General features: G+C 73.2%; 49 protein-coding genes and 3 pseudogenes (1 of these 52 only partly in view). 28 read left to right on the top strand and 24 right to left on the bottom strand.

Annotation, left to right across the window (positions count from 1 at the left end):
• Positions 1–44, bottom strand: the 5' portion of a protein-coding gene (locus ACGFS9_RS19630; RefSeq protein WP_393254751.1) for an alkane 1-monooxygenase. It extends 1,120 nt beyond the left edge of the window; only the first 44 of its 1,164 coding nucleotides appear in the window; it begins with the start codon at positions 42–44; the stop codon falls past the left edge of the window.
• Between the two features lie 311 nt (positions 45–355).
• Between ACGFS9_RS19630 and ACGFS9_RS19625 the strand changes: the two genes are divergently transcribed.
• Positions 356–1,183: an SAM-dependent methyltransferase gene (locus ACGFS9_RS19625; RefSeq protein ID WP_393254749.1), complete on the top strand. Its 828-nt coding sequence runs from the start codon at positions 356–358 to the stop codon at positions 1,181–1,183.
• A 249-nt stretch (positions 1,184–1,432) separates the two neighbouring features.
• On the opposite strand, the gene ACGFS9_RS19620 is transcribed toward ACGFS9_RS19625, so the two are convergent.
• From ACGFS9_RS19620 to ACGFS9_RS19605, 4 genes are all read right to left on the bottom strand, one after another.
• Entirely contained in the window at positions 1,433–2,557 is a 1,125-nt protein-coding gene (locus tag ACGFS9_RS19620; RefSeq protein WP_393254747.1) for a DUF6183 family protein, read from the bottom strand.
• Between the two features lie 55 nt (positions 2,558–2,612).
• The gene (locus tag ACGFS9_RS19615; RefSeq protein WP_393254745.1) at positions 2,613–3,170 is read right to left on the bottom strand and encodes a hypothetical protein; all 558 of its coding nucleotides are present in this window, start codon (positions 3,168–3,170) and stop codon (positions 2,613–2,615) included.
• A gap of 216 nt (positions 3,171–3,386) precedes the next feature.
• On the bottom strand, positions 3,387–4,469 hold the full coding sequence (locus ACGFS9_RS19610) for a protein kinase family protein (RefSeq protein ID WP_393254937.1): 1,083 nt from the start codon (positions 4,467–4,469) through the stop codon (positions 3,387–3,389).
• A gap of 331 nt (positions 4,470–4,800) precedes the next feature.
• Entirely contained in the window at positions 4,801–5,406 is a 606-nt protein-coding gene (locus tag ACGFS9_RS19605; protein ID WP_393254743.1) for a TetR/AcrR family transcriptional regulator, read from the bottom strand.
• A 161-nt stretch (positions 5,407–5,567) separates the two neighbouring features.
• Here ACGFS9_RS19605 and ACGFS9_RS19600 point away from each other — a divergent pair, with 161 nt between their 5' ends.
• Genes ACGFS9_RS19600 through ACGFS9_RS19585 form a run of 4 tightly spaced genes read left to right on the top strand, consistent with a single transcriptional unit; the run spans position 5,568 to position 10,423 of the window.
• The gene (locus tag ACGFS9_RS19600) at positions 5,568–6,170 is read left to right on the top strand and encodes a (2Fe-2S)-binding protein (RefSeq protein ID WP_393254741.1); all 603 of its coding nucleotides are present in this window, start codon (positions 5,568–5,570) and stop codon (positions 6,168–6,170) included.
• Positions 6,167–7,159, top strand: a complete 993-nt coding sequence (locus ACGFS9_RS19595) for an FAD binding domain-containing protein (protein ID WP_393254739.1) — start codon at positions 6,167–6,169, stop codon at positions 7,157–7,159. Before ACGFS9_RS19600 ends, ACGFS9_RS19595 begins: the two co-directional genes overlap by 4 nt.
• Entirely contained in the window at positions 7,156–9,270 is a 2,115-nt protein-coding gene (locus ACGFS9_RS19590) for a xanthine dehydrogenase family protein molybdopterin-binding subunit (protein WP_393254737.1), read from the top strand. Before ACGFS9_RS19595 ends, ACGFS9_RS19590 begins: the two co-directional genes overlap by 4 nt.
• The gene (locus tag ACGFS9_RS19585) at positions 9,263–10,423 is read left to right on the top strand and encodes an XdhC family protein (RefSeq protein ID WP_393254735.1); all 1,161 of its coding nucleotides are present in this window, start codon (positions 9,263–9,265) and stop codon (positions 10,421–10,423) included. The genes ACGFS9_RS19590 and ACGFS9_RS19585 overlap by 8 nt, the downstream gene beginning before the upstream one ends.
• Positions 10,424–10,740: 317 nt before the next feature.
• Here ACGFS9_RS19585 and ACGFS9_RS19580 read toward each other — a convergent pair whose 3' ends face one another.
• The gene (locus ACGFS9_RS19580) at positions 10,741–12,204 is read right to left on the bottom strand and encodes a PHB depolymerase family esterase (protein ID WP_393254733.1); all 1,464 of its coding nucleotides are present in this window, start codon (positions 12,202–12,204) and stop codon (positions 10,741–10,743) included.
• A 436-nt stretch (positions 12,205–12,640) separates the two neighbouring features.
• Here ACGFS9_RS19580 and ACGFS9_RS19575 point away from each other — a divergent pair, with 436 nt between their 5' ends.
• The 4 genes and pseudogenes from ACGFS9_RS19575 to ACGFS9_RS19560 all read left to right on the top strand — a co-directional run.
• On the top strand, positions 12,641–13,468 hold the full coding sequence (locus tag ACGFS9_RS19575; protein WP_393254731.1) for a 3-hydroxybutyrate dehydrogenase: 828 nt from the start codon (positions 12,641–12,643) through the stop codon (positions 13,466–13,468).
• Between the two features lie 801 nt (positions 13,469–14,269).
• The gene (locus tag ACGFS9_RS19570; RefSeq protein ID WP_393254730.1) at positions 14,270–14,509 is read left to right on the top strand and encodes a hypothetical protein; all 240 of its coding nucleotides are present in this window, start codon (positions 14,270–14,272) and stop codon (positions 14,507–14,509) included.
• A 6-nt stretch (positions 14,510–14,515) separates the two neighbouring features.
• Positions 14,516–15,322 (top strand): annotated as a pseudogene (locus ACGFS9_RS19565) (AMP-binding protein); the annotation flags it as partial.
• A gap of 87 nt (positions 15,323–15,409) precedes the next feature.
• Positions 15,410–15,561 (top strand): annotated as a pseudogene (locus ACGFS9_RS19560) (glycine betaine ABC transporter substrate-binding protein); the annotation flags it as partial.
• Positions 15,562–15,739: 178 nt separating this feature from the next.
• Here the strand turns inward: ACGFS9_RS19560 and ACGFS9_RS19555 are convergent.
• Positions 15,740–16,438, bottom strand: a complete 699-nt coding sequence (locus ACGFS9_RS19555; protein WP_393254728.1) for a hypothetical protein — start codon at positions 16,436–16,438, stop codon at positions 15,740–15,742.
• Between the two features lie 35 nt (positions 16,439–16,473).
• Complete coding sequence (locus tag ACGFS9_RS19550; protein ID WP_393254726.1) at positions 16,474–18,474, bottom strand: pre-toxin TG domain-containing protein; 2,001 nt, start codon at positions 18,472–18,474, stop codon at positions 16,474–16,476.
• 745 nt (positions 18,475–19,219) lie between these two features.
• On the opposite strand from ACGFS9_RS19550, the pseudogene ACGFS9_RS19545 reads away from it, so the two are divergent.
• From ACGFS9_RS19545 to ACGFS9_RS19535, 3 genes and pseudogenes are all read left to right on the top strand, one after another.
• Positions 19,220–19,975: pseudogene (locus tag ACGFS9_RS19545) on the top strand (transposase family protein).
• Between the two features lie 645 nt (positions 19,976–20,620).
• The gene (locus tag ACGFS9_RS19540) at positions 20,621–22,000 is read left to right on the top strand and encodes an MFS transporter (RefSeq protein WP_393254724.1); all 1,380 of its coding nucleotides are present in this window, start codon (positions 20,621–20,623) and stop codon (positions 21,998–22,000) included.
• A 129-nt stretch (positions 22,001–22,129) separates the two neighbouring features.
• Complete coding sequence (locus ACGFS9_RS19535; protein ID WP_393254722.1) at positions 22,130–24,082, top strand: helix-turn-helix domain-containing protein; 1,953 nt, start codon at positions 22,130–22,132, stop codon at positions 24,080–24,082.
• Between the two features lie 144 nt (positions 24,083–24,226).
• Here the strand turns inward: ACGFS9_RS19535 and ACGFS9_RS19530 are convergent, their stop codons facing one another.
• Genes ACGFS9_RS19530 through ACGFS9_RS19505 form a run of 6 tightly spaced genes read right to left on the bottom strand, consistent with a single transcriptional unit; the run spans position 24,227 to position 30,082 of the window.
• Positions 24,227–25,213, bottom strand: a complete 987-nt coding sequence (locus ACGFS9_RS19530) for an alpha/beta hydrolase (RefSeq protein WP_393254720.1) — start codon at positions 25,211–25,213, stop codon at positions 24,227–24,229.
• Complete coding sequence (locus ACGFS9_RS19525) at positions 25,210–26,343, bottom strand: branched-chain amino acid ABC transporter permease (RefSeq protein ID WP_393254719.1); 1,134 nt, start codon at positions 26,341–26,343, stop codon at positions 25,210–25,212. Before ACGFS9_RS19525 ends, ACGFS9_RS19530 begins: the two co-directional genes overlap by 4 nt.
• Entirely contained in the window at positions 26,340–27,227 is an 888-nt protein-coding gene (locus ACGFS9_RS19520; protein ID WP_393254717.1) for a branched-chain amino acid ABC transporter permease, read from the bottom strand. The genes ACGFS9_RS19525 and ACGFS9_RS19520 overlap by 4 nt, the downstream gene beginning before the upstream one ends.
• Positions 27,227–28,033: an ABC transporter ATP-binding protein gene (locus ACGFS9_RS19515; protein ID WP_393254715.1), complete on the bottom strand. Its 807-nt coding sequence runs from the start codon at positions 28,031–28,033 to the stop codon at positions 27,227–27,229. Before ACGFS9_RS19515 ends, ACGFS9_RS19520 begins: the two co-directional genes overlap by 1 nt.
• Positions 28,030–28,842, bottom strand: a complete 813-nt coding sequence (locus ACGFS9_RS19510) for an ABC transporter ATP-binding protein (RefSeq protein ID WP_393254714.1) — start codon at positions 28,840–28,842, stop codon at positions 28,030–28,032. The genes ACGFS9_RS19515 and ACGFS9_RS19510 overlap by 4 nt, the downstream gene beginning before the upstream one ends.
• Before the next feature lie 4 nt (positions 28,843–28,846).
• Positions 28,847–30,082 carry a substrate-binding domain-containing protein gene (locus ACGFS9_RS19505; RefSeq protein WP_393254712.1) on the bottom strand — a complete coding sequence of 412 codons (1,236 nt, stop codon included), beginning with the start codon at positions 30,080–30,082 and terminating at the stop codon, positions 28,847–28,849.
• 289 nt (positions 30,083–30,371) lie between these two features.
• On the opposite strand from ACGFS9_RS19505, the gene ACGFS9_RS19500 reads away from it, so the two are divergent.
• The 4 genes from ACGFS9_RS19500 (at position 30,372) to ACGFS9_RS19485 (ending at position 32,965) form a co-directional block, all read left to right on the top strand.
• Positions 30,372–31,172, top strand: a complete 801-nt coding sequence (locus ACGFS9_RS19500) for a CoA transferase subunit A (RefSeq protein ID WP_393254711.1) — start codon at positions 30,372–30,374, stop codon at positions 31,170–31,172.
• 2 nt (positions 31,173–31,174) lie between these two features.
• Complete coding sequence (locus ACGFS9_RS19495; protein WP_393254709.1) at positions 31,175–31,828, top strand: 3-oxoacid CoA-transferase subunit B; 654 nt, start codon at positions 31,175–31,177, stop codon at positions 31,826–31,828.
• Positions 31,829–32,333: 505 nt separating this feature from the next.
• Positions 32,334–32,549 (top strand): hypothetical protein, encoded by a 216-nt coding sequence (locus ACGFS9_RS19490; protein ID WP_393254708.1) that lies wholly within the window; start codon positions 32,334–32,336, stop codon positions 32,547–32,549.
• 56 nt (positions 32,550–32,605) lie between these two features.
• Complete coding sequence (locus tag ACGFS9_RS19485; protein WP_393254707.1) at positions 32,606–32,965, top strand: hypothetical protein; 360 nt, start codon at positions 32,606–32,608, stop codon at positions 32,963–32,965.
• Between the two features lie 90 nt (positions 32,966–33,055).
• On the opposite strand, the gene ACGFS9_RS19480 is transcribed toward ACGFS9_RS19485, so the two are convergent.
• The gene (locus ACGFS9_RS19480; RefSeq protein WP_393254705.1) at positions 33,056–33,460 is read right to left on the bottom strand and encodes a VOC family protein; all 405 of its coding nucleotides are present in this window, start codon (positions 33,458–33,460) and stop codon (positions 33,056–33,058) included.
• A 245-nt stretch (positions 33,461–33,705) separates the two neighbouring features.
• On the opposite strand from ACGFS9_RS19480, the gene ACGFS9_RS19475 reads away from it, so the two are divergent.
• The gene (locus ACGFS9_RS19475) at positions 33,706–34,314 is read left to right on the top strand and encodes a TIGR03086 family metal-binding protein (RefSeq protein ID WP_393254703.1); all 609 of its coding nucleotides are present in this window, start codon (positions 33,706–33,708) and stop codon (positions 34,312–34,314) included.
• Between the two features lie 445 nt (positions 34,315–34,759).
• Complete coding sequence (locus ACGFS9_RS19470) at positions 34,760–34,978, top strand: hypothetical protein (RefSeq protein WP_393254702.1); 219 nt, start codon at positions 34,760–34,762, stop codon at positions 34,976–34,978.
• Positions 34,979–35,118: 140 nt separating this feature from the next.
• On the opposite strand, the gene ACGFS9_RS19465 is transcribed toward ACGFS9_RS19470, so the two are convergent.
• The 3 genes from ACGFS9_RS19465 to ACGFS9_RS19455 form a co-directional block, all read right to left on the bottom strand.
• The gene (locus ACGFS9_RS19465) at positions 35,119–35,640 is read right to left on the bottom strand and encodes a ricin-type beta-trefoil lectin domain protein (protein ID WP_393254701.1); all 522 of its coding nucleotides are present in this window, start codon (positions 35,638–35,640) and stop codon (positions 35,119–35,121) included.
• Positions 35,641–35,686: 46 nt separating this feature from the next.
• Positions 35,687–36,142: a hypothetical protein gene (locus ACGFS9_RS19460; protein ID WP_393254700.1), complete on the bottom strand. Its 456-nt coding sequence runs from the start codon at positions 36,140–36,142 to the stop codon at positions 35,687–35,689.
• A 102-nt stretch (positions 36,143–36,244) separates the two neighbouring features.
• On the bottom strand, positions 36,245–36,646 hold the full coding sequence (locus ACGFS9_RS19455; protein WP_393254698.1) for a hypothetical protein: 402 nt from the start codon (positions 36,644–36,646) through the stop codon (positions 36,245–36,247).
• A 379-nt stretch (positions 36,647–37,025) separates the two neighbouring features.
• On the opposite strand from ACGFS9_RS19455, the gene ACGFS9_RS19450 reads away from it, so the two are divergent.
• The 3 genes from ACGFS9_RS19450 (at position 37,026) to ACGFS9_RS19440 (ending at position 41,924) form a co-directional block, all read left to right on the top strand.
• Positions 37,026–40,256, top strand: coding sequence for a BTAD domain-containing putative transcriptional regulator (locus ACGFS9_RS19450; protein ID WP_393254696.1), 3,231 nt, complete (start codon positions 37,026–37,028; stop codon positions 40,254–40,256).
• Between the two features lie 148 nt (positions 40,257–40,404).
• Positions 40,405–41,088: a M15 family metallopeptidase gene (locus ACGFS9_RS19445; RefSeq protein WP_393254694.1), complete on the top strand. Its 684-nt coding sequence runs from the start codon at positions 40,405–40,407 to the stop codon at positions 41,086–41,088.
• A gap of 290 nt (positions 41,089–41,378) precedes the next feature.
• On the top strand, positions 41,379–41,924 hold the full coding sequence (locus ACGFS9_RS19440) for an RNA polymerase sigma factor (RefSeq protein WP_393254692.1): 546 nt from the start codon (positions 41,379–41,381) through the stop codon (positions 41,922–41,924).
• Between the two features lie 64 nt (positions 41,925–41,988).
• Here ACGFS9_RS19440 and ACGFS9_RS19435 read toward each other — a convergent pair whose 3' ends face one another.
• Together ACGFS9_RS19435 and ACGFS9_RS19430 are read right to left on the bottom strand one after the other, a co-directional pair.
• Positions 41,989–42,519, bottom strand: a complete 531-nt coding sequence (locus ACGFS9_RS19435; protein WP_393254690.1) for a hypothetical protein — start codon at positions 42,517–42,519, stop codon at positions 41,989–41,991.
• Between the two features lie 37 nt (positions 42,520–42,556).
• Positions 42,557–43,021, bottom strand: a complete 465-nt coding sequence (locus ACGFS9_RS19430) for a hypothetical protein (RefSeq protein WP_393254688.1) — start codon at positions 43,019–43,021, stop codon at positions 42,557–42,559.
• Between the two features lie 189 nt (positions 43,022–43,210).
• On the opposite strand from ACGFS9_RS19430, the gene ACGFS9_RS19425 reads away from it, so the two are divergent.
• The 3 genes from ACGFS9_RS19425 to ACGFS9_RS19415 all read left to right on the top strand — a co-directional run bounded on the left by ACGFS9_RS19425 (position 43,211) and on the right by ACGFS9_RS19415 (position 46,325).
• Complete coding sequence (locus ACGFS9_RS19425; RefSeq protein WP_393254687.1) at positions 43,211–44,401, top strand: NlpC/P60 family protein; 1,191 nt, start codon at positions 43,211–43,213, stop codon at positions 44,399–44,401.
• 255 nt (positions 44,402–44,656) lie between these two features.
• Positions 44,657–45,514, top strand: coding sequence for an NUDIX domain-containing protein (locus ACGFS9_RS19420; protein WP_393254685.1), 858 nt, complete (start codon positions 44,657–44,659; stop codon positions 45,512–45,514).
• A gap of 220 nt (positions 45,515–45,734) precedes the next feature.
• Positions 45,735–46,325 (top strand): hypothetical protein, encoded by a 591-nt coding sequence (locus tag ACGFS9_RS19415; RefSeq protein WP_393254684.1) that lies wholly within the window; start codon positions 45,735–45,737, stop codon positions 46,323–46,325.
• A gap of 277 nt (positions 46,326–46,602) precedes the next feature.
• Here ACGFS9_RS19415 and ACGFS9_RS19410 read toward each other — a convergent pair whose 3' ends face one another.
• The 3 genes from ACGFS9_RS19410 to ACGFS9_RS19400 all read right to left on the bottom strand — a co-directional run bounded on the left by ACGFS9_RS19410 (position 46,603) and on the right by ACGFS9_RS19400 (position 48,791).
• Positions 46,603–47,418 carry a TlpA family protein disulfide reductase gene (locus ACGFS9_RS19410; protein ID WP_393254682.1) on the bottom strand — a complete coding sequence of 272 codons (816 nt, stop codon included), beginning with the start codon at positions 47,416–47,418 and terminating at the stop codon, positions 46,603–46,605.
• A gap of 156 nt (positions 47,419–47,574) precedes the next feature.
• Positions 47,575–48,171: a TetR/AcrR family transcriptional regulator gene (locus ACGFS9_RS19405; protein WP_393254681.1), complete on the bottom strand. Its 597-nt coding sequence runs from the start codon at positions 48,169–48,171 to the stop codon at positions 47,575–47,577.
• 215 nt (positions 48,172–48,386) lie between these two features.
• Positions 48,387–48,791 (bottom strand): hypothetical protein, encoded by a 405-nt coding sequence (locus tag ACGFS9_RS19400; RefSeq protein WP_393254680.1) that lies wholly within the window; start codon positions 48,789–48,791, stop codon positions 48,387–48,389.
• A gap of 396 nt (positions 48,792–49,187) precedes the next feature.
• On the opposite strand from ACGFS9_RS19400, the gene ACGFS9_RS19395 reads away from it, so the two are divergent.
• Both ACGFS9_RS19395 and ACGFS9_RS19390 read left to right on the top strand, forming a co-directional pair.
• A complete protein-coding gene (locus ACGFS9_RS19395; protein WP_393254679.1) occupies positions 49,188–49,619 on the top strand; it encodes an NfeD family protein in 432 nt (143 codons plus the stop codon).
• 3 nt (positions 49,620–49,622) lie between these two features.
• A complete protein-coding gene (locus ACGFS9_RS19390) occupies positions 49,623–50,663 on the top strand; it encodes an SPFH domain-containing protein (protein ID WP_393254677.1) in 1,041 nt (346 codons plus the stop codon).
• Between the two features lie 180 nt (positions 50,664–50,843).
• Here ACGFS9_RS19390 and ACGFS9_RS19385 read toward each other — a convergent pair whose 3' ends face one another.
• The gene (locus ACGFS9_RS19385) at positions 50,844–51,629 is read right to left on the bottom strand and encodes an SAM-dependent methyltransferase (RefSeq protein ID WP_393254676.1); all 786 of its coding nucleotides are present in this window, start codon (positions 51,627–51,629) and stop codon (positions 50,844–50,846) included.
• A gap of 305 nt (positions 51,630–51,934) precedes the next feature.
• Between ACGFS9_RS19385 and ACGFS9_RS19380 the strand changes: the two genes are divergently transcribed.
• Positions 51,935–53,662 (top strand): RecQ family ATP-dependent DNA helicase, encoded by a 1,728-nt coding sequence (locus ACGFS9_RS19380; RefSeq protein ID WP_393254674.1) that lies wholly within the window; start codon positions 51,935–51,937, stop codon positions 53,660–53,662.
• Between the two features lie 581 nt (positions 53,663–54,243).
• A complete protein-coding gene (locus ACGFS9_RS19375; protein ID WP_393254672.1) occupies positions 54,244–55,077 on the top strand; it encodes a PIG-L family deacetylase in 834 nt (277 codons plus the stop codon).
• The last annotated feature ends 150 nt before the right edge of the window (positions 55,078–55,227 follow it).

The following is a 55,227-nucleotide window of genomic DNA, read 5'->3' as shown; positions in this document are numbered from 1 at the left end:
GGGTCGCGCCACCGCGACGGTTCGTCTGCTGTTGCTTCCGGCACGGGACCTCCTGCGGCGAGTGGGCGCGCTGGGGCGTGCGGCGACCCGGCGTACCGGGCCCGCTCGGCGGACCGGTGGGAGCGCGCTGCGGTGTCACCGAGCGTGCCAGCCCGCCGGATCGCTGACAAAGGTGGCGCCGTGTAAACGTTCTGACGATGCGTCAAGGCATTGGCGTTCGCTGCACCGACCGTCGGCGCACGAGCAAAGGGGCGGGCTCCGCGTCGAGAGTGAACGCCGGCGCCCGCCTGCCGGATGCGGTTCCATCGCCGTATGTTGGCGAACCCCTCGCTGCCGGACCGCCTCTCGGGAGAGGATGGGCACCGTGACTAGCGACGGAACCACGATCGACGCCGGCCGGCCCAGCATCGCGCGGGTCTACGACTACCTGCTCGGCGGCAAGGACAACTACGCCGTGGACCGGGAGGTCGGCGACGTCTTCAAGCGGGACCTCCCCGGTTCGGTGGCGATCGCGTTCGCCAACCGCTCGGCCCTGACCCGGGCGATCGCGGAGATAGCGACCACGACGGACGTGACCCAGTTCGTCGACCTGGGCAGCGGGCTGCCGACCGCCGACAACGTCCATCAGGTCGCGCAGCGCCATGTCCCCGAGTCCCGTGTGGTGTACGTCGACATAGACCCGCAAGTCCTGGTCCACGGACGGGCCTTGCTGGAGGAGAACGACCGGACCCGGGTGATCGCCGCGGACGTCCGCGACCCCGACGCCGTCTACCACCACCCCGACACCCGGGCGCTGATCGACTTCGACCGTCCGGTGGCCGTGGTCTTCAGCGCGATCCTCCACCACGTCAACGACGAGGAGGACCCCGGCGGGATCGTCCGATACTGGATCGACCGCGTTCCCTCGGGAAGCTACTTCTTCGTCAGCCACTTCCGGTCGGGCGACAACCCGGAGACGGCGGAGGCGGAAGCCGTCCTCCAGCAGACCTTCGGCCGCGGACGCTGGCGGACCGACGAGGAGATCGCCCGGTTGCTGGACGGCCTGGAGATCCTCGATCCAGGTGTGGTTCCTGCTCCCCTCTGGCGCCCCGCGACGGTCGACACGCCCTGGAGCGACGGAGCGAAGAGGGAACTGACCGTCTGGGAGCACCTCATCGCCGCGGGGCTCGCCCGCAAGAGGTGATCGCCGGGCCCCGGTCGCGCATCCACCGGGGACCCGCCGCCGGGCGTCCCCGGTGGATGGGCACGCCGCAGGCCGGTGGTGCGCGCATCACCCGGGCGGGCGGTCCTGGTTCACGGGGTGTGCATCCGGGTCGAACGGACCACGCGGCGGCTCGCGAACGGCCCCGGCCGCCGGTCCCCCCACACGCCACGGCGCCCGCGGCAGGGCTCGGCGCCACGCGATCACCCTGCTCGTCGCATCACGCCCGCGTCAGTCGGTGTCCGTCGCGGCGAGAACGGCCAGGCGCCGACGGTCCGCAGAGAGTGCGGCGATCCCGATGTCCCAGGCCACCTGCTCGAACCACGTCGTGCCGGCCTCGAAGCCGTACCAGACGCAGCCCCGTGCACGCGCCTCGACATCGGCCGTGGCGGAGCCCTCCGGACTTCCGGCCAGCGCGGCCAGTGACCGCCACGCCGCCAGGCGGCCGTAGGCACCGTGGCAGCCGGAGTTGTACGCGCCTCCCGTCGACGCCGCGGCGAAGAGGACACGCCACGCCCGGTCCGGTGCCTGCGTCGATGCCGACAGCGGAGCCTTCCTCCCCGCACCGCGCAGGCACTCCAGCCCCAGCGTGAGGAGCGCGTCGGGCACCGCCTCGGCGCCCAGGGGCCCGGCAAGGTCGAAGACCCGCGCCTCGACGCGCCCGTTGGACTCCTCCGCCCAGTTCGCCACGGCCGCGCCCATCGCTCTCGCCGAGGCGGGTGTGGTCGACTCCTCGGCCGACGACACGCAGGCGGCGGTGGTCATCGTCCGTTCGCCGTCCTCCGACGGGCCGTACGGCATCGCGTATCCGCCGCCACTGAGGGTGTAGCTCGGGAGGTCGGGAGTTCCTTCCAGGTCGGACAGGGTCAGCGGCAGCCCGCCCAGCGGATGATGCCTCCAGTGCGCCGACGAGGCCCACCGCGCGATCCCCGGTACATCCCCGACGGCCACGCCCCTGAGCACCAACTCATGGACCAGACAGGCCCGAAGCTCTTCTGAGGCCCGGCCGGTGAAGGCCTCGGCCAAGTCGGTTGCCGCGTGTCCGGAAGCCAGCAGCGAGGCGGTGTAGCGGTCGAGCTGCCGGTGGGCGACCGCGTCCGAAGCGACCAGTCGCAGCGCCTGGGTGAGGTTCCCGGTACCGGTCGTGGTCGCCAACAGCCGCAGCAGATGATCGAACACGCTGGAGAACTGCCACATCCGGCCTGCGGTGCCGAAGGCACCGGCGAGAGCCACGCCAAGGTCCCCGGCGAACGCCGCGTCGCCCTTCGCGACCCGCTCGTCGACCATCGCGCATACGCCCGTGACGTCCTCCAGGCCGGGCAAGTCCGTCACGATCTCGTGTATCCGATCCGTCACGACTCCGACCTTATAAGCCGTGCAGGCCGGACCGGTACCCGATATCGGTGCCCTCTCAGCGCAGAACCTCCAGCCCACCGCCGTCGCCCAGGGCCGCGGCGATCCGGTCCAGCCGGGCCGCCGCACGGCGCAGTGACCAGGTGACCAACACGGCGTACAGCACCGCCACGACGAGCGTCAGTGTGCCGAGGACACGGTCGCCGACGACCGTCCACATCCAGTTGGCCACCAGCAGGTAGAGCAGGCACAGCAGGCCGACGGCGCCGCGACGGCGCCGGCGGCGCTCCTGGCGCAGCCGTACCAGCCGCCAGAGGGCGGCCCGTTCGGCGGGGTCCGTGGGGATCTGCGCGCGGACGATCCGGTGGTGGAGCACGAGCAGGTCGCGGGCCGATCCCAATTCCAGCCGCCGGACCAGTCCTCGGCGCCGGGCCGCCACCCACGCGCCGAACAGTACGGACATCCCCAGGTCCAGCGCGAACAGCTCAACGGGCACGGCCGGCCCGAACCACAGGAGGTGCAGGCACGACGAGGCCAGCAGGACCCACAGCATGCACGCCCAGATGCCGTCCCGCCGCCTCGGCCGCACCCCCGCCGTCACCGTCACTCCCGCCACCGGTCCGCCTTCCGCCTCGGCCGACCGGTCCCGGCAGGGCCGTGATCCGGTGTGAGCCGTTCCGCCTCGTTCGTCGCGGCATGCTGGCACGGCGCGACGGGCATGCGGCCCACCGGGGTCCGCCCGGATGCGGATCCGGTTGCGGACGGATGCCCATTCGTGATCTTGACTCGATCTCGGCGGTGAAGCGGTCCGGAAGCCCTCCGGCAATGGGCCTCAGCCCGCGGCAGCGGCCCCGACGCCTGCCTGCCGCTCGATCTCCGCAGCCGGGAACGGCGTCCGCCTGGTCTCGGTGACAAGGCCGCGGATGAAGGAGTTCATGACGACGGTGGGGCGTGCGTGCCGGTCGATGTTGTCGGCGATCTCCGACGGGACGTCACCAGGGCGTTGGCCGGCAATCCAGTCGCGCAGAAAGTCCTCGTGTTCCGTCTCGCCGCGCACCTGGTCGAGCAGGTGGTGGCGGAGCAGGTGGCTCGCGGTGTACCGCCGGTCGTAGGCGAGGTGCTCCGACAGGAAGCGGGACGCGTCCGACGACAGGTCGAAGCGGGAACTCAGGGCGAGGCCGAAGTCGGCGAAGTAGAGCCGGTGGCCGTCCGTCAGGACGTTGGCGAAGTGGGCGTCGAAATGAACCAGTCCGCGGGCGCTCATGAAGGCGGCGCCTTCCATGAGAGCCGCCTCCACCCACCGGAGAGGCAAATCGTCCCCGCTCCCCCGCTGCGGGCTCCTGCGGTGAGCCGCCAGCCAGTCGGCCAGGGTGTGCGGCACGTGCTCCAGAAAGACCACCAGGCTCCACGAGGAGCTGCCGATCGCCTCCAACCGGTCACGGACGGCGGGTGACCCCTCCCAGTGGGCCACCGCGCCGTCCACGCCGCCGAACGCGTCGGTGAACCCTTCGGGCGGGGAGTCCGGCAGAACCCGCCAGTGGTACATCAGCGGAAACCCCGCGTACGCGTCGGCCAGGACCCAGTTCGTGGTCATGGTGTGCACGGCGAGCTCTCTCCAGGCACCGAATCCGGCCGATCCCACGCCGTACTGGTAGAAGAGGGGGAGGTCGAAGATGTTCGCCGTCGACCGCACGTTCTCGGGGCGCAGTTCGGCGTCCGTCAGGGGAATGCGCTTGACGAAGACACGCGTACCGTCCACGTCCAGTTCTCCGCACCTGCCGCCGATTCCCGATCCGAGCGGGACCGCGGCCGCCACGGCCCGGCCGAGCCGCCGGTCGCCGAGCAGCGACAGGCACGTGCTCACGCCCGCGTAGTCGGCCAGGCGCGCGGCGCGCAGCGGTTCACGGTCCGGCATCATCGCCTCCCCCCGCACCCGCACCCGCGCTTCGGCACCTCGTCGGGTATCGATCTTACGGCGCTGTTGCTGCCGCACGCCGCCGATCCCGGTGTCTCCCCCGGCGGCCTTCGGACCCCGGTTGGCAAAACCTTCCCGCGCGACAGCCGGCACGCCGGCGGCGGCCGGCCACGCGCGCGCCCCATGGCGTCGAGGGTCTTCTCCCCCCTCCGACCGGTGACGTCACCGCAGCCTGCGCCGTTCCAGAGTGGCCGCGTGGTGGCACATCCGTGATTCGAGATCGATCACCCCGCCCGCGGGACGGAGTCCGACGAGGCCGAGGCGGCGGCCCTCAACCCGCCCCGGCGTCCGGGCCGGTGCCCCGGCGTGGCGCGCCGGAGCGCAGGCCGGCCATCACCAGGTCCAGGAGCCGGGACGCGCGCGGCTGCCAGTCGGTGTGCGGGTCGATGAGCCACAGGCCGGCGATCGCCAGCATGAAGTCGTCCGCAGTGACACCGGGGCGGATGGCGCCCGCCTCCTCGCAGGCGCCCAGCAGCAGGCCCACGGCCTCGGTGAGCGGGCCGTGGGCCAGGCTTTTGAGCGTGCCGGCGGCCGTCGCCTCCCGCAGGGCTCCGGCGAGCCCCGCCTTCGCCATCGCGTACCGGGCCAGTCGGTCCATCCACTCGCGCAGCGCCACCTCCGGCGGGCCGGCCCGCAGCAGCTGGGCCGCGGCGTCGCACACCTGCTGCACCTCGTACCGGTACACCTCCAGGACGAGTGCCTCGCGGCTGGGGAAGTTGCGGTAGAACGTCGCCTGCCCCACGCCCGCCTTCTTGGCGATGAGGCTGAGCGGGGCCTGTGCCGAACAGGTCAGTTCCACCAGGGCGACCTCGAGGATGCGCTCCCGGTTGCGCTGCGCGTCGGAACGCAGCGGTTCGCGCTTCTGCGGGTGACTCACGCGTCCTCCAACGGCCGTGGCGCGGATACCTCCTTGCTGAACGGACAGTAGTCCACTACGTTCGGGAGACACTGAGCGGACAACTGTCCGCTTATTCGGCCCGCCCTTCCGCGCGGCCGGCGCTTCTCCTCGCACTCCACACACGCGAAAGAAGGCACCACATGTCCCCAACCGGGACGACCCCCCACCGTTCGTCCACGACCAGCACGGTCACGCTGAAGATCAACGGCGAGCGGCACACCCTGCCGGTGGACCACCGCACCACGCTCCTCGACGCACTGCGCGAGCGGCTCGACCTGACCGGCACGAAGAAGGGCTGCGACCAGGGACAGTGCGGTGCCTGCACCGTGCTGGTCGACGGCCGCAGGACCGTCTCCTGCCTGCAGTTCGCGGTGGCCGCGGAAGGCAGCGAGATCACCACCGTCGAGGGCGTCGCCCGCGACGGCCGGCTGCACCCCGTGCAGGAGGCCTTCCTCGAACTCGACGGCTTCCAGTGCGGGTACTGCACCCCGGGCCAGATCTGCTCGGCGCTGGCCGTCCTGGAGGAGCACGCGGCCGGCTGGCCGTCCGCGGTCACCGGCGACGTGCGGCCCGAGGCCGGGCCCGCGCCGCTGACACCGGAGGAGATCCGCGAGCGCATGAGCGGCAACCTGTGCCGGTGCGGCGCGTACACCTCCATCGTGCGCGCCGTCGCGCGGGCGGCCGAGCAGACCGGGACGACGGCCGCCCCGGCCGCGGACACCACCGAGGAGGCCCGGGCATGAGGGAGTTCGGATACGAGCGCGCGCGGGACGTGGCGGGCGCCGTCGCGGTGCTCGGCGCCGATCCCGAAGCGCGCTGCCTCGCCGGCGGCACCAACCTCGTGGATCTGATGAAATCGGGCGTCGAGCGCCCCGGCCATCTGGTCGACCTGCGTGAACTGCCCCTCGATCGGGTCGAGTCCACCCCCGACGGCGGGCTCCGCATCGGCGCCACGGTCAGCAACAGCGACCTCGCGGCCCACCCCGAGGTCCGCCGCCGGTACCCGGCTCTCGCCCAGGCCGTCCTCGCCGGCGCCTCCGGGCAACTGCGCAACATGGCGACCGTCGGCGGCAACCTGCTCCAGCGCACGCGGTGCTCCTACTTCACCGACGTCACCAAGCCGTGCAACAAGCGCGACCCGGGCAGCGGATGCCCCGCTGTCGACGGCGAGCACCGCAACTCCGCCATCCTGGGCGCGGGCGAGACGTGCGTGGCCGTCCACCCGTCCGACCTGGCCGTCGCACTCACCGCCTTCGACGCCGTCGTGCACCACACCACCCTGGACGGCGAGGGGCAGACCCCGTTCGCCGACTTCTACCTGCCGGTGGGCGACACGCCCCACCTGGAGACCGCGCTGCCCGCGGGCGCGCTGATCACGGGCGTCACCCTGCCGCCCGCGCCGGTCGCCGCCCACTCCCGCTACCGCAAGGTCCGCGAACGCGCCTCCTACGCCTTCGCCATCGGGTCGGCCGCCGCCGCGCTCGACGTCGAGGACGGTGTCGTCCGGGACGTCCGGCTCGCCTTCGGCGCCGTCGCCTCCCGACCGTGGCGGGCCCGCGCCGCCGAGGCCGCGCTGATCGGAGGCCCCGCCTCGGGTGCGGCGTTCGCCCGCGCCGCCGACGCGGAACTCGCCGCGGCCAGGCCGCTGCCCCAGGCCGCGTACAAGGTCCCCCTGCTGCGCAACCTCACCGTCGCGCTGCTCACCGAACTCGACGAGGAGGCCGGCCGATGACGACCGTGGCAGGAGCGGACGCCGTCGGCGTCGCCCACACGCGGATCGAGGGCCGCGACAAGGTCACCGGAGCGGCCCGCTACGCGGCGGAGATCCCCTTCGCCGATCTCGCGCACGGCTGGCTGGTGCTGTCGACGGTGACCCGCGGCCGTGTCCGTTCCGTGGACGACGACGCCGTGCTCGGCATGCCGGGCGTGCTCGCCGTGCTGCACCACCGCAACGCGCCCCGGGTGCGGGACGACGTGGTGGGTGTCCTCGGCCGTCCGGACCCCATCATCGAGGTCTTCCAGAACGACCGGGTGCCGCACGCGGGCTGGCCCGTCGCGCTCGTCGTCGCCGAGACCCCGGAGCAGGCCCGCGAGGCCGCCGCCGCCCTCGTGGTCGAGTACGACAGGGAGCCGCACGACGTCGCCTTCCGCGCGGACCACGACGGCGCCTACCGCCTGGAGGACGACGAGGCGGTCAAGGGCGACCTCGCCGAGCAACTCGCCGCCGCCGACACCGTGGTGGACGCCGTCTACACCACTCCCGAGCAGCACCACAGCGCCATGGAGCCGCACGCGGTCACCGTCCACCGGGACGGCGAACGCCTGGAGGTCTTCGACTCCAACCAGGGCGCGAAGTGGATCGCGGACGACCTCGCCCACCTGTTCTCGCTGGATCCGTCCACCGTCCGGGTCCGCTCCGAACACGTCGGCGGTGCCTTCGGTTCCAAGGGGCTGCGGTCGCACCACGTCGCCGCCGTCATGGCCGCGACCCTGCTGGACCGGCCGGTCCGGATCGCCCTGACCAGGCGTCAGGTGTTCGCGATCACCGGATACCGCAGTCCCACCAGGCAGCGCGTGCGGCTGGGCGCCGACGCCGGGGGAAGGCTGCTCGCCTTCGGGCACGACCACCTCAACCTCACCTCCACCCTGCGCGAGTTCGCCGAGGGCGGCGCCGGCTTCGGGCGGACGATGCACGCGAGCGACGCCCACCACAGCGTCAACCGGATACTGCCCCTCGACGTGCCGACACCGACCTGGATGCGCGCGCCGGGCGAGGCGCCCGGTTCCTTCGCGGTGGAGTCGGCACTCGACGAACTCGCCGAACGGCTCGGCATGGACCCCGTCGAGCTGCGGGTGCGCAACGAACCCGCCGTCGGTCCCGTCTCCGGTCTGCCTTTCAGCAGCCGCAACCTCCTCGGCTGCTTCGAGGAGGGGGCCCGCCGGTTCGGCTGGGCGGAGCGCGACCCGCGCCCGCGGACCCGCCGCGACGGCAGGTGGCTGATCGGCACCGGCGTGGCCGCCGCCGCGTTCCAGGCCGGCGCCGCGCCCACGACCGCCTCGGCCACCGCCGAACCCGACGGCACCTTCACCGTCCGGATCACCGCGGCCGACGTGGGCACCGGCGCCCGCACCGCCCTCACCCTCATCGCCGCCGAAGCCCTGGACGTCGCGCCGGAGCGGGTGCGGGTACGGATCGGCGACAGCGACTTCGGGCCCGCCTGGGTCGCCGGCGGCTCGATGGGCACCCGCTCCTGGGGGTGGGCGGTCGCCGTCGCGGCCCGCCAACTGCGCGAGCGGCTCGCCCTGTTCGGAACCGATCTGCCCGAGGACGGAGTGACCGCCACCGCGGACACCGCCGACCTCATCGCGGCCCTCGCCCGCAAGGAGCGGCACGCCTTCGGCGCGCAGTTCGCCGAGGCGGCCGTCGACGTCACCACGGGCGAGGTGCGGGTTCGGCGCATGCTGGGCGTCTTCGCGGCCGGCCGCATCATCAATCCGCTCACCGCGCGCAGCCAGTTGGTGGGCGGCATGACCTGGGGTCTGTCGATGGCCCTGCACGAGGAGGCGGTCCGCGACGGTGCCTTCGGCGACCACGTCGGAGCCGACTTCGCCGGCTACCACTTCGCGGCCAACGCCGACGTCCCGGAGATCGAGGCGGACTGGATCGACGACCCCGACCCCGACGACCCGGTCGGCATCAAGGGCATCGGCGAGATCGGCATCGTCGGCGCGGCGGCCGCGATCGCCAACGCGGTGTGGCATGCCACCGGCGTCCGCCACCGCGACCTGCCCATCCGGCCCGACCGGGTCCTGCTCGCCGAGGCGGACCGCACCGATGCTTGACCTCGCCGCCGAGCTGGCGCCGTGGGTGGCGCAGGGACGCGATTTCGCCGTCGCCACCGTCGTCTCGGTGAGCGGCAGCGCACCGCGTCCGGTCGGCGCGGCTCTCGCCGTCGATTCCGGCGGCGAGGTCGTCGGCTCGGTGTCCGGGGGATGCGTCGAGGGGGCGGTGTACGACCTGTGCGTGGGCTCCCTGGCGGACGGTCTCCCGGTCCGCGAGCGGTTCGGGTACGACGACGACACCGCGTTCGCCGTGGGACTGACCTGCGGCGGCGCGGTCGAGGTACTGGTGGTGCCGGTCCGGGTCGGGTCAGCGGACCGCGAGACGCTGGAGGCTGCCCTCGATCTGGCGGCCCGCGGGGAGCCGGTGGCGCTGGCCCGTGTGCTCGACGCGGGTCCCGGACCGCAGCCCGGCCCGAACCCCGCACCCCCCGGCGACGCGCCTGGGGCCCTGCTGCTCGTCCGGCCGGACGGCACGTACCGGGGCGGTCTGGGCACGGCCGACGACGCGTCTCTCGCCGCGCAGGCCCGGGCGCTGCTCGACTCGGGGCGGACCGAGGTGTGCGGGGTGCCGGAGAGTGCGACGGGCTGCGCCGACGCGGTCACCTTGCTGGTGGAGTCCAGCGTGCCGCCCGCGCGGATGATCGTGTTCGGCGCGGTCGACTTCGCGGGAGCCCTCGTCCGGGCAGGAAAACTCCTCGGGTATCACGTCACCCTGTGCGACGCGCGGGGTGTGTTCGCCACGAGGGCCCGGTTCCCGGAGGCGGACGAGGTGGTCGTGGAGTGGCCCGACCGCTATCTCCGCGCCACCCGCACCGACGCCCGCTCGGTCCTGTGCGTCCTGACCCACGACCCCAAGTTCGACGTTCCGCTGCTGGAGGTCGCCCTGCGGGTACCGGCCGCCTATGTGGGGGCGATGGGGTCGCGACGGACGCACGACGACCGGGTGCAGCTCCTCCGGGAGGCCGGGGTGGGTGCCGGGGAACTGGCGCGGCTGCGCTCTCCCATCGGGCTGGACCTCGGTGGTCGGACGCCGGAGGAGACGGCCGTGTCCATCGCCGCGGAGATCGTGGCGGTGCGGCGCGGCGGGAGCGGGCTTCCACTGAGCGGGCTGGCCGGGGCGATCCACCACCCGGCGGCGGCCCCGCCCCGGTAAAGGTCCGGCACACGGGCGGTGCCGCGGCGCTGCTGCTCCGCGGCACCGCCCGGATCAGGCCAGCATCCGGCCGGATGCGTTGCTCCCGCGCCCGGGGCCCCGTACGACGGTGGCCGACCGGGAGAGTACCGGGCGTGCCGGCACGCGGACGTGCCGCGGTCCTCTCCGGCCTCCTGCGGTCGGACGGGCCGGGTCCGCGGCGGCTTGAGTGCGGCGGACATCCGTCCACGAGTCCGGCGAGGCGCCGGCCGGGGATCGGCCGTGGCACGTCCGCGTCGCCCTCCGGGGGCCCGGCGCGGATGTGCCGGACGCCGTGGTCAGCAGCCGGAGTCGGCGAGGACGAAATAGCCCGGTGAGGTCTCCTTCAGGGTGTGGGTGATGGCGACGTTGTACAGCCCCATGTACTGGGAGGACCCGTTGGCGTAGGTGTAGCCGCCGCTCTGATGGGCCCGACCGGCCTGCACCTGGCGGTAGTTGTCGGTGGTGTAGCACTGCGGAGCCGCACCGGTCGTCGTGGCCGTGACCGGGGCGGAGACGGCGCCGACGGCGCCGGAGGAGTCGACCGCGGCGACCGTGTAGCTGTAGGTGGTGGCGGCGGACAGCCCGCTGTCGGTGTACGAGGTGCCCGTGGCGGAGCCCACCTTGGTGCCGCCCCGGTAGACGTTGTAGCCGGCGGCACCGCTCACCGCGTTCCACGCCAGCGTGGCGCCGGTGTCGGTGGTGCCGGTCACCGTCAGCCCGGCCGGTGCGGGCAGGGAACCCGTGCCGCCCTGGTCGCCGCCGCCGTCGAGACCCCAGAACGTGGCGGTGTGGTAGCTGGAGCAGATGGTGTCGAGGTAGTAGGCGCCGGTGCTGCCGCACTGGTCGGCGCCCGAGCCCGGGTCCACGGCGAGCCCGTGCGCCATGCCCGACACGGAGAACAGGGCGACGGCGGGCTTGCCCGCGCTGTCGTTGTAGATGCTCTCCGTGGTGCCTCCGGTCAGGCTTTTGGTGCTGGAGGCGGTCTGACCGATGCCCCAGACATCGGTCCACTGGTCGCGCAGTTCGGTGCCATTGACGGGCGTGACGGTGGTGTCGGAGGACCCCTGCCAGATGGCGACCCGCGGCCAGGGGCCGGTGTATCCGGGGTAGGAGGCGCGGACCTTGTCGCCCCACTGTTTCGGGGTGAGGTTCTGCCCGCCGTACTGGCAGCCGGAGGCCGCGGCCTGGGTGGTGGCGCACTGCGCGGGGAGACCGGAGTCCACCGAGCCGCCGGCGAACACGTCCGGGTAGTCGGCGAGGAGGTCGGCGGTCATGCCGCCTCCGGCGGACAGCCCGGTGACGAAGACGCGGGAGGGGTCGGATCCGTACCGGGCCAGCGCGGTGTCGACCATCTGCTTGACTGAGGCGGCCTCACCCTTGCCCCGGGTGTCCTTCGTCGCGTCGAACCAGCTGAAGCAGGACAGGCTGTTGTTGGCCGCGCCGGTCTGCGGGTACACCACGGCGAAGCCCCACTGGTCGGCGAACTTCTGCCAGCCGGAGTGGGCGTGGTAGTCGCTCGCCGACTGGGTGCAGCCGTGCAGGGCCACCACCAGGGGCGCGCCGGCGGGCAGGTTGGCGGGGGTGTACGCGTACATGGCCAGATTGCCGGGGTTCGAGCCGAACGAGGTGACCTGCTGAAGGGTGCCGGCCGCGCCGGCCGCGGCGGGGGTGACGAGGCTCAGGCCCGCGACGAGGGCGCTCAGTGCGGCGGCCAGCGCGGTGCGCCGGACGATTCCACGCCGGATGGAGAGAGGCATCATGCGACTCCGATGAGTGGTGGGGAGGGAAGCGGTGCGGGAGAGCGGCGCGCCTCCCGGCGGTCCCACCCCGCCCGGTCACGCCCCGTGCCCGCCGTCGGCCGGCTGCCGCGGCACACGTCCGCGTCCGCCCGTGGTCTGCCGACGTACTCGCAGCGGACCGTACGACCGGCCGGGCGCGCCACGACATGTGAGGGGAAGCCAGGACCGCGGCGCGCGGCGTGGCGGATGCACCCATGGTCCCGGCGACGGCGCTGTGACATGCGGCGGACGGCCGCCTCGGGACCGGCCCCGCGGGCCGTGCCCTCCGGCTTGCGGGACGGGCGGCCGGGTGGCCTGCCGACAGGACCGCTGTGCGGTGCGGCGCCACCTCGGGAGACCAAAGTATGTCGGCGGCCCACATGTCTCGCCGCGCGGTTCCTCCCTAGCGTGTTCGGCCATGGACAGCACGAAGAGCTCCCCCGAGGGCTCGCCCCAGCATCCCGGGCCCGGTGGCACCGCGGCGTCCTGCCTGGCGCCGACCGGCTTCCTGACCGGCCGCAAGGTGCTCGTCACCGGTGCCGCGAGCGGGATCGGCCGGGCCTGTGCCGAAGCCTTCGCCGCGGCCGGCGCCGAGGTCTACGTGGTCGACCGGGCCGCCGAGGCCGCCAAGGAGGTGGCCGAGGCGATCGGCGGCACGGCCGTCGTCGCCGACCTCGCCGAGGCCCAGGCCGTGGACGCGCTGCCGGACGACGCCGACATCGTGGTCAACAACGCCGGCCTCCAGCACGTGGCGCCGCTGCACGAGTTCCCGCCGGAGCGCTTCGCGCTGATCCAGCGCGTCATGGTGGAGGCGCCGTTCCGCATCCTGCGCCGCAGCCTGCCCGGCATGTACGCCCGCGGGTGGGGCCGGGTCGTCAACATCTCCTCCGTGCACGGGCTGCGGGCCAGCGCCTACAAGTCGGCGTACGTGACCGCCAAGCACGCGCTGGAGGGCCTGAGCAAGGTGGTCGCCCTGGAGGGCGCCGCGCACGGTGTGACCAGCAACTGCATCAACCCCGGCTACGTCCGCACTCCTCTGGTCGAGGAACAGGTCGCCCAGCAGGCACTCGCCCACGGCATCCCGGCGTCGGAGGTCGTCGACCAGGTGTTCCTGGACCGGACCGCGATCAAGCGGCTGATCGAACCGGCCGAGGTCGCCGAGGCCGCCCTGTGGCTGTGCACCGAGCGCAGCGGCTACATCACCGGCACGTCCCTGCCGCTGGACGGCGGCTGGACGGCTCACTGAGGGAAGCCACCCGACGGCACCCCGCCCGCAGCCCACGTCCCGGGTCCGGCCTCCTCGTGTCACCCACTCCGGCCGGACCCGGGACACGGGCTCGCTGCGGCGTGCCCGCGGGTCCGCTCGCCGCGCCCGCGGGCGACCCGCGCCGTCCGGCGGAGGGGGATCGACGCGATAGGTGCCCACCCCGCGCGCCGGCACCGGCACCGGCGCCCCGGGGACCGGCGCTGCTTCCACCGTCCGCCGGCAGCTTCCTGAACCGCTGCGCCGACGCGGTCCCCGGTGCGCACCGGCCTGACGGAACGGACCCGGGTATCCCTCGGGCCCCTCCCCCGTTGCCCCCCGCACCACCCTCCCGGAGGACGACCGGCGACCGGCCAGGGGCCGAAGGTCCCGCCCCGCCGCCTCCTCCCCGCGCCCGTGGACCGGCCCTGCGGACCGATCCATCGGGGCACGGCTCCTCGGACACGACCGCGTGCCCGTCTCCGGATTCCCTCTCGACACAGCAACCCCAGGGGTCGCCCGGCCCCTCGGCCAGGGCCGTCCGGCCCCTACAGCCCGACGGCGTGCGGCGGTGTCATGGAAGGGAGCCGAGGGCCGGAGGGAAGACACGGGGAAGCGGATCAGGGGCCGCGCACCGTGTGATTCGGGTCCGCTGACAGCGGGCGGCCCCCGGCTCCCCCCGAACGTATGCGGCCTGCCCCGGCCGCCGGCTCTCCCGGCCGGCCGGTCACCGCCGAACCGATCCGGGAACCGAGCCGGACCCGGCGACGCCGGAGAGCGGGGGCCGTGCCGGGAGGAGCACCCATGGAGTGGGAAACGATCCGCAAGGACGCCGCACCCGCCGTCCCGGCCCGTCTCGCCGACTACGAGCGGGCGCGCTCCGCGTTCACGTGGGCACAGGCGCGCGCCGCCCTGGCCGGACTGCCCGACGGCGGACTCAACATGGCCTACGAGGCGGTGGACCGGCACGCGGACTCGGAACGCGCCGACAAGGTCGCCCTGCGGTGCGTCGCCCGCGACGACCCGGTCTCGACGGTCACCTAGGCGGAACTGGCCCGGCTCAGCTCCCGGTGCGCGAACGTTCTGCGCTCCCTCGGCGTCGGCCGCGGCGAACGGGTGTTCACCCTGCTGGGCCGCTGTCCCGAGCTGTACACCACGGTGCTGGGCACGCTGAAGAACACCAGCGTGCTCTGCCCGCTCTTCTCCGCCTTCGGCGTCGACCCGGTGGAACAGCGGATGCGGCTCGGCGACGCGCGCGTCCTGGTCACCACGGCAGCCCTCTACCGGCGCAAGGTCGCCGAACGCCGGGCATCGCTTCCCGGGCTGGAACACGTCCTGATCGTCGGCCCGGGCGCCGAGGACCTGCCCGGCACCCGCTCCTTCGGTGATCTCCTGTCCGGCGCCCCGGACACCTTCTCCATCCCGCCGACCGCACCCGACGACATGGCCCTGCTGCACTTCACCAGCGGCACCACCGGCTCCCCCAAGGGCGCGGTCCACGTCCACGAGGCCGTGGTCGCCCACCACGCCACGGCCGCGTACGCGCTCGACCTGCACCCCGAGGACGTGTACTGGTGCACCGCGGACCCCGGCTGGGTCACCGGCATGTCCTACGGCGTCATCGCCCCGCTGGTCCACGGGGCGACGGTCGTCGTCGACGAGGGCGACTACGACGCACGGCGCTGGTACCGCATCCTCGACGAGCAGCGGGTGACCGTCTGGTACACCGCTCCCACCGCCTTGCGCATGCTGATGCGGGCCACACCCCGCGAGGGACCCTACGACCTGCCCCGCTCCCACGACCTGTCCGCGCTGCGCTTCGTCGCCTCCGTCGGTGTTGCGCCGGGGGTGGGGCGGTGTCGGTGGTGGGGGTGCCCTGGAGGAGCACGAAGCTGGGCATGGACTGGGCGAAGCCGTGCCGGCCATCAAGGCCGCCCCGGGAGTAGGGCCGACTTTACGATCCGCAAGGCGCTCGCCCCCGTCGGGGCCGTCTGACGACCGAGGACCTCACCGAGCTCAACCGCCTGGTGGACAAGGACCGCAAGGACCCCGAGGACGTCGCGAACGACTGGGCGGCGGAGCACGGCATCGGGAAGCAGCCGCACGAGGGCGCGGTCGTCGTCGTGTCCCGTCCGTCACCTCCGGGGACCGGTCGCCACCCGGGACGGGCCCCCGCAGATTCTCACCCACCCTTTGGGTCGTTCGCGCCACAGGCCAGCGAGTGGCGGTCACCAGCCACGGCGGCTCCGGTCGGTACCGGAGCCGCCGAGTCACTCACTCCACCAGGTAGTGGAGTCGGTCCACCACGTGCGGTCCGTACCCGAACCGCTCACCGACCCGCTCCAGCCTGCCGTACAGATCGCGGGAGACCCGGGACCCGAACGCCTCGAAGCCGTGCAGCAGAAACCGGAACGCGATCTCGCTGCACACCTTTTCCGCACAGCGCGTCAGCGCGTCGCGCGCTTGCGGCAGGGTGACTCCGACCGCGTCCTGCCGTGGGTCCAGCCGGTCGATCAGCCCCTTGACGTCGTCGGCCAGCAACCGGTGCTCGTACATCGGTGAAGGGGCACCCGCGTCGGTCTCCGGCCCGCCGGCTCCCAGGGCGCAGGACCCGGTGCCTGCAGTCGCTGCTCCTGCGCCCCCGTGGTGCGGCTCCGCCGTCCTGGCCGTGGGTGCCAGAGTCCGTTCCAGCCAGTCACGCTCCCGGCCGCCGATTTCCGGGCTGCCGTCGAGTGCGTTGCTGTCGGTCAGTCTCCACAGGGCGTTCAGCTCGGCGCCGGTGAGACAGGATCCCACCAGCCGCCGGACGTCGTCGCGCAGGAGGCGGCGGCGCTTGTCGCTGTCGGCTCCGACGGGCCCGTACCACTGGGTGATGTGATCCCACTGGTCGGCCGCGAAGAGCGCCCAGTCGCCGTGGAACGAGCCGCCCAGACCGGTGAGTCCGAAGTCGAAGCACAGATCGTTGCTGCTCATGGTCCGGTCGTGCACACAAGCTCCTGTCACTGGGCTCAGACCGGGTAGGCCGTAGAGACGTAGTAGCCACCCGGCTTGTGACCGGGCGCGCGCTGCAGGAGGACCACGTAGCCGTTGCCCGCCTTGCTGTGCTGCCCGGTGTGCGTCATGACGTCACCGAGGGAGTTCTTCCCTCCGAACGTACCCTTGAGTTCGAGCGGCTGCCGGGCTCCCTCTCTGAGCCACTTGTCGATGCGCGCCTTGTTCCCGGCTACGGCGTAGTCCACCACCTGCTGGGCGGTCTGCCGGTCGGTCCAGCGGCTGTTGGGCGTCGGCCTGCCCCTCTTGCGTGTCTTTTCGATCGCAAGTTCCTTCATCCGGTCGAGATCGACGTCGACATGCTCGTCCAGGGTGTGCGCCAGACCGGGAAACCGGCCGGCGTCCTTCACGAGGTCCGTGCAGTTGTGGACCAGTGCACTGCTCTCGCCGACGCCGACGTAGTAGCTGTCGATGCCGCTGACGTCGAGGTCGTAGGTGACCTGTTCCTGGACGAAGCTGTCCGTCGCCGATACGGCCGTCTCCCGGCCTGTGGCGTCGAGCAGACGGTTGCCGGGCTTCAGTTCATCCGCCCGCAGCCACGCGCGGAGGTCGGGCGCCCAGTAGAGGTGGTGGCCAGTGGAGGTCACCGATCCGGCGTCGGTGGTGAGACGGGTGAACTCCTTGTCGGACGCGGTGACGACCCTCGACAGGACGGGACGGGCCCTGGTGAAGGGCGAGTCGGCCGGGGCGCCCTCGGGGGCCGTCGCCATCACTTCGTCACCCGGCCGGATGTCCTCGATGCGCTTGCGCGTCCCGTCGGCCATGACGACTGGTGTGCCCTGCGGGAAGCTGTTGCAGGTGACGGTGTCGAGTCCCTTGCGGGCGTCGCGGATGTCGTTCGCGTCCAGCACCTTCTTGCCGACTTTGACCCAGCGCATGACAACCAGGGCGCCAAGGGCCCTGTCGAAGCCGCTCAGCCGTTCGCCGGTCATCATGTCCTTGCCGGTGATCGCTTCCACGACGCCCTTGCCGTCGCCGATGCCGGGCAGCAGATCGAGCACCAGGGACATGCGGCGCTCCTGCTCAGCGGTGCTGAGGCCGGACGTTCCGGAGCTCCAGGTGTCGCCGATATGGGAGAAGTCGAATTCGATACCAGGGAGCCCGCGCAGCTTGGCGGCGGCCTTCTTGATATCGGGAATGTGCTTGTTGACGTCCTTCACGGCCTTGTTGGAATCGGCAAGGCCCTGATTGAGCTTGTCCATTCCGCGGTTGGCCTGGGCGATGCCCCGGTTCATCTGGCCAAGGCCGCTGTTGATCTCGTCGACGGCACCGTTCATGTCGTCGAGGGCGCCGCCCATCTTGGCCAGGCCCGCGTTGATCCTGTCGAGGTCCTTGCCGATTCCCTCCAGACCGGTCCTGACGCCGTTCGCCGCTTTCTGGAATCCGGGGTCACCGACCAGCTGGGCCAGGGTGAGCGTCAGATTCACCATGAGCAGCACGAATTCGACCAAGACCAGAACGGTGCCGATGGTCTCGATGACGTCGGCGAACACCTTGTCGATGTCCTTCTTCGCACCGTTCAGCGCCGTGCGTACCTGTGCCTCGGCCTGGGCCCGGACGGTAGGATCGGCGATCTTGGAGGGGTCCTGCTGAAGGATGTCCTCGAGTTCGGCGAACCCGGCGATCCCCTTCTCCAGGTTGGCGAAATGCTTGACGGTGTCCTTGTGGCCTTCGTGCATGCCGTAGGCGAAGAGGCCGACGCCGGCACCGACTTTGACGGCCTTCTCGCCGAACTCGCGGTAGCAGGCGGCCTTTTCGAAGAACGGCCGGTCGGTGCATCCGGAGTACTTGGCCGCCGCCCGGACCAGCTCCGCCAGCCTCTCGACGCGGCTCTTCGCCGCTTCCTTCGCGGCGGCCTTCGCTTGGATGCCCTGTACGGCTGACGCCGTGCTTTCCCCCATGCCCAGCGAGATGAAGACTGTGAGTACGGCCAGAAGGGTGATCAGTCTGCGCGTCAAGCGGTAGTACATGTGTGCCCTACGTGAGAGGACCCCACCCGACGAGTGGTCGACTCGCCCCGTGCGGTCCCGCGTTCCCCCTGATGGACGAGCCATCAGATTACCGATCGGTAGCCTAAAGGACGCGGGCTGGACCGCGCACTCCTGGTCAGCGTCAGAACACGATGGCCGGGGCCACGCCGTGGTCCTGGCGAGAAGGAGGCGGTCGACGCGGTGACGTCGAGCGATACCGACGGCGTGCGTACCCGGCCTGGGCAACAGGGATACGCACGGCTGTGTGCGGCTCCCTGAGGCGGCAGTGAAAGGCGACCGGGTCACCGCCGGGGCCGAACAGGTCCGGCTCGTCAGTCTGTACGGCACCGTCCACGCCGCCCGCCCCGGCACGGCCTCGGGCCTGGGTATCCCCTGTGAAGCCGCGATGCGGGCTGCCCGGTGCGCCCGTGACCCACCAGCCTGATCTTCCGAAGCGACTCGTCATTCCGCAGTGCCGCCGGTGCGCATGGTTCTCGGCAAGCGGGCGAACGGCCGATGCCGCGCATTCCGCGCACACTTGTGTCGTCCCGGTGAATCGGTAAGCGGTATGCAGCCAAACGCTGCCTGAACGGGGCGCGAGGTGCTGGAACAAGATCTGTGAGCTATTTCCAAACTGGTTGCGCTGAACGCGAGTTGGACAGTCCTGCGCAGCGACGAAGCTCCTGGTAGACGGGTTCTCGGCCAAGATCACCCGTGTCCACCAGGACTTCGCGTGATTGTCTACCTGTCCTCCACTGATCTGTCCAGCCGCACCTTGCGGTTCCTGACCGGATAGCTGACAGCCAAGCGGCGGAAGATCGGAACTCGGTGGCGACGCCTTCCCGCCTCGCGACAGGCCCTGCTCGCCCTGGCCCACCTGAGGTGCGGTGACACATACGCCCGACTGGCCGCCGGGTTCGGCATCGGGATCGCGACCGCCTACCGCTACATACGTGAAGCCGTCGAGGCCCTGTCCGCCATCACCCCGTCCCTGACCGAGGCGATGAGGACGATCCGGTCCCAGGCGTTCGTCATCCTCGACGGCACCCTGCTGCCGATCGACCGCGTCGCCGCAGACACCCCGTACCACTCCGGGAAACACAAACGCCATGGCATGAACGTCCAAGTCCTCACTGATCCGTTCGGACGGCTGCTCCGGGCCTCGCCGGCTCCGCCCGGCTCGACTCACGACCTGACCGCCGCGCGACACCACGGAATCATCGAAGCCCTCGCCGAAGCAGGACTCAAATGCTGGGCGGACAAGGCGTACCAAGGAGCCGACGGACCCGTCCGGGTGCCGTTTCAGGGCCGCCGCCTCAAGCGATGGAAACGCCGCCACAACACCACCCACGCAAAGATCCGCTGCCTGGGCGAGCAGGCCATGGCAACCCTCAAGGGGTGGCGCCTCCTGCGGAAACTCCGCTGCAGCACCAACCGAGTCACCGACTTCGTGAAGGCCGTCCTCGTCCTTCACCACGCATCAACGTGAGGTTGGAAAAGGCTCCTTGATCCCTCCTGCTCAGGAAGCACAAGGCAGACGCTCGCCGATATGGCCCATGACCGGCGACTCTCCGCCGATACCCGAAATTGGGCTGCCGAGCCGCCTGCAGCTGGGCCGAATCGTAGCCGTTTCCGATGGTCAGCAGCCATGCGAGGCGTGTACCACCAGCACACCAAGAATCTGCTGCGCCGAACGCGTACCACGCGCAGGCGCAACGCCTTGTCCTTGCCCGCAGAGCCGAGCGGCGAAGCCGGGTCGGCCTCTCAGTCAGGTCGCCTACCGCGCAACGGCCCTGAGCCGATCAGCCCTACGATGTCCCAGTGCAACGGAGCGTCGTCATCACCGGGTCGGCACGAGAGGGGGTGAACACGGGCGACGACGTGGGTTTTCAGTCGGCAAGCCAGCACGGGAGTCAGCATCGCACCGTCAGATCACCCCGAATCGCCCGTCCCGGACAGCACTCGTTTCGATCATCTTCGGGCCCCTGAACCGCCCTTCCGCGAGTCGGCATGGTGGCCGCACGCATAGCCAACGCTCGAACTATGTTGCCTCACCACATGTGCGCCTGACCTGCATGTTTCTACCGTGTGCCGACACGTACCCGTCCCCACCGCACACGAGGAAGTGGCGCACATGGCCTCCGCAGCATCCGCTCCCCCGACACCCGGCAACCTCAAGCGCATCGTCGCCGCGTCGCTCATCGGCACCACCATCGAGTGGTACGACTACTTCCTCTACGGCTCCGCCGCCGCCCTGGTCTTCGGGCGGGTGTTCTTCCCCGAGTCGGACCCGCTCACCGGGACCCTGCTGTCCTTCCTCACCTACGCGATCGGATTCGCGGCCCGCCCGATCGGCGCGGTGGTCTTCGGCCACTTCGGGGACCGGCTCGGACGCAAGAAGCTGCTGGTGATCAGCCTGCTGATGATGGGCCTGTCCACGGCTCTGATCGGCTGCGTGCCCGGGTACGACACGATCGGTGTGGCCGCTCCCCTGCTGCTGACCACCCTGCGGCTGGTCCAGGGCTTCGCCCTCGGCGGCGAGTGGGGCGGCGCCGTCCTGCTGGTGTCCGAGCACGGTGACGCGAACAAGCGCGGCTTCTGGGCCTCGTGGCCGCAGGCCGGCGCGCCGGCCGGCAACCTGGTCGCCGTCGGCGTGCTCTCCTTGATGACCACCGTGCTCAGCGACGACGCCTTCGACTCCTGGGGCTGGCGGGTACCGTTCCTGCTCTCCGCCGTCCTGGTGATGATCGGCCTGTGGATCCGGCTGTCCGTCGACGAGTCACCGCTGTTCAAGGAGGCGCTGGCCAAGGCCGAGCGGCGCAAGCGCGAACAGCGGGCCGAGCAGCTTCCCTTCGTCGCCGTCATCCGCCACCACTGGCGGGACATCCTGGTCGCGATGGGCGCCCGGATGGCCGAGAACATCTCCTACTACGTGATCACGGCCTTCGTCCTCACCTACTGCGTCGAGCACCTCGACCTCGACAAGCAGACCGCGCTGAACGCCGTACTGATCGGCTCGGCCGTGCAGTTCTGCCTGATCCCGCTATTCGGCGCGCTCTCCGACCGGGTCGGACGCAAGCCCGTCTACCTGGTCGGCGCGGTCGGCGTGGGCCTGTGGTCCTGGGCCTTCTTCGCCCTCCTGGACACCCGGTCCTTCCCGTCGCTGGTCCTGGCCGTCACGGTCGGACTGGTCTTCCACAGCGCCATGTACGCCCCTCAGGCGGCGTTCTTCTCGGAACTGTTCGCCACCCGGATGCGCTACACCGGCGCCTCGATCGGCGCCCAGCTCTCCTCCGTCGCGGCCGGCGCCCCCGCTCCGCTGATCGCCACCGCGCTGCTCGGTTCCTACGGGAACTCCACCCCGATCTCCGTGTACGTCGGGCTGTCCGCGGTGATCACCGTGCTCGCCGTCCTCGCCGCCCGGGAGACCCGCGGCCGGGACCTGTCGGCGATCGAGCCCGAGGACTCCGCGGAACACCCCGCCCGCACGCAGGAGCCGGCGGCGTCCGCCTGAGACTCGGAATCCGCGTCGCGGAGGGGCCGGTGTCTTCCCCGTTGGGGGACACTGGCCCCCGTCCGTCGTTCCCCGCCCGGCCCCCGACCCCGATCCCGCCGTCCACCGACTTCGCAACGGTAGCCCGCCATGTCGCACACGCCCGTCTCCGTCAGCCGCCACCTGCGCCGGCTCCTCGAACTGCTGGCCGCCGGAGCCCCGGCGGAGGAACTCGGCGCCGTCGCCGCCGAGGCCCGCCGCTGCGGTGCCGGCGCGCAGGACCTCGCGGAGTTGGAGCAGGCCGTCGAGGCGGCTCTGCGCGTGCAGGGCACGCTCCGCCAGCACCGGCGCCGGGAGGCGGAACTGACCGCCCTGTTCGACACCGCGGGCGACCTGGCCGCCCTGCGCGACCTCGACGCCGTCCTGCGCTCCATCGTGCGCCGGGCGCGGATGCTGCTCGGCACCGACACCGCCTACCTGACGCTGCCCGACGAGGAGGCCGGGGACACCTTCATGCGGGTCACCGACGGCTCGGTGTCGGAACTCTTCCAGAACCTGCGGCTGCAACTGGGCGAGGGACTGGGAGGTCTGGTGGCGCAGACCGCCCGCCCCTACGCCACCCCGGACTACCGCACCGACGGCCGCTTCCTGCACACCGGCAGCATCGACGCCGGCGTCCTGGACGAGGGCCTGGTGGCCATCCTGGGCGTGCCGCTGCTGCTGGGGTCGGGAAGCGGGGGTCAGGTGATCGGGGCGCTGTTCGCGGCGGACCGCACCCCGCGGACCTTCGCGCCCGACGAGGTCGCCCTGCTGTGCTCGCTGGCCGACCACGCGGCCATCGCGATCGACACCGCCAAGGCGATGGCGGACGCCCGGCTCGCCCTGGCCGAACTGGCCGAGGCCAACGCGGTGATCGGCGAGCACTCGGCCGCCCTGCAACGGGCGGAGGAATCGCACGACCGCCTCACCGACCTGGTGCTGCGCGGCGGCGACGTGGCCGACGTGGCCGCCGCCGTGGCCGGGCTGCTGAAGGGCGACGTGGCCGTCCACGACGGCTCCGGATGGCCGCTCGCGACCGTCGGCGAACACGGGCGCCCGTCGGCGCGCGGCGGCGAGGACCCCGACGGCGCCCGCGAGGCGGCGGCCCTGGTCGCCGCGGCGAAGGACTCCCGCGCCGCGGCCCGCGCGGTGCTCGGTGACGGCCGCTGGGTCTGCGCCATGCTGGCCGGGCAGGAACTGCTGGGCTGCCTGGTGCTCTACGGGCGGCCCGACCTCGACGGCGCCGACCAGCGCCTGTTCGAGCGGAGCAGCGTCGTGACCTCGCTGCTGCTCCTGCTGAGGCGATCGGTGGCGGAGACGGAGAACCGGGTCCGCGGCGACCTGATCACCGACCTGCTCACCGCGCCCGACCGGGACCCGGCCGGTCTGGTGGCCCGCGGGCACCGTCTGGGCTTCGACCTCGACCGGCCCCACGTCCTCCTCGTCGCCCGGACGGACGACGAGGCCCGGGGCCGGCTCGCCGACGCCGCCGTGCAGCACCTGTTCGGGAGCGGCGGCGTCAGCGCGGAGCACGAGGGCGCCGTGGTCCTGCTGCTGCCCGGCGAAGGCACCGGTCCGGCGGAAGCGGCCCGCCTCGCGGCCGGACAACTGGGGCAGCTCATCGGCACCCCCGTCACGGTCGCCGGTGCCGGACCGGCCGCCGGTCCGCGGGCCATCGCCGCCGCCCACACGGAGGGCACGCGCTGCCTGCGAGCGCTGCGCGTCCTGGGCCGGGCCGGGCAGGGGGCGAGCGTCGCCGAACTCGGCTTCCTCGGGGTGCTGCTGGGCGACGACCACGACGTGGACGGCTTCGTCACGGCGTCGCTTGGCCCCCTGCTGGAGTACGACGCGCAGCGCGGAACACAGCTGATCCGCACGCTGCGCGCCTACTTCGACTGCGGTGGGAGCCTGACCCGGGCCAAGGAGGAGCTGCACGTCCACGTGAACACCGTCGTGCAGCGCCTCGACCGCGTGCAGGCCCTGCTCGGCCCCGGCTGGAACACGCCCGAGCAGGCACTGGAGCTCCAGCTCGCGCTGCGCCTGCTCCTGCTGTCCGACGCCTGACCGCACCGGGCCGAGGCCGCGAAACGGCCGCGCGGACGGCCGCCTCCCACACCAGCGCACCAGTACACCGGCTCGACGCGGTGGGCCGCCGCCCCCGCTCGCCACGCAGCCTGGGCGCGGCTCGGCGGCGGCAGCGCCCGGCGCTCAGGGGGCGGACACCTCCTCCGCCCCTCCCCCGATCCCCGCCGCCGCACACAGGTGCCGCGCCACGACCCGGGAGCCCTCGTCACCGATGAGGATCGAGTAGTGGTTGGTCCCCGGCACCAGGCGCGGGCGGACCCGCTCGGGGTCGAGCCCCGCCGCGGCGAGACGGTCCGTGTCGTACAGGCCCTGGGCCTCGCTCATCAGGCCCCGCTCGGCCCACAGGAGCACGGCCGGACGGGGCAGCCGGTGCACGGCGCCCGCGGCCTCGGCACGGAGCTGGTCCACGCCGTCGGTGCGGACCGCCTCCAGCGCGCAGGACGACCGCAAGACGGGCTCCTCGCCGACGAGGTCGCGCTGGACGTAGGTCTCCGCCCACGGCGACCAGCAGTCGGCGAAGGCCGGGTGCCGCCGCCAGAACGCGCTGTACGACTCCCGGTCCGCGAAGGTCATCGACAGTCTGCGCATGGCGGGGCCGATCACCGCGGTGAGCAGGTCGTCGGGGTCGAGATCCGCCGGAACGGGAAAGCCGACGCCTCCGTCGACCAGGACCAGCGCGGTCGCGAGGCGCGGGTGGCGCACCGCGGTCAGGGCGGCCGCGAACGCCCCCATCGAGTGCCCGGCGAGCACGACGCGTTCCGCTCCCAGTGCGTCGGCCACGGCGGCCGTGTCGTCGGCGTGGGCGGCGATGCCGTACGGGCCGGACAGCCCGCCGCTGCGGCCCCGCCCGCGCAGGTCCGGTGCCACCAGGGTGACCCGGCCCGCCAGGTGGTGGGCGACACGCGCCCAGCTCAGGCCGTTGGCGGTGATCCCGTGCAGGGCCAGTGCCACCGGTGCCGCCGGGTCGTCGGCGGGCCAGCGGGAGACCGCCAGCGTCCCGCCGCGCACCGGCACCCGCAGTTCCTCGTGAAGCCTCGTCCCGATGTCCCGGCGGGTGCCGGTCTGCGGGCCCTGCCGGTCCGAAGCGCCGTGGCGCGGAGCGCCGCTCATGCCGGGACCGCCTCCTCGCGGCTCGCCTCGGCGCGCGGCGCGCGGGCCGCGCGCAGCCGCTCGGGGAGCCGCACGACGCCGCCGGGCAGCAGGAAGATGACCGCGACGAACAGGGCCCCGAGCAGGAACAGCGGCTGGGAGAGCGGGACGCGCACCACGGTGGGCAGCGAGGTGACCGCGTCCGAACCGGCCAGGTCGCCGAGCCGTTGGTCCGCCCACGTGTAGAGGATGCCGCCGATCAGGGGTCCCCATCGGCTGCCGGAACCTCCCAGAACGACCATGACCAGCAGGGACAGGGTGAAGTCGGAGGTGGTCGTCTGCGGGGTGGCACCGCCCGTGAGGAGCAGGTAGACGACACCGCCGAGCGCGGCCAGGGTGCCGGCGAGGACGAACGCGGCCAGTTTGAAGCCGTACGGGCGCAGGCCCAGCACCTCCACCCGGCGCTCGTTCTCCTTGATGCCCTCCCACACCCGACCGAGGGGGGAGCGGACCGCCCAGCGCACGGCCACGAGCACGACGACGAGATAGGCCAGCGCGACCCAGTAGAGGCCCGCGGTGTGCTGGATGCCCACCAGCGCCGCGGGCAGTCCGCCGTCGGGGGCCGCTCTGCCCTCCTCTCCCCCGGTGACGCCGCCCGGGTCGCGCTGCACGAGGATCGACGCGGCCTGCGCGAAGGCCAGCGTCACCATGGAGAAGGCGATGCCGTCGACCCGGAGGCTCACCGCGCCCAGGAGCACCGACAGGGCGGTGCCGGCCAGCAGGCCCAGGACCGCGGACGCGGCGAACGGCAGCCCCGCCTCCAGCATGACGATGTCGGTGACGTAGGTGCCGGCGGCGAAGTACAGCGCGTGCCCGAAGGACAGCAGTCCGGTCCGGCCGAGCAGGAGGTCGTATCCGGTGGCCAGGGCTCCGAAGACCAGGCACAGGGAGAGCAGTTGAAGATTGCCGGGGCTGCCGATCGGGCCGTCGAGCAGGACCGGCAGGGGCAGCGCGCTGTAGGGCACGGTCAGCAGGACCGCGAGGAGCAGGGCCGGCCACCAGCGGGCGGCCCTGCGCAGTCGCCGGGAGCGCGGGCCGGCGGGGTGGTCTCCGGCGCGGGCCCGGCCGCGCGGCTGGGTGACGCTGGTCATGCGAGCCTCCCGGTGAGCCCTCGCGGCCGGACGAGCAGCAGGGCGGCGAGCAGGACGACGACGGCGAGGTCGCCGAGTCCGGCGGTGGTGTAGTAGTTGGCGAACTGCTGGACGAGGCCGACGGCGAGCGAGGCCAGCGCGGCGCCGGTGAGCGAGCCCATGCCGCCCGTCACGACGACCACGAAGGCGAAGATGAGCAGGGAGGTGCCCTGTTCGGGGTCCACGGAGCCGAAGTAGAGGCCGCCGAGGGCACCGCCGAGGGCGGCGGCGGCGCCGCCGAGGGCGAAGACGAGAGTGAAGGCCTTGCGGACGTCGATGCCGAGCGCGGTGACCATCGCCCGGTCCTCCACCCCCGCGCGGACCACCAGGCCGTGCCGGGTCCGGCCGAGGAACAGCCTGAGGGCGCCAAGCACCAGCAGCGCGGCCCCGATCAGCACCAGGCGGTTGAAGGGCACTTCGGCGCCGAGCAGGCCGACGGTTCCCGTGAGCGCCCGGGGCCCGGGGAAGGGGCGGGCGTCCGATCCCCAGATCGCGGACAGCAGGGCGGGCACGGCGAGTCCGACGCCCACCGTCGCCAGGATCTGCTCGCGGGGGCGAGTGTAGAGCGGGCGGATCACGGCGAGTTCGAGCAGGACGGCGGCGGCAGTGCCGACGGCCGTCCCGAAGAGGACGGCGAGGGCGAATCCGAAGCCGCCGGAGCCGGCTCCCGGCAGGTGGCCGGTCGCGGCCCACCAGGTGCCGTAGGCGCCGACGGACAGCAGGGCGCCGTGCGCGAAGTTGAGGACGTCCATCAGTCCGAAGATCAGCGAGAGCCCGGAGGCGACGAGGAAGTACAGGGCGCCGAGCCCGAGCCCGGTGAAGGTGAGCAGTACGACGGTGGGCATCAGGCGTCCGCCTCCGCGGGCCGGGCGGCGGCGCGCGCCGCGGTCTGGGCGTCCGGACCGTCCGGCCCGCGGCGGTCCGCGGGGCCGGTTGCGGCGGGTCCGGTGGCGACGCCGAGCAGCCGTCGGGCGGCGTCGGGGTCGGTGAGCAGGGCGTCCGTCGGGCCGCGGTGCGCGGTGCGGCCGTCGGCGAGTACGACGCAGGTGCGGGCGAGGCGGCGCACCACGGCGAGGTTCTGTTCGACGAGCAGGACCGGCACCGCCTCGGCGGCCCGCTCCAGTACCTGGGCGACCTCGGTCACCACCTTGGGTGCCAGCCCCTTGGTGGGTTCGTCGGCGATGACCAGCCGGTTGCCGTTCAGCAGGGTGCGGGCGATGGCGACCATCTGCTGCTGGCCGCCCGAGAGGGTGCCCGCCAACTGCCTCGATCGGTGCCGGAGTTCGGGGAAGAGGTCGTACACCAGGTCGTAGGCGGGTGCGCCGGCCGCGGGCCGCTCGGCGAGGCGCAGGTTCTCGGCGACGGTGAGGGCGGCGAAGACACCGCGGTCCTCGGGCGCGTACCCGATGCCGCGGCGCACGAGCGTGTGGGTGGACAGCCGGACCGTCTCCTCGCCGGCCAGCAGCACGCTGCCGGTGCGCGGGACCAGGCCGAGGATGCCCCGGACCGTGGTGGTCTTGCCGGCTCCGTTGCGGCCCAGCAGGGCGGTGGTGCCCGAGGCGGCGACGTCCAGGTCCACGCCGTGCAGGATGTGCCGGCCTCCGATCACCACGCGCAGGTCGCGGACGGTCAGAGCGGACGTCGGCGTCACAGCTCCTCCCCGAGATAGGCCTGCTGCACGGTGGGGTCATCCATGACCGCCTGCGGGGTGTCCAGCGCCAGCAGCGTGCCGTGGTGCATCACGGCCACCCGGTCGGCCAGGCCCAGCAGCACGTCCATGTGGTGTTCCACCATCAGCACGGTGCGTCCTTCCTCCTTGTGCAGCGACCGGATGAGCTCGGTCAGCGCGGGGACCTCCTCGGCGCTCACGCCCGCCATCGGCTCGTCCAGCAGCATCAGCCGGGGCTCGCCCACGAGCAGCACGGCGAGTTCCAGCTTGCGCTTCTCGCCGTGCGACAGGGCGTCGGCGCAGGCGTCCGCCCGGTGCCCCAACTGGGTCCGCCCCAGCACCCGTTCGACGAGTTCCGGATACGCACCGGCGCGGCGCCAGACCCGGAACGAGCCGCCCTCGGCCGCCTGGGCGGCCAGCCGGACATGGTCGGCGACCGTCATGCCGGGCCACAGACTGGAGGTCTGGAAGGTCCGCCCGAGGCCGCGCCGGGCCCGGGCGTAGGCGGCTTCCGTGGTGATGTCGCGGCCGTCCAGTTCGATCGTGCCCCGGGTGACCGGGCTGAGCCCGCTGACCAGGTTGAACAGCGAGGTCTTGCCCGCACCGTTGGGGCCGATGAAGGCGAGGAACTCGCCCTGCCGGACGTCGAGGGAGACCGTGTCGAGGATCGTCGCACCGCCGACCGTCCAGCCGATGTCGCGCAGTCGCAGGACCGGGGGCGCGGCGGCGCCGGCCTCCCGGTCGCCCGGGGCGCCGGCCGCCGCCGTCGACTTCGTGTTCGAGGACGCCATGCGCTCAGCCCGCCGTGCCGGCGGCCGGCGGCGCGACCTCGGCCATCGGGACGCTGTCGATCAGCTCGGGCAGTGCGGCGCTGCCCGTGCCCTTGAGCCGGGCGGTGAACATCGGCTGGAGCAGGGCGTGGTCCTCGGCGCGGATCCGCTCCTTGCCCTTGGGGCCGTCGAAGCTCCAGCCCTCCAGCGCCTTCGCCATGGCGGCGGTGTCGGTGGCGCTGCCGGACCGGATGGCGTGCACGATCATCTGGGCGGCGGTGAAGCCGTCCGGGCTGAACAGGTCGGGGGTGCCGCCCTCCTTCTTGATGCCGTCGAGCATGGCCTTCTCCACCGGGCTTCCGCCGCCGGCGCCGGGGAAGTAGTGGGCGAGGAAGGCGACCTTGGACCCGGCCGGCCCGAAGACGGGGTAGGAGGCGGTGCCCGCGAGCCCGGTGACAACCTTGCTCGCGTCCAGCACCCCCTGCTGGCTCAACGCGGTCCACAGGGCGGGGGCGTTGGAGCCGGCCCAGGCGACGAACACCAGGTCGGGCTTGCCCGCCCTGGTCTGGCGGGCGAACGGGGTCAGGTCGGTCGCGCTCGGCGGGGCGAGGACGGAACCCACCTTCGCGCCCTTCTTGCCCAGAACCGCCTTGACCGCGGCCACGTTGGCCTTGCCGAAGGCGGAGTTCTGCGCGAGGACGGTGACCTTCCTGCCCTCGGCGTCGCCGAGCAGGGTCCCCGCGGTGAGGATGTCCTGGTAGGACTGCCGGCCCGAGCGGAAGGTGTAGGCGTTGACCCCGGTGACCGCGTCGGTGGCCGCGGGACCGCTCACGTAGAGCACCTTGTTCTGCGCGGCGAGCGGCGCCACCTGGAGGGCCACGCCCGAGTCGGTGGTGCCGGCGAGGATCTTGTATCCCTTGCCGACCAGGGACTTCGCGGCGGCGACGGCCTTGGCCGGGTCTCCGGCGTCGTCCTGCTCGGTGACCTCGATCGGGTGGCCCGCGACCTTGTTCGTGCCGTGGGTAGCGTAGGCGAGTCCCGCCATGAAGCCCTCCTCGTACTGCTTGCCGTAGGCGGCCAGCAGCCCGCTGCGGGAGTACACCAGACCCACCTTGACCGGGTCGGCCTTGCCGCCGGAGCCGCTGGACGCGGTGCCGGCGGTACCGGCCGAGGAGCAGCCCGCGACGAGAGCACCGGCGGCGAGGAGAGCGAGGGTGCGAAGGGATCTGCCGGCGAGGGAGTCCCTGAGGTTGGAAGGCATGGTGATCGGCTCCTGACGGGTCGACGTCCGCGCCGGTCCGTCCGGCCGGGTCCGGGGACCGGCCGGGCGGCGACGCCGGAGGCGCGCTGCGTGATGGCCGGAACCCTAGGAGCGCCGTATCGGGGGCGGCATGTGGCCGGTCACCGCTCTTTGACGCCCGGTCATGGCGACGGTCCACATGGCCGGGATCGGCGGGTGCGGGCAAAGCTGAGGTCCACCCGTCGTGACCGCGGGCCGTGGACAACCCGGCGCGGCGGACGGAACGGACCCTGGTGGGGAAGGAATCGGCATGGACAAGGTGGTGGCCTCGGCCGCGCGGGCGGTCGCGGACATTGCGGACGGGGCGTCGGTCGCGGTCGGCGGGTTCGGGGTGTGCGGCATTCCGTCGACACTCATCGCCGCACTGGCCGGAACGCGCGTGTCCGGCCTGCGGGTGGTGTCGAACAACTGCGGGGTGGACGACTGGGGCCTGGGCCTGCTGCTCCGCGCGGGCCGTATCGCCCGGATGACCTCCTCGTACGTCGGGGAGAACAAGGAGTTCGCGCGGCAGTACCTGTCCGGCGAGCTGGAGGTCGAACTCACGCCGCAGGGCACGCTCGCCGAGCGCTTGCGGGCCGGCGGCAGCGGGGTGCCGGCGTTCTACACCCCGGCCGGGGTCGGCACCCAGGTCGAGGAGGGCGGGCTGCCCTGGCGGTACACCGCCGACGGCGCCGTCGCCGTGGCCTCCCCGCCCAAGGAGACACGGGAGTTCGGCGGCCGGCGCTACCTGCTGGAGGAGGCCGTCAGCACCGATTTCGCCCTGGTGCGGGCCGCGGTCGCCGACCGGCACGGCAACTGCGTCTTCCACGCGGCGGCCCGCAACTTCAACCCGCTGTGCGCGATGGCCGGGCGGGTCACCGTCGTGGAGGCCGAACGCGTCGTGGAGGCGGGGGAACTGCCGCCGGACACCGTCCATCTGCCCGGCGTGTACGTGGACCGGGTGGTCGCCGTCGACGCGTCGCTGGACAAGCGCGTCGAGCGCCGCACCGTGCGCCCGGCACGCACCCGCACCGCCGCAGCCCTGCCGTCCGCCGCCTCCGAAGAGAAGTGACCATGCCGCTCGACCGTGACCAGCTCGCCGCCCGGGCGGCCCGGGAACTCCGCGACGGCCAGTACGTCAATCTCGGCATCGGCCTGCCGACCCTTATCCCGGGCCATGTACCGGCCGGGGTACACGTGGTGCTGCACGCGGAGAACGGCATTCTGGGCGTGGGCCCCTATCCGTACGCCGGCGAGGAGCACCCCGACCTGATCAACGCCGGCAAGGAGACGGTGACCGTCGCCGCGGGCAGCGCCTACTTCGACTCGGCCCTCTCCTTCGGCATGATCCGCGCGGGCCGGATCGACGTGTCGATCCTCGGCGCCATGCAGGTGTCCTCTCGCGGCGACCTCGCGAACTGGATGATCCCCGGGAAGACCGTCAAGGGCATGGGAGGCGCCATGGACCTCGTCCACGGCGCGGGCCGACTACTCGTCGTGATGGAGCACGTCGCGCGCGACGGCAGCCCGAAGATCGTCGAGGAGCTGAGCCTCCCCGCCACCGGCCGCCGCGTCGTGGACCGGATCATCACCGACCTCGCCGTCGTCGACATCACGCCCGAGGGCCTGCGGCTGGCCGAGACGGCGCCCGGCGTCGGGGTCGAGGAGGTCGTCGCGGCGACCGCGGCACCGCTCCTCGTCGACGAGGGGGTCCTCCCGGCGGCGTGAACTCCATCCGGCGGCGCGCCGGCCGGCTCGGGGAGGCCCGGACGACTCGGGCCGGGCGGTGCGCGGCGTGGAGCATCACGCGGGCCGGTGCTCCGCCAGGGGTGCCACCATCCTCCCGGCACAGCACGCACCGGCTCTCTCTATATCGCGGCTGGTGGTCCTGCCGTGAGAACCGAAGGTTGAGCGACGACAGGGCGGTACGGGAAGGCTCATATGCCCAGGTTCGCGGCGCAGCGACGGCGCCGCGAACCTGGCCGATGTGCTCTTTCCGCGGCACGGGTCGGCTGTACCGGTCGTCCGGCACGCGTGCGCGGCCCGGCAGCCCGGCCGTCGCCCGCTCGGGCGCGCTCCTGCCGGACCGCGGGATCGGCGTTAGCGTGAGGAAGGGACCCGGATACGGGCCCGGAGGCCGCCCGGCCGCCGCCCCGGTGTGCCGGGGTCCACGGGCACGTCCGTCCGCCGCCCGCGCCGGCGGACCGGCCGACCGGCGACGAAGGAGTTGCGCATGTCGAACAACTCGGTCGAGCGCTTCATGGCGGCCCTCGGCCCCGAGGACCGGAAATCCGTCGCCTCCGGATCGGCGGAGGAGCGGGCGCGTCTCGCCGCCGACTGGGAGCGGGAACTGGCAGGGGACGACGAGCTGGACGTCCTCGACGAGGTGTCCCCATCGGCCGCCGAGGCCGAGGCGGCGCGTCGGGTTCTCGGGCACGAAGGCGGCTAGCAGCTGTTGCGGGATCGCAGGGCAGTGGGGCCCTACGGGGCGGTACAGTCGCGTGCATGTCGAAGCCAGTGCTCCGTGCAGTTGAAGCGGGCGGTCGTACCGTGGACGATCCGACCGAGGAGGCTCTGCACGACCTGCTGTCCGAGATGAGCCTGTCGCACCGGTTTGTGATCCTGGAGAGGCTCGATCTTCAGCCTGCGGACCAGCATTACTTTCAGGTGTACCTGGACGACGACCTCGGTTACCGGGTCGAGTACCGCGAAGGCGGTGCGGACAAGCACCACCAGGCCCACGTCCCCAGGCTCCACGAAGTGTTCGGCCCGGAAGAGTCGACCGCCAGGCTGATGATGGACTGGGCTCACGATCGACGGGGATGGCGGGAGGCGTTGCCGTGGACCCCGATGCCTTCTCAGTGAAGGATCACAGCCACACGTTGATCACCGCGACCAGGACTGTCGCCGCGTAGCGGCAGGCCAGGTCCCTCCCTCACCCGGCCTGCCGCTGCCTCACGAAGCCGTCGATGTCTGCTGATGGCCGCCATAGGGCCGCGTGATGATCTCCATGCCGTGCCCGGCCGGATCCATGAAGTACAGGCCGCGCCCACCGTGATGGTGGTTGATCTCTCCAGGCTGCTTCAGATGCGGATCCGCGAAGTAGGCGATCCCCGCTTGCCGGATACGCGCGAAGGCCGCGTCGAACTCCTCGTCGGACATGAGGAAGGCGTAGTGCTGCATGACGATCGCCTCCGCCGGGACGACGGCGAAGTCCAGGGTGACCCCGTTGCCGGTGGCGACGGGAAGGAACGGGCCCCATTCGGTCCCGACCTCAAGCCCCAGCACATGCGCCAGGAACTCGGCCGACTCCCGGTTGTCCCGGGCGTGGATGATGGTGTGATTCAACTCGACTGACATGGGTGGAATGCCTCCGCAAGGCAATCTCACGGGCACCTCCATGCCTCACCCGGCCGGTGACCGACACGCGATGCCGTGCCCTTGATCCTAGGCAACACGCCGCACGGCGTCGACAGCGTTCCCGAACCGGCGACGCCCGAGCGGCACGGACGGGACGGCGACCGGGGTGGGCGGCAGGGGGCGTGACCCGGAGGGGTGACGCGTTTGTTCAAGACCGCCGCGCGCGGCCCTCGTACGGTCGGCGCATGGACGTGAACCAGCACAATCAACCCGTCGGCGCCCTTCTCGACGTCGCCGTGGCACGGGCCGTACGCGTTGTCGACGCCGTGACGGAGGCGGATCTGCACCGCCCGACGCCTTGCGCGGACTACGACGTGAAGGCGCTGATCAACCACCTGTCCCATGTGGTCGTGGAGTTCCGGAAACTGGCGGCGAAGGGGACCTCGGACTTCTCCAGCACGCCGGATCGCGTGAGTGAGGGGCCCGACTGGCGCGAGCGCTTCGCCGCCGACGCCCGCGCGCTGGCCGCCGCCTGGTCCCGCCCGGGCGCGGAGGACGGTCTGGCCGGAGCCATGAACATGCCGGCCCGGCTGGTCGCCTCGATGGCGCTGCTCGACCTGGTGGTCCATGCCTGGGACCTGGCACGTGCCATCGGTCGGGAGTACCGGGAGGACGACGCACTGGCACCCGTCCTCATCGAGCTCCTCGGCGCCGTGGCCGAGTTGGGGGACACCGCCCGGTCGATGGGCATGTTCGGCGCTGCCGTCGACGTACCGGAGGACGCCTCGCCCCTGCCCCGCCTGCTCGCGGCGACCGGCCGCGACCCGAACCCGACGGCCGTCGGGGCCAGGTGACCGGAGCCTGCCGGGCGTAGCCGTGTGGGGGCCCGCGATGCCCCGGTCTGGCGGGCCGTGTCTGCGGCGTGCGCTCACGGACCGCGCGCGGAAGGGGCTCTCCTCCGGACGTCGACGGCGCCCACGGGGTCACCGTTCCGCGCCGTCGCTGCGGCGCGTTCCCCACGCCATCGAGCGACCGGGAACCCTCGTGAGCGTCGCCCGACCCGCCTGACGCCGGCTTACCGTCGTCACTCTCGACGCGCCTGGCACCGGACGGCGGCCTTCCCGGCCGGGTCGGCATCCCACCGGACAGGGGTCGCCCACGGCATCCGCCGGGGCCGGCCGCGCCTCACCGTTCGCCCGACCGGAGTCCGCCGGTGCGAAGATCACGGTGACGGGCGCCGATATGCGGGAAGAGGTGCCGGGACGGGAGCAGCCGACGCGGAAGGCGGGGAACCGGCCAGTGGACGAACCGAACGGGCGCGACTGGTTGCGCATGACCCCGGAGAGCTTCGGCCACGACGCCGCACCGCAGACGGCCGTCGACGCGGCGGCGGTCCCCGCCGTGCCCGACGCCTGTGGGACGCCACCCCTGTTCGGCGAGGAACGGCCTCGAACCCGGCCGGCGGGCGGCGGGCGCCGCACTGCCGGGCAGCGGGCCCGGCAGGAGACCTTGTTCTGACGCGAGGGGCGCCCAGCCTGTGCAGCCGGACGGCAGCACGAGCGCTGTGGGCCGATGGGCACGGGCCGGGCGGCCGGTGCCCACCGGCACTGACCGGCGCTGGAGGGACTCTCCCCCGACGCCGGTCCGCCCGTCGCCGGTCAGCGCCAGGTCTGGTTGCGGTTGTAGGTGCACGCCAGCATGCGCAGGCCGTACTCGCTGTCGTCGAGGCAGAGTCCGGTGGCCTGGTTCTCGAAGCTCACCTGGTCGCCCCGCTTGTAGACCCACCAGCTCTGCTGCTGCGAGGAGTCGCAGGACCGGGTGTCCGGGTGGGCCCCGGCGCCGACCCCGCCGTAGATGCAGCGACCGGTGGAGACGTTGCGGAACTGGCGGGTGCCGTCCTCCTGCCACACCCGGATGCTCCAGTTCTGGAAATCGCTGCTGTTGCAGCCGAATCCCCGGAAGCCGTAGGGGAAGCTGTCGTCGAGGCAGCCGCCGGTCGCCATGTTGCCGTAGTGCTCGACCGCCTGAGTCGAGGCCGGGCTCGCCGGTGTCGTCCGGCCCCCGTCGGGCGACCGGGCCTCGGCGACGCCGGTCACGCCCGTCGCGAGGCAGGCGGCGGAGGCGAGGATGACGGCCGCCCGGCGCAGCAGCGGCCCGGACGTCGAATGCCGCAGGTTCATGGTGTTCCCTTTCCTGTGATGCGGTGACCTGACCGGGCCCGGTGCACTAGGGGTACTCGCAGTACACGGGGCCGGAGTCGGACTCGACGCGCACGCCGGGCACCGGGCCGTCGTTGGAACCGCCGCTGACGTACACGGCGCTCACCCAGCCGAGCCAGTGCTGCGGTGTGATGATCTCGACCCAGTAGTGGTTGTAGTAGGCGCCGTCGCTGACGCGGTCGCCCCAGCGCTGGCAGAACGCCTGCACGGTGACGTTGGTGAGCCGTTCCTGGGTGGCCAGTGGGCAGGTGATGCTCGCGCACTGGCGCACCCGCACTTGGCTGGCCCAGATGTGCACGGGCGACGTCGCGGAGGCGGCCTGTGCGGGAGCCGTGCGCACGGGCGACGCCGCGGTGGCGGCCTGCGCGGGAGCCGACAGAAGGCCCAGCACGGCGGTCAGGCCGAGCAGGGCGGCGCACAGCGCCCGCAGGGAGAACAGGCGGGTCGCGGACTTCGAGGACACAGGAGGTGCCCCTCTCGGTATCGGGGTCGGGTGGGTGACGCGTCGTCCGGGGGACGGCGTCCACGGGCGGCTCGTATGAGTCCGTGGTGCCGCCGCGTCGGGTCAGCGGCAGAACGCTCCGGTGGACAGGCCGGGCACCGGCTGGTCGTTGTCGCCGCCGCGGACGTACACCGCGCTGATCCAGCCGATCGGCCCGCCCGCGTTCACCTGCACCCACCAGTTGTTGCGGTACGGGCCGTCCACCACCTCGGTGCTCTGCCGCTGGCAGAAGGCCGTCACCCACCGCTTGCCGATCTGGGCGCCCTGGATGGGCGGGCAGGCGGCGGAGACCCCGGGGCAGTCCCGTACGTTCACGCCGGTGGCCCAGACGTACAGCTGGACGTCGGTGGTGCTCGCCCGGGCCGGGGTGGGGAGCAGCAGGGGCAGGGCCGCGGCCGTCGCGACGGCCGCGGCGAGAACGGCTCGCCGCAATGATCGCGCCGCGGTGCGCAGGCTTGTCGTCATCGTCGTCTCCTCTGACTGGGTGACTCCTCGTCACCGGGGTGACGGGGCCCGTGCGGGGCCCGTATGAGCGGCAGGCGTCGACGGCCGGGGGTGGCGCCCGATGCCGGCGGCGACGGCACCGCGAGAGCCCGCTGCGGGCGGCGGCAGGGTGTCGGGGCTTTCGCCGACGGTGTGCCGGCCGGCCCTGCACGACCTGGAACCGGCCAAAGCGTTCCGGGGCCGGGCGACGGCGAGAGCGTTCCCGGCACCGTCCCGCCCGGGTTCCGTCGCGGCCGACCGCTCGAAACCGGACAGCGGACCGGCCGGCGGGGCCGTCCGGACCGGGCCTGCGGATATCGTTGTCGGGCCTGACGCGCGGATCGATGCTTGCCGGGGAACGATGATCGAAGTGCGCCTGCTGGGGCCGGTCGAGGTGTGGGACGACGGGACCCGACGCCTGCCTCTGGGCGGGTCCCGCCCCGTCGCGCTGCTGTCCGCGCTCGTCGTCCACCGGGGCGAGGTGCTGTCCACCGCGCGGCTGGTGGACCTCGTCTGGGAGGAGCGCGTCCCCGCGACGGCGGGCGCCCTGGTCGCCTCGCACGTCGCCGCCGCACGGCGCGCCCTGGCGGCGGCGGACGCCGCCACCGCGATCCGCACCCGGGCTCCCGGCTACCTCGCGGACCTCTCCCCCGACCAGGTCGACGCGTACCGGTTCGAGGGCCTGCTGGGGGCCGGCCGGCGGGCGGAGGAGGAGGGGCGGGACACCGAGGCGCTCGCGCTGCTCTCCGACGCCGTCGGGCTGTGGCGCGGACAGGACGCCCTGGAGGGGGTCACCCAGTCCTTCGCGCGGATCGAGGCGGCCCGGCTGAAGGAACTGCGGCTGGTCGCGCTGGAACACCTCTACGCGCTGCGGCTGAGGATGGGGCACGACGGCGAGGTCGTCGCCCCGCTGCTGTCCCATGTCGCCGCACATCCGCTGCGCGAACGGGCGCGCGCGCAGCTGATGACCGCGCTGTTCCGGGTCGGCCGGGCGCCGGACGCGCTGCGGGTCTTCCAGGAGGGCCGCGACATCCTTCGCTCCGACCTCGGTCTCGACCCCGGGCCCGAACTGCGCGCGCTGCACCTCGCCGTGCTGCGCAACGATCCCGGGCTCGCCTCAGGAGTGCTCTCGGCGCAGGACGTCCCGGTGTCAGCCCCCTCCGGCGGCCCGCCCGGCGGGGCGAGGGCCTCCGGTTCCGGGCGGTCGCCGGTCGACGCCGCTCTCCCGGAAACCGGCGGTCCGCCCGCCCCGGAATCGGCGCCCGGGCACCGCTCCACCCCGCCCGGCGTCGGCGGCCGGGCGGTCCGTCCGCCCTCCCATCTCCCGCCGGACGTCGCCGACTTCGTCGGCCGGGCGCACCAGGTCGGCTGGCTCACCGGTCTGCTCGACCAGGCGAGCGAACCGGACCGGACCGCGCCCCCCGTCGCCGTCGTCTCCGGCCGCCCCGGCATGGGCAAGACCGCGCTCGCCGTGCACGCCGCCCACCGCGCGGCGCACCTCTTCCCCGACGGCCGCCTCTTCCTCGACCTGCGCGCCTCCGACAGCACTCCGCTCAGCACCGCCGACGCCCTCGCCCGGCTGCTCCGCGCGCTCGGCGTCGATCCCGAGCCCGTCTCCGGGACCGACGACCTGCTCGGCCTCTACCGGACGCACGCCGCGGGCCGCCGCATGCTGCTGATCCTCGACAACGCCCCCGGTGAGGCCGGGCTGCGCCCGCTGGTGCCGCCGGGATCGGGTTCCGCCGTGCTGATCACCAGTCGGCGGCGGCTGACGGCACTGGAGGGCGCGGTCCACCTGGACCTGGCGGTGCCGGGACCCGACGAGGCACGGCACCTGCTGAGCACGGTCGCCGGCCGCGGCGGCCCGTCCACCGGTCCCGACCATCTCCACGAGATCGTCGCACTCTGCGGCCAGCTCCCCCTGGCCCTGCGGATCGCGGGCGCCCGGCTGGCCGCACGGCCTCACTGGGGTGCGGGACGGCTCGCCGCACGCCTGCGCGACGAACGCCGACGGCTGAACGAACTGCGCGTCGGCGACCTGGAGGTGCGCACCAGTCTCGAACTCGGCTACCGGGAACTGGATCCGCCCGAGCGTAGGGCCCTGCGCCGCCTCGCCCTGCTGGACCTGCCGGACTTCGCCGCCTGGATCGCCGCGCCGCTCCTCGGCGTCGACACCGACGAGGCGGAGGAGACGGTCGAACGGCTCGTCGACTGCCACCTCATCGAGGCGCTGGGCGTCGACGGCACCGGTGAGAACCGGTACCGCATCCACGACCTGGTGCGGGAACACGCCCGCGAACACTGCCTGACCGAGGACAGCCCGGACGAACGCGACGAGGCGGTCCGGCGGTTGGTCGCCTGCTGGCTCACCCTCGCCGATCGCGCCGCCGTCCAGGGCCCCGGCGGGGTCTCCTGGCTGATGCCGCAGCCCGACCCCGAGGCGCCGGTGGACCCGGAGGTCCAGGAGCGGCTGCTGCACCGGCCCGCCGCCTGGTTCGCCGCCGAACAGGACTGCCTGGTCGCGGCCGTCCACCACTGCGCGGCCCACGGCATGACCCGCGCCGCGCGCGATCTGGCCGGGGCCCTGATAGCCAGTTCCGCGGCGCTGTACAACCAGTTCGACGTTTGGGCCCAGTCGCACGCCGTCGCCCTGGACGCGGTGCGACGCGAGGGGGACGGCGAAGGTGAGGCGTGGCTCCTCGTCGGACTGGGGCAACTGCGCTACGAGCAGGACCGGTTCGAGGAGGCGTATGTCTGCCTCTCGCGTGCGCGGCAGCTCTTCGACGACCAGACGCCCGCTCCGGGCGGCACCGAGGGGGCATGGGGCGACGCGGCGCGCGACGCGCTGCGGGGCAGCGCCACCGCCCTCGTCGGCATCGGCACCATCCGCCGTGAACAGGCCCGGTTCGGCGAGGCTTCCGAGGCGCTGACCGCCGCGCTGGAGCGGTACGAGACGCTCGGCGACGACGCCGGCTCGGCACGTACCCTGTACGGGATCGGCTACGTCGACCGCGAGCAGGGGCGGGGCGCCCGGGCCCGGGAGGCGCTGGCCCGGTCCCTGGAGCTGTTCCGCAGGGTCGGCGACCACCAGGGCGAGGCCCTCACGCTGCGGTCGATCGCCCTCTGCGACCGGGCGTGCGGCGCCTTGTCCGAGGCCACCGGCCTCCTCGAACGAGCGTTGCGCCTCTTCACCGCGCTGGACGACTCCTTCGGACTCATGTACACCGAACAGGCTCTGGCCAAGGTCGAGTTGCGGCAGGGCCTGCTGGACCGATCGGACGAGCGGCTCGTCCGCTGCCTGGAGGTGGCCCGGGAGCGGCAGGACCGCTTCGGCGAGGCGCTGGTGCTGCGCACGCGCGGCGAATGGCATCTCGCCTGCGCGGACCCGGACGGCGCCGAGGCACCGCTGCGCGAGTCGCTCGCCCTCTGGGAGCGCCTCGCCCTGCCGCTCTGGCGGGCCCGCACCCTGCGCGATCTCGCCGAGGTGCACGCCGCGCACGGTGACCGAGCCGCCGCCACGGAGGCGCACCGCCAGGCGCACACCGCGTTCCGGGCCCTCGGCAGCAGGGAGGCGTGGGAGAAGCGGGGCTGAAGGCGCGCCATCGGAGGAGGGCGAGCGCGGCGCCGGCAGGCCCGTACCGACCCGCCCCGGCAGCCCGGCCGGGCACCTTCTCGCCCGCGAACAGACCCTTGCAGAGCATCTGCAGAGGTTTTGCAGAGCCGCCCGGCACCATCGGTGCGTGACCGACATCATCATGCTCTCCGATCCGCGCGTGGCGGCCGTCCCGCTGGACGACTGCGCCGAACCGCTCGTCGACCTCCGGGAGGACTCCGGGCTCCTGCTCGACGACCGGAAGGCGGACCGGCTCGGCGCCTGGGCGCTGACCCGGTCCGGTGTCCATCGCAGGCTGCTCCGGGCGCAGCGCGCCCTCCCGACCGGGACGCGGTTCCTGGTGATCGAGGGGTACCGGCCGCCCGCCCTCCAGCGTTCCTACTTCGAGGCGTACTCGGCGAGCCTGTGGGCCACCCGCCCCGAGGCGCCCCCTTCCCGGATCAGGGACCTGGCCAGCGCCTACGTCTCGCCGCCGGAAGTGGCCCCGCACGTCAGCGGTGGGGCGGTCGACCTGACGCTGTGCACGGAGGCCGGCGTCGAACTCCCCCTGGGCACCGCGGTGAACGCGACTCCCGAGGAGAGTGACAACGCCTGTCGTACGCAGGCGTCGAACATCGACGCCACCGCCCGCGCCCACCGTGAGGTGATGTGCCGGGCGCTGGCGTCCGCAGGGTTCGTGAACTATCCGACGGAGTGGTGGCACTGGTCCTTCGGAGACCGCTACTGGGCGCTCCTGTCCGGCCGGCGGGCCGCCCGCTACGGACCCGTCGAACGGCCGGGCGCCACCGGGGAGTTCGGCGCACCGGCCTGAGCCTGCGCTCGGGGCCCGGCACCGAACGCGGTGAAGGGGGCGGCCGGACGCCGGGAGGCCCGCAGGCGGGCGACCCGCAGCCGGTCGGCGCCTTCGGTCGGCGGCACACGCGGCGGCGCGACACCCGACCGCCTCCCGCGACCGCGCGAAGCCGTCCTCTTCCGTGATGTTCCGTCGAGACCGTCCGCTTCGACTCGCACGACCGGCCGGCGCAGTGCGTGCCGACCGGACACAGCAACTGCCCGCGCCGACGGACCGGCGGCACCGCGGGCTCATGGGGGAAACGTCCGATGAACCGTACCGAGACCTGCGACACCGGAATCGACCGTCCACGCGGCGGCATGAACCCGGCCGAGTTCGACGCCGCCTTCACCGAGGCCATGCCCCGGCTGCGCCGGCGCCTGCTGGCCCTCACCGGAAATCCGCACGACGCGGACGACCTGCTCCAGGACACCTACCTGCGGCTCTCCCGCCGGGCGAGGGGCAGCACGCTGACCGCCCAGCAGCACCCGTACGCCTACGCCGCGGCGACCGCGCGGAACCTGCTGCGGGACTCCTGGCAGCGGCCGTCCCGCCGCGAGACGGCCACCGACCGGCTGCCCGAACCCGGCTGGGACGGCGGCGTCGAACGCTGCGAGGCCCGGTGCGCGACGCTGGCACTGCTCGCCCTGCTCTCGCCGAAGGAGGCCGCCGCGGTGATCCTGGTGGACCTGGAGGGGCTCAGCCACGACGCCGCGGCGGAACGGCTCGGCGCGCACCGGGGCACGGTGCAGCGCAACCGGATGCGCGGACTCGCCAAGATGCGGGCGGCACTGGCCGGAGCCCGCACCCGCTGACGCGGGCGCGACGCGTAGGGGGCGGGGCACCGGGCCCCGCCCCCTGTGGCGTTTCGAGTCCGCGTCAGCAAGCGGCGTCCGCGGGCAGACCCGCGTAGGCGTCGCCCTTCAGGTAGACCGCGCTCGCCCACCCCTCGGTGAAGCCGATCCAGACGTCGTTGGTGTAGCCGTGGTCCCGGATGGTCTCCCCGTGGGTCCAGCACAGGGCGTCGGTACGGGTCTCCCCCGCCCGGATCCTGTCGAAGGCCCGGGAGGAGGTGGTGGGCGACGTGCGGATGTTGACGGTCTCGTACGCCGTGACGCTGTAGGGACCGAACGCCCGGACGCCCGGCGAGGCACCCGGCGCGAAGGTCCCGCTTCCTCCGGTCGCCCCGGTCGTGCCGGCGCAGGCGACTGCGGCCGTTCGCCGCCCGCAGGCGGCCGGGGCGGCGGAGCCTGCCGGGAGGTTCCCGTCGGTGGTTCGGGTGACGTGGTGAAGGCCGGACGGAGTGGCGGCCTGCGCACCCGCCGTGGGGGCGATGACGAGCAGGAGGGACGTCGCGGCGACGGCGGCGGGAGCCGCGAGGGAGCGGCGGAGGGAGGACGGACGGGGCACGGTGGTCTCCTGACGTGGTGGGCGGGACGCGGACGGTTCAGACACAGCTGTCGGGGCCCGGGACGCCGGGAACGGGCTGGTCGTCGGCGCCGCCGCGGACGTACACGGCGCTGATCCAGCCGACCCGCCCGTGCGCCGCGACCTCGACCCAGTAGACGTTCCGGTACGGCCCGTCCACGACGCGGTCGCCGAGGGCCTGGCAGTAGGCGGCGACGTACTCCCGCCCCAGCCGCACGCCGGTGGGCCGGCACACCTCCGTCACCCGCGGGCACGGACGCAGGTTGACGCCGGTCGCCCAGACGTACACCTGGTAGGGCGCGTCCGGGGCCCGGGCCGCGGCTCCGGACGCGGACGGGAAGGACGCGGCGGCGGGATCGGCGACGGCGGTGGGGGCGGCCAGCAGCATGCCGGCCAGCGCCGCCGCGGAGGCGCCGGCGGCCCGGCGGCGCAGGGCGGAACGGGATCGGGGCGGGGTGGTGGTCGGCGGCCCGGAAATGGCCATCTCGTGTCCCTCGGTCGTCGGACGGGGAGCCGCACGCGGACGGATACGGGCGGTCGACGCCGTACCCGGCGGGGCATGCGGGGGACGGCCGGGGACCGGCTCCGATATGAGTCCACCTCCCCCTTCACACCTGTGATGTAGGTCACACGCCGGTGGTCATATCGGTGCCCTCTCAGCCCGGTCCCCGGGATGACACGCAGTCAACGGAGGAAGTGCACCGTGAAGACCACCATCAGCACGCACCGCGCCGCCGCCCGCTCGTCGGCCGCCGTCGCCGCAGCCCTCGCCCTCTGCGCGGCGCTGCCCGTGACCGCGCACGCGGCAACGGCCACTCCGCGCTCCGCCCAGGCCGCCTGCGCCGTACTCGCCCCGGGTGCCTCGGCCACCGGTGAGGCCGCGGTGCGCGCCGCGTGCGGCCAGCTCGGCGTCTGGTACAGCTGGGGCGGCGGCCACGGCGCGACACCGGGCCCCACGTACGGGTACTACGACGGCTCCGACCCCGACAGCCTCCACGACGGCGAGCGCAGAGGCTTCGACTGCTCCGGTCTCGTCCGCTACGCCTACGCCCAGGCGACGGGCCGCGACCTGCTCAACGGCACGTCCGACGACCAGTTCCACACGACGCACGCCGCCGCCAGGTTCTCCGCGGCGCAGGGCTCGGCACCCCTCCTGCCCGGCGACCTGATGTTCTGGGGCAGCGGGCACATCCACCACGTCGCCCTCTACATCGGCGGCGGCCAGATGGTGGAGGCCTACGAGTCGGGAACGCACATCAGGGTGGCCCCGGTGCGGACCGGCGGGGACTACGCGGGCGCCGTCCGCATCGACGGCTCCGGCACGGTTCCGCCCCCGCCCGCCGACGGCGGCACCACCTTCGAGACCTGGGGCACCCGGGTGCGCACGCACTCCGCGCCGCGAGTCGGCGCGTCGGTCGTGGACACCTTCCCCGGCCCCACACAGGTGTCGGTGATCTGCCAGCAGCACGCCGAGAAGGTCACCGCGGACGGCTACACCAACGACATCTGGTCCCGGCTGTCCGACGGCTCGTGGCTGACGAACATCTACATCAAGGGCCCGGCGTCGCTTCCGGGCGTCCCGGACTGCGGCGGCACCTCCACCCCTCCGCCCAGCGGCGGCAGCACGGCCTTCCAGACCTGGGGCACCAGCGTGCGCACCCACACGGAGGCCAACGTGAACGCGGCCGTCGTCGACTACTTCCCGCAGCCCACCACCGTCAACGTGACCTGCCAGGCCCACGCCCAGACGGTGACGGCCGACGGCTACACCAACGACGCCTGGTCCCGGCTGACGGACGGCTCGTGGATGACCAACATCTACATCAAGGGCCCGGCGTGGCTGCCCGGAGTGCCCACCTGCTGACACGGGTGCACCGAGGCACGGTGGCACCGCCGGACGGGGGATCCGGCGGTGCCACCGCGCCGTCGGGACGGGGCGGGCTTCCCCCGGCGACGGCGCGGTGGTCCGCGGGCCGCGACCACGGGACGGCCGCCGGGCACGGACTCCGGCGAAGCCTGGCCGGACGGGCGGCCTTGACGCCGGCCTGCCCGCCCGAACCCGGCACGGCCCGGCGGGACTTCTGGCAGCCTGCCGCCCATCAACGGTCAGGAGGACCCCATGGCGGACACGGCCGACGGCCCGCGGGAACACCGCCTGCGACTGGCACCGCGCGCCTACGACCAGGTGGAGGCGGGGCGCAGGACGATCGACGTGCGCGTCGCCACGGACCGGACCGCGGGCATCGCGGCGGGAGACACGATCGTCTTCCACGAACGGGGCGGCCGGGAACTCGACATCGCCGTCGGGAGGGTCACCCCGTACACCTCCTTCGAAGCCCTGCTGGACACCGAGGACGCCGGCCGCATCGACCCCGACGCGACCCGCGACGATCTGCTCGGCGCCCTGCGCGCGGCCTTTCCGCGCGACAGGGAGGCACTCGGTGTGCTCGCCGTCGCCTTCGACCACCGCCCCGTCCGGCCCGGCCGCCGGTTCCCGGTGGAACCGTCCCGGTACCTGGAGACCCTTCCGCGGCACACGGTCTACGCCGCGCTGTACCTCCGCGACGCGCACGACCGGCCCGTCCTGCTGCGCTCGGTCCACGGAACGAGGCCCTGGCAGTTCCCGGGCGGCGACCTCGACGCTGGGGAGGACCCGCTGCGCACAGCCCGACGGGAGACGCGTGAGGAGACCGGGCTCGACCTCGGCGGGGAGGCGCCGAGGCTGCTCCTGACGCATTACCTGACGTCGGGCCCGGCATCGCGCCTCGCCAAGGTGGGCTTCGTCTTCGACGGAGGGAGGCTGACCGCCGACCGCCTTCGCTGCGTCCGCCTCGACCCGGGCGAACACGACATGTGGGCCGTCCACGACCTGGCCGCGTGGCGGGCCCTGGCGACACCGCGGGAGTTCGCCCGCCTGCACGCCGTCGAACAGGCCCGGCGCGGCGAGGGACCCGCCTACCTCGTCACGCACGCCTGACCGCGGCGAGCGTGCGCGCCGGAGGCACCGCGGCGCATGCGGCCCGACGCCCGGCGGTCGCGGACGGGCACGGCCCGGCTCGGCTCGGCTCGCGTGTCCCGGGCACGACGCCAGGCAGCCGGGCGCCGGGGCGTTGAACCCCGCCGGAGTCCGCCGCGTTGGAGTCCTTCACCAAGGGAGGCCGCCCAGACCCCCACCGGACACGCGCGGAGGCACCACGATGCCAGAGCACGACTCCTCCGGTTCCTCGTCACGGGACGAGGAACTACCCGCCTACGAGGGCCACACCCCCGACCCGCTGGCCTTTCTCGACCCGGAGTCGCGAGGGCTCCAGGAGTCGATCGATCGGGGCCACCACCCGGGAACGGCCCGCGGCGGCTCCTGGGCCGCCGACGCCCGGCCGCCGGCGTACGAGGGTTCACCCAACCCGCTGACCTTCCTCGATCCCGAGTCCAGGGCGCTCCAGGCCGAGATCGCCGGCGGCCGGATCGGTCCCGTGTCCGGCAGCCACCCGGCCGGGCCGCCGGCCTACGACGGCACACCCAATCCCATCGCCTTCCTCAGCGCGGAGTCGCGCGAGCGGCAGGCCCGGATCGAGGCCGGAGACGTCGGACAGGTGGCCGTTTCCAACTGGCAGCTTCCGCCGGAGACCCGGGCGCTGATGGCCCAGTACGGGCAAGCGAACCAGGCGCGACCGCCGGCTCCGGCACCGGCTCCGGAGCAGCGGCGCCGACGCGAGGGCCACGGCGGCTCGTCCGCGCAGGGACGGTCGAGCCACGGCGGCAAGAAGTCCGGCGGGCGCAGGAAGTAGACGGGCTCCGGGTGTGCGGCCCGGGGCACCGGTCCGCACACCCACCCGGAACCCGGACGGCCGTGACACCGGGCCGAGGCCGCCGACCGGTCACCGCCGGAGACCGCGGGCCCGGGCCCGCGCCGAGGAGGATCGGCACACCCGCCCGCACCCGGTTCGTCGCCGGGTTCTCCACCTCCCCTTCCGGCGCATCGTGCTCGGGAACGACCCCGGCGACTGCCGGACTCCTCCCGCTCGGTCGCCACTCGGAAGGCCACCGCCGTCCCGTGCGCCGCCGTCAGACCAGCAGGGCGACCACGCCGGCAGCGATCGCGCAGACGCCCAGAGCCGCCGCCGCGGCAGCGGGGCCGCGCCGGTCCGCGGGCAGGCGCGTGAAGAGCCGCGAGAGCGAGCCGAGGACGGCGAGCGGGGGCGCGGCGCGCCAGATATCGCGGCCGGTCCTGCTCCCCGCGGCGGCGACGACGCCCGGGAGGTGCCCGACGGCGCGTAGGAGCGGCCTCGCCATGGCCCGGCTGCGGCCGTGGGCGGCTCCGCCGGACGCGGCTTCCTCCAGGGCTCGGAGCAGGGCCGGTTCGTCGTTGGCCCAGTGGGCGCGGAAGGTGATGGTCCCGGTCGCGTCCACGAGGTAGGCGGAGTTCGGTTTGGGGGTGAAAGCGCGGTGCAGGGAGCCGTCGATGTCGTCCACGGCGACCTCGAAGGGGATGGCGTGGTGGTCCCGCAACATCCGTGCGTGCCGGTGCTTCTCGGCGGCGGTGGCCGGCTGCCCGATCGTCTGGCCGGGGTGGGCCTCCCTGGTGTTGACCAGCACGAAGCGGACGTCCTCCGCGAACCGCGCGTGCAGGCGCTTGAGGACGGGGACGGCGCTCTCGGTGACCGGGCAGGTGCGCGAGCCGAAGACCAAGAGCACCGGCCCGCCGAGCGCGCGGGAGGCGAACCGTCCTCCGTCGAGGGTGGGCAGGTCGAAGTCCGGCAGGCTGCTTCCGGGGCCGAGTGCGTTCCGGCCGAAGGTCATGTCGTCGATCAGCAGACGGGTCCGGAAGCGCTCGAAGCGGTACTCCCGGCCCTCCGTGCGAGCGGGTGACGGCGTGTGCATGCGTTCTCCTCGGTTGGAGTGACAACTCCCACTTGACCGTTCGGTCAAATGAAAGGGCGGCGGATGGGACGGCACGGGGCGGTCAAAGGAACGGCCGGATGCGGGGCATCGGCGCCGGAGGGGGGCTCCGGGGCGGGATCCGGGGAGCGGGTCGCGTCAGCCGGCGGGGGTCTGGATCAGGGTGCGGACGGCCGCCGTGGCCTCGACCACGAGACTCGGCCGGTCGTACGCCTTGGCCATGAGGGTGATGCCCTGAAGGTAGGCCAGTGCGCGCAGGGCCGCCACGTCCGGGTCCACACCGGCGGGCAGATGCCCCCGCAGCGCGGCCTCGGCCACGGCGTCGCGGAAGTACCGCTGCCAGGCGGTCAGGATCTCGGCGATCCTGGCCGATGCCGCACCCGGCCGGCCGGAGAGTTCGAGGGCGAGGTTGCCGACGGGGCATCCCGGCACAGCGCCCGTGAGGTCCCTGGCTGCGGTGAGCATGCCGGCGAATCCTCCGATGAAGGCGTCGATCCGCTCCAGCGGCGGGAGTTCGTCGCCGAAGGACTCGTCGAGAAGGACTTCGAGGAGTTCCCAGTTCGCGTCGAGCACGGCGAGCCCGACGGCCTCCTTGGACGGAAAGAAGTGGTAGAGGCTCCCCCGGTGCACCCCGGCCTCGCGGCACAGGTCCCCGATGCCGACGTCGGCGTACGAGGAGCCGTGGATCAGCGCGCGAGCCGTCCGTACGAGGCGCGTGCGGGTGTCGTCGGCCATCGGCCCTCCACTTGACTGATCGGTCAACCGTAGGGGCGAGTTGACCGTTCGGTCAAGTGAGGGACACGGTCCGCATGCGTACCCGGAGTCGGATCGGCCGGGCCCGGGAGAGCGACGACGCGAGCCATCGCGTCCCGAGCGGCTCTCTCGGACGGGGTGGAGTGAAGGCGTCACCCTGCGCACCGCACCGGCGCACACGGCGCCGCCGACGCGCGTCAGTCCAGCCTGGCGCCCGCGGACCGCAGCCGTTGCCGCCAGGCCCCCATCCGCGCCGCGGCGCCACCGTTGAGCAGCGCGTCGACGGTTCCCGCGGACCGGGGTGCCTCGGACCGCCGGCGGCCCACCAGCTTCTCCTGCCCCGCGCTGGGCGCGGGGGACTGCTGCGCGGGACGCCCAACGAGGTCGTAGGTCCGCCCGCCGACACGGACGCGCAGCGTACCGAAGCGGGTCAGGCGGCCGACCACCTCGCGCGGATCGACCTGGAAGACGACGTTCAACGCCCTGTCGTGCGCCCGGAGTTCACGGGGCTCCGGGACGAGGACCACCGGCTCGCAGCGCGACCCCCGCCACAGACTGCGCCGCCAGTAGGCCAGTTCCGCATGCTGCTCAACCCCGTTCACGCGGCACATCATGGCACGTGAGGCCGTCCACGCCGCGGGGCACCCCACTTCCCTCTCCCCCGCCGCGGAAAGGACGAGCCGCGCCCCGCACAGCCGGGAGCAGGCGGGGCACCCGCGCACCGACCGGACGGAACGGCGCGGCCGGACACGCGCACGAGACCCGGCTCCCGTGGCGCAGGAGGTGCCGGGCGGCCCCCTGCCCGGCCCCCCACCCGGTCGAGGGAGAGAAAACCGCCGGTCACCGCGGAACGAATGTATGCATTTCATTCGTTTTATCCTGTACTTCCCTTTCGTGCGTGATACTCGATAGTGACGGGCGGATGCGAGCCGGCCTCCGGAAGGGCCGGTACCGCAGGCTCGTCCACCCACCCGTCGACGCAGGTGGCAGGAGGGGCCATGGACCCGTGGCTGATCTGGCTCGTCGTCGCGGCGGCGCTGGCCGTCGCGGAGATCTTCACCCTCACCGCCGCCCTGGGCATGCTGAGTCTGGCCGCACTCGTCACCGCCGGGTCGGCCGCGATCGGCGCCCCGCCGGCCGTGCAGTTCCTCGTCTTCACCGTCTCCGCCGTCGTCAGCGTGCTGTTCGTCCGGCCCGCGGTGCTGCGGCGGGCCTCCACTCCGCCCCGGGTCCGGTTCGGCGTGGACGCGCTCGTCGGCCGCAGCGCCTATGTCGTCGCGGAGGTGTCCGCACGGGGCGGCAGGGTCCGGATCGGCGGCGAGGAGTGGACGGCCCGCTCCTACGACGAGGCCCTGGTGATCCCCGCCGGCTCGACCGTCGACGTCATGGAGATCAGTGGTGCCACCGCAATCGTCTACCCCCAGGGGTGAGCCATGGAAGTCTCGGCGCTTCTCGTCGCGGGCCTGGTCATCGCGCTGTTCGCCGTCTTCACCGTCGTACGGGCCGTGCGCATCGTCCCCCAGGCCCGTGCGCGCAACGTGGAGCGGCTCGGCCGCTACCACCGCACGCTGACCCCCGGACTGAATGTCGTCATCCCGTACATCGACCGCGTGTATCCCGTCATCGACCTGCGCGAACAGGTCGTCTCCTTCCGACCGCAGCCCGTGATCACCGAGGACAACCTGGTCGTGGAGATCGACACGGTCCTCTACTTCCAGGTCACCGACCCGCGCGCGGCGGCCTACGAGATCGCCAGCTACCTCCAGGCGGTCGAGCAGCTCACCGTCACCACCCTGCGCAACGTCGTGGGGTCCATGGACCTGGAGAAGGCCCTCACCTCGCGGGACACGATCAACAACCAGCTGCGCGGCGTGCTGGACGAGGCCACGGGCAAATGGGGGCTGAGGGTCAACCGGGTCGAGATCAAGGCCATCGACCCGCCGCAGTCCATCAAGGACGCGATGGAGAAGCAGATGCGGGCCGAACGGGACAAGCGGGCCGCGATCCTCGGTGCCGAGGGACAGCGGCAGTCCCAGATCCTCACCGCCGAAGGCGACAAGCAGGCCGCGGTGCTCCGCGCGGAGGGCAACCGCACCGCCGAGATCCTCAAGGCCGAGGGGCAGTCGCGGGCCATCGACGAGGTGTTCCAGGCCGTCCACCGCAACGACCCCGACCCGAAACTGCTCGCGTACCAGTACCTCCAGACCCTCCCCCAGCTCGCACAGGGCCCCGGGAGCACCTTCTGGGTGATCCCCGGCGAGGTGACGGCCGCGCTCCAGGGCGTGTCCCGGGCGTTCGGGGAGGCGCTGCCCCGGTCACCGGCCACACGCGAGGCGTCCTCGGAGGACCGGGCCGCTCAGGCCGCCGACGACGCGGCGCAGGCGGCCGAGGCCGCAGCCGAAGCGCTCGCCGACGCCGCGGAAGCCGACGCAGCACCCGGCACCCTCCCCGCCGGGCCGCCGTCCGTCGACTGAGCCCGCGCGCGAGCGGGACCGGCCGCGCGCGGGCTCCCGTCCGGGACCGGTTGGGCGGCAGGCGCCACCCGGGTCCCGTCGGCGCCTGCCGGAGACCTGCGCCCCCTCCCCCGTCGCGTGCGGCGTTCGCGCCGGGCCGTACCGCGCGGGGGTCACGGTGCCATCGTCCGGCCCGCGCCGCTACGGCACGCGGGCGACGCCGACGTAGAACCCGCTCGGCTCCGCCGGCGGGCCCGGTGCCTCCCGGAACCAGCGGGTGGCCGTCACCAGACCGGGAGCCACGAGTTCCAGTCCGTCGAAGAACGGCTCCACCTCGGACCGGGTGCGCATGCGCAGCGGGATCTCGCCCTTGCGGTAGGTCGCCGTCACCGAGCGCACCAGGTGCGGATGTTCGTCGGTGGTGCCGTGCGAGAACATGAGGTGGCTGCCCGCGGGCAGCGCGTCGAGGAGTGTGCGGGTGAGCCCGTAGGGATCCTCCTCGTCGGTGATGAAGTGCATCAGCGCGATCATCGACAGGGCGACCGGGCGGTCGAAGTCCAGGAAGGCCCGCGCGTGGGCGAGGATGGCGTCGGGACGGCGGACGTCCCCCTCGACGTAGTCGGTGGCTCCCTCCGGGCTGCTGACGAGGAGGGCCTCCGCGTGGCGGAGCACGATCGGGTCGTTGTCGACGTAGGCGATCCGGGCCGCGGGCAGGATGTCCTGAACGATCTGGTGCAGATTCGGCGCGGTGGGGATGCCGGTTCCTATGTCGAGGAACTGGTCGATGCCCTGGCCGGCCAGCCAGGCCGCGGCGCGCTGCATGAACGCCCGGTTGCGCATCGCGTTGAGCCGCGCCTCCGGTGGAAGCCGTTCCGCGACCGCCTGATCGACGGGGTAGTTGTCCTTGCCGCCCAGCAGCCAGTCGTAGACGCGCGCCGGGTGGGGCCTGCTCGTGTCGATCCTCCCTCCGGAGGACTGCGCCGCCATGTCTGCCTCCAACCGGGCTGGACCGAGGACCACTTCACCGGGCCGCGAGCACGCCCGGTGCCGAGGCCGCGAGGACCCCGCGAGTATGGCACCGGCCCCGCGGACGGACGGGCGGACCGGCCCTCGTACTCCCGCTGACCGCGCGCTTCCGGCCACCGCGCTCCACGCCGCGACCCCGACCGTGGGGCCGCGGCGACCATGCCGTCAGGACACGAGTCGGCAACTCCCCGCGAAAGGGCCGTTTCCCCGACGGGGCGGGGGTACACGGTCGCGGAGTCCCACTCGAGAACGGCGTCAGGAGTGCCATGCGTGTCAAGGTCGGCTTCCTCAGGACCAGGTCACTCAGAAGGCGCCTGCGCGTCTGCGCGCTGGAGGTGTTCGGCTGGGAGCGCCTGCGTCCCTCCCAACTCGACGCCATGACGGCCGTGATGGAGGGCAAGGACACCGTCGTGGTGATGCCGACGGGCGCCGGCAAGTCCGCCGTCTACCAGGTGCCGGGGGTGCTGCTGGAGGGGCCGACCGTCGTGGTCTCCCCCCTCATCGCCCTGCAACGGGACCAGGTCGCCCACCTCACCCGCATCGAGGGGTCCGACGCCTCCGCCGTGAACTCCGCCCAGCGCGCGCGGGACAACGAGGCGGTCTGGCAGCGGGTGCGCGAGGGCGCCCTGGACTTCCTCTTCGTGTCGCCCGAGCAGCTCGCCAAGGACGAGGTGGTGGAGCAGATAGCGGCGGCGGGGCCCGCGCTGATGGTCGTCGACGAGGCGCACTGCGTGTCCACCTGGGGCTACGACTTCCGGCCCGACTACCTGTCGCTGAACCACGTCCGCGACCGCATCGGCGGTCCCCCGCTGCTCGCCCTGACGGCCAGTGCAGCCGCACCCGTTCGAGCCGACATCGTGGAACGGCTCGGCATGCGCCGGCCGCACCAGGTGATCGCGGGATTCGACCGCGCCAACATCACGCTGGAGGTCGTCCGCCACCGGGACGCCGCGGGCAAGCGGCGGTGGGTCGTGGAGCGGGCGGCGGCCGAGGCCAAGCCGGGCATCGTCTACGTCGGGACGCGCCGGGAGGCCGAGGAGTACGCCGCGGACCTGACGGAACTCGGCTTCGACTCCGCCGCGTACCACGCGGGGATGCCGTCGGCCGAGCGTTCCCGGACCCACGACCGCTTCCAGGCCGGCGAACTGGACGTCGTCGTCGCGACCTCGGCGTTCGGCATGGGCATCGACAAGCCCGACATCCGTTTCGTGCTCCACGCCTCGGTTCCCGGCTCCCTCGACAGCTACTACCAGGAGATCGGCCGGGCGGGCCGTGACGGGCAGCCGTCCCGGGCCATCCTCGCCTACCGGCCGGAGGACCTCGGCGTCCAGCGTTTCCGCACCGGCGCGCGCCCCGATCCGGACGTGCTGGCCCGGATCGTCGACGCGGTGCGCGAGGGCTCGGGGCCGGTCACCGCCACCCGCCTGCGCGAACGCACCGGACTCTCCCAGACCGCACTCACGTCCATGCTGCACCTGCTGGAGGAGGCCGGAGCGCTCACGACGCGCGGACGCGAGGGAATCTCGGCGGTGCCCGGCGCCCGGCGGGACAGCTGTGTCCAGGAAGCCCTGCGCATCGCCTCGGCCCGCGTCGACCTGGAACGGTCCCGGGTGGAGATGATGCGCGCCTACGCCGAGACCACCGGATGCCGCCGGCGCCACATGCTGGGCTACTTCGGTGAGACCCTGGCGGCGGACGGCTGCGCGGGCTGCGACACCTGCGACCGCACACGGGAACCGGCGCCTGCCGGCGACGACGTCCTGTCCGGCACCGGCACCGCGCCCGCGCCGCGGGAGACCGAGGCCGCCGACGACGCCTTCCCGCCCGGGACGCGGGTCGAGCACAGCAGCTGGGGCCGGGGCGACGTCATGAACCAGGAGGGCGACAAGATCACCGTCCTCTTCGAGAGCGTCGGCTACCGCACCCTGTCCCTCCCCGCCGTCCACTCCCGCGGCCTGCTGACCGCCGTGCCGGCCGCGGTGGCCGGCGGCTGACCCCGCGTACGGTCCCGCCGTCGACGCTCACCGCGACGCGGCGGCGGAGGAGGCGGGCCGACCGAGCCGGGCACCGGCCTCCCGTGCTCGCCCGGTGCGCCGGCCCGGTGCCGGAGCCCTGTGCCCGCCGGGGACGCCGGTCGGGTGCCGCACACGGTCTCGCGGGCGGCCCTCGTACGACCTTGCGGGACCGGCGAGGAGGCCGCCGGGGACGGCGCCCTGCCCACGCGGGCGGCGAGCGGAGATCCGGGCGCGCCCGCCACCGGTTCCGCCGAACGTCGGCACCCACCTCACCGGGCCCACCGGGCCCACCGGGCCCACCGGCGCGAGCATCCCGGGTCCCGGCGGCCGGCAAGGCCAGGGCCACCTTCCGCCTGATCGCGCCACCGCGGCCTCCGGCCGGACCGTCCCGCCCGCAGGTCGCGTCGCCGAGCGTCACCCGCCGCCGTCGTAGGGTGGCGTCGGAGTACGTCCCCGTCGAGCCGGCGCGACACGTCCGCTCTGCGGTCCCCGGGGGCGTCCGCCCGCACATGCCTGCCGAGGACTCGGGCCACGGCCCACTCACACTGGAGGACGGTTTCATGAACGACGGGCCCTTGACGCTCATGGCGGTGCACGCCCACCCCGACGACGAGGCGACCGGAACCGGAGGCGTGCTCGCGCGGTACGCCTCCGAAGGGGTGCACACCGTCCTGGTGACCTGTACCGACGGTGCCTGCGGCGACGGGCCCGGCGGCGTGAAGCCCGGCGATCCCGGCCACGACCCGGCGGCCGTCGCCGCGATGCGGCGTGAGGAACTCGCGGCCAGCTGCGAGGTCCTGAAGATCGGCCGGTTGGAGACACTGGACTACGCGGACTCCGGGATGATGGGCTGGCCGGCCAACGACGCGCCCGGCTCTTTCTGGAGGACGCCGGTGGACGAGGCGGCGGCCCGCCTCGCGGACCTGATGCGCCGCCACCGGCCCGACGTCGTCGTCACCTACGACGAGAACGGCTTCTACGGACACCCCGACCACATCCAGGCCCATCGGATCACGATGGCCGCTCTGGCCATGATCGAGTGGGCACCGAAGGTGTACTGGACGACGGCGCCCCGGTCGATGATGCAGCGCTTCGGTGAACTCATGCGCGAGTTCGACGCGGACTGGCAGGAGCCGAGCCCCGAGGAGGCCGCCGCGATGGCGGAGATCGGGCTCCCGGACGACGAGATCACCACCTGGGTGGACACCACGGCGTTCGGCGGCCAGAAGTTCGACGCGCTGGCCGCGCACGCCAGCCAGGGCGAGAACATCTTCTTCCTGAAGATGGGGCAGCAGCGGTTCACCGAACTCATGGGCGTCGAGACGTTCGTGCGCGTCCAGGACGGCACCGGGGCGGCCCTGCCCGAAACCGACCTCTTCGCCGGCCTGCGCTGACCCACCGCACCACGTTCCACCGGCCCGGGGGGGGGGGGGGGGCCCCCGCCCCCCCCCCCCCCCGGCGGGCGCCCCCCCCACCGGCCCCCGCTAGGGGTGGGGGGGGCGCGCGGAGACACCCACACCCGAGACCCCGGGGGGCACCACCCC

Source organism: Streptomyces sp. NPDC048566 (assembly GCF_043199735.1).
Taxonomy (GTDB): Bacteria; Actinomycetota; Actinomycetes; order Streptomycetales; family Streptomycetaceae; genus Streptomyces.
This window is presented reverse-complemented; position numbering and strand designations above follow the sequence as displayed.

What these genes read in the sequence shown, in the direction of transcription:
- ACGFS9_RS19625 (WP_393254749.1), top strand. Translation starts at nt 356, where the DNA reads ATGGGCACCGTGACTAGCGACGGAACCACGATCGACGCCGGCCGGCCC.
- ACGFS9_RS19610 (WP_393254937.1), bottom strand. Translation starts at nt 4,469, where the DNA reads ATGCCGGACCGTGAACCGCTGCGCGCCGCGCGCCTGGCCGACTACGCG.
- ACGFS9_RS19600 (WP_393254741.1), top strand. Translation starts at nt 5,568, where the DNA reads ATGTCCCCAACCGGGACGACCCCCCACCGTTCGTCCACGACCAGCACG.
- ACGFS9_RS19595 (WP_393254739.1), top strand. Translation starts at nt 6,167, where the DNA reads ATGAGGGAGTTCGGATACGAGCGCGCGCGGGACGTGGCGGGCGCCGTC.
- ACGFS9_RS19590 (WP_393254737.1), top strand. Translation starts at nt 7,156, where the DNA reads ATGACGACCGTGGCAGGAGCGGACGCCGTCGGCGTCGCCCACACGCGG.
- ACGFS9_RS19585 (WP_393254735.1), top strand. Translation starts at nt 9,263, where the DNA reads ATGCTTGACCTCGCCGCCGAGCTGGCGCCGTGGGTGGCGCAGGGACGC.
- ACGFS9_RS19580 (WP_393254733.1), bottom strand. Translation starts at nt 12,204, where the DNA reads ATGATGCCTCTCTCCATCCGGCGTGGAATCGTCCGGCGCACCGCGCTG.
- ACGFS9_RS19575 (WP_393254731.1), top strand. Translation starts at nt 12,641, where the DNA reads ATGGACAGCACGAAGAGCTCCCCCGAGGGCTCGCCCCAGCATCCCGGG.
- ACGFS9_RS19570 (WP_393254730.1), top strand. Translation starts at nt 14,270, where the DNA reads ATGGAGTGGGAAACGATCCGCAAGGACGCCGCACCCGCCGTCCCGGCC.
- ACGFS9_RS19555 (WP_393254728.1), bottom strand. Translation starts at nt 16,438, where the DNA reads ATGAGCAGCAACGATCTGTGCTTCGACTTCGGACTCACCGGTCTGGGC.
- ACGFS9_RS19540 (WP_393254724.1), top strand. Translation starts at nt 20,621, where the DNA reads ATGGCCTCCGCAGCATCCGCTCCCCCGACACCCGGCAACCTCAAGCGC.
- ACGFS9_RS19535 (WP_393254722.1), top strand. Translation starts at nt 22,130, where the DNA reads ATGTCGCACACGCCCGTCTCCGTCAGCCGCCACCTGCGCCGGCTCCTC.
- ACGFS9_RS19530 (WP_393254720.1), bottom strand. Translation starts at nt 25,213, where the DNA reads ATGAGCGGCGCTCCGCGCCACGGCGCTTCGGACCGGCAGGGCCCGCAG.
- ACGFS9_RS19525 (WP_393254719.1), bottom strand. Translation starts at nt 26,343, where the DNA reads ATGACCAGCGTCACCCAGCCGCGCGGCCGGGCCCGCGCCGGAGACCAC.
- ACGFS9_RS19520 (WP_393254717.1), bottom strand. Translation starts at nt 27,227, where the DNA reads ATGCCCACCGTCGTACTGCTCACCTTCACCGGGCTCGGGCTCGGCGCC.
- ACGFS9_RS19510 (WP_393254714.1), bottom strand. Translation starts at nt 28,842, where the DNA reads ATGGCGTCCTCGAACACGAAGTCGACGGCGGCGGCCGGCGCCCCGGGC.
- ACGFS9_RS19505 (WP_393254712.1), bottom strand. Translation starts at nt 30,082, where the DNA reads ATGCCTTCCAACCTCAGGGACTCCCTCGCCGGCAGATCCCTTCGCACC.
- ACGFS9_RS19500 (WP_393254711.1), top strand. Translation starts at nt 30,372, where the DNA reads ATGGACAAGGTGGTGGCCTCGGCCGCGCGGGCGGTCGCGGACATTGCG.
- ACGFS9_RS19495 (WP_393254709.1), top strand. Translation starts at nt 31,175, where the DNA reads ATGCCGCTCGACCGTGACCAGCTCGCCGCCCGGGCGGCCCGGGAACTC.
- ACGFS9_RS19490 (WP_393254708.1), top strand. Translation starts at nt 32,334, where the DNA reads ATGTCGAACAACTCGGTCGAGCGCTTCATGGCGGCCCTCGGCCCCGAG.
- ACGFS9_RS19485 (WP_393254707.1), top strand. Translation starts at nt 32,606, where the DNA reads ATGTCGAAGCCAGTGCTCCGTGCAGTTGAAGCGGGCGGTCGTACCGTG.
- ACGFS9_RS19480 (WP_393254705.1), bottom strand. Translation starts at nt 33,460, where the DNA reads ATGTCAGTCGAGTTGAATCACACCATCATCCACGCCCGGGACAACCGG.
- ACGFS9_RS19475 (WP_393254703.1), top strand. Translation starts at nt 33,706, where the DNA reads ATGGACGTGAACCAGCACAATCAACCCGTCGGCGCCCTTCTCGACGTC.
- ACGFS9_RS19465 (WP_393254701.1), bottom strand. Translation starts at nt 35,640, where the DNA reads ATGAACCTGCGGCATTCGACGTCCGGGCCGCTGCTGCGCCGGGCGGCC.
- ACGFS9_RS19455 (WP_393254698.1), bottom strand. Translation starts at nt 36,646, where the DNA reads ATGACGACAAGCCTGCGCACCGCGGCGCGATCATTGCGGCGAGCCGTT.
- ACGFS9_RS19450 (WP_393254696.1), top strand. Translation starts at nt 37,026, where the DNA reads ATGATCGAAGTGCGCCTGCTGGGGCCGGTCGAGGTGTGGGACGACGGG.
- ACGFS9_RS19440 (WP_393254692.1), top strand. Translation starts at nt 41,379, where the DNA reads ATGAACCGTACCGAGACCTGCGACACCGGAATCGACCGTCCACGCGGC.
- ACGFS9_RS19430 (WP_393254688.1), bottom strand. Translation starts at nt 43,021, where the DNA reads ATGGCCATTTCCGGGCCGCCGACCACCACCCCGCCCCGATCCCGTTCC.
- ACGFS9_RS19425 (WP_393254687.1), top strand. Translation starts at nt 43,211, where the DNA reads ATGACACGCAGTCAACGGAGGAAGTGCACCGTGAAGACCACCATCAGC.
- ACGFS9_RS19420 (WP_393254685.1), top strand. Translation starts at nt 44,657, where the DNA reads ATGGCGGACACGGCCGACGGCCCGCGGGAACACCGCCTGCGACTGGCA.
- ACGFS9_RS19415 (WP_393254684.1), top strand. Translation starts at nt 45,735, where the DNA reads ATGCCAGAGCACGACTCCTCCGGTTCCTCGTCACGGGACGAGGAACTA.
- ACGFS9_RS19410 (WP_393254682.1), bottom strand. Translation starts at nt 47,418, where the DNA reads ATGCACACGCCGTCACCCGCTCGCACGGAGGGCCGGGAGTACCGCTTC.
- ACGFS9_RS19405 (WP_393254681.1), bottom strand. Translation starts at nt 48,171, where the DNA reads ATGGCCGACGACACCCGCACGCGCCTCGTACGGACGGCTCGCGCGCTG.
- ACGFS9_RS19395 (WP_393254679.1), top strand. Translation starts at nt 49,188, where the DNA reads ATGGACCCGTGGCTGATCTGGCTCGTCGTCGCGGCGGCGCTGGCCGTC.
- ACGFS9_RS19390 (WP_393254677.1), top strand. Translation starts at nt 49,623, where the DNA reads ATGGAAGTCTCGGCGCTTCTCGTCGCGGGCCTGGTCATCGCGCTGTTC.
- ACGFS9_RS19385 (WP_393254676.1), bottom strand. Translation starts at nt 51,629, where the DNA reads ATGGCGGCGCAGTCCTCCGGAGGGAGGATCGACACGAGCAGGCCCCAC.
- ACGFS9_RS19380 (WP_393254674.1), top strand. Translation starts at nt 51,935, where the DNA reads ATGCGTGTCAAGGTCGGCTTCCTCAGGACCAGGTCACTCAGAAGGCGC.
- ACGFS9_RS19375 (WP_393254672.1), top strand. Translation starts at nt 54,244, where the DNA reads ATGAACGACGGGCCCTTGACGCTCATGGCGGTGCACGCCCACCCCGAC.